At 71.9% G+C, this 57328-nt stretch carries 48 protein-coding genes, 3 tRNA genes and 1 pseudogene (1 of these 52 cut by a window edge); 26 read left to right on the forward strand and 26 right to left on the reverse strand.

All coding sequences use genetic code 11. From position 1 onward, the window contains the following. Nucleotides 1–362, reverse strand: a pseudogene (locus tag ACWD3E_RS10335) (DNA-directed RNA polymerase subunit alpha); the annotation flags it as partial. 208 nt (nucleotides 363–570) lie between these two features. Here ACWD3E_RS10335 and ACWD3E_RS10340 point away from each other — a divergent pair. Next, on the forward strand, nucleotides 571–792 hold the full coding sequence (locus ACWD3E_RS10340) for a hypothetical protein (protein WP_451387139.1): 222 nt from the start codon (nucleotides 571–573) through the stop codon (nucleotides 790–792). A gap of 394 nt (nucleotides 793–1186) precedes the next feature. On the opposite strand, the gene ACWD3E_RS10345 is transcribed toward ACWD3E_RS10340, so the two are convergent. Continuing rightward, nucleotides 1187–1259: transfer RNA gene (locus ACWD3E_RS10345), tRNA-Arg, on the reverse strand. 205 nt (nucleotides 1260–1464) lie between these two features. After that, a tRNA-Ser gene (locus ACWD3E_RS10350) sits at nucleotides 1465–1555 on the reverse strand. Between the two features lie 176 nt (nucleotides 1556–1731). On the opposite strand from ACWD3E_RS10350, the gene ACWD3E_RS10355 reads away from it, so the two are divergent. Both ACWD3E_RS10355 and ACWD3E_RS10360 read left to right on the forward strand, forming a co-directional pair. Beyond that, complete coding sequence (locus ACWD3E_RS10355) at nucleotides 1732–2199, forward strand: SSI family serine proteinase inhibitor (RefSeq protein ID WP_451387140.1); 468 nt, start codon at nucleotides 1732–1734, stop codon at nucleotides 2197–2199. A 235-nt stretch (nucleotides 2200–2434) separates the two neighbouring features. Further along, nucleotides 2435–6769, forward strand: a complete 4335-nt coding sequence (locus tag ACWD3E_RS10360) for a PAS domain-containing protein (RefSeq protein ID WP_451387141.1) — start codon at nucleotides 2435–2437, stop codon at nucleotides 6767–6769. Nucleotides 6770–6838: 69 nt separating this feature from the next. Here ACWD3E_RS10360 and ACWD3E_RS10365 read toward each other — a convergent pair whose 3' ends face one another. Then, on the reverse strand, nucleotides 6839–7420 hold the full coding sequence (locus ACWD3E_RS10365) for a TetR family transcriptional regulator (RefSeq protein WP_451387142.1): 582 nt from the start codon (nucleotides 7418–7420) through the stop codon (nucleotides 6839–6841). A 115-nt stretch (nucleotides 7421–7535) separates the two neighbouring features. Between ACWD3E_RS10365 and ACWD3E_RS10370 the strand changes: the two genes are divergently transcribed. Further along, nucleotides 7536–8807 (forward strand): MFS transporter, encoded by a 1272-nt coding sequence (locus tag ACWD3E_RS10370; protein WP_451387143.1) that lies wholly within the window; start codon nucleotides 7536–7538, stop codon nucleotides 8805–8807. A gap of 127 nt (nucleotides 8808–8934) precedes the next feature. On the opposite strand, the gene ACWD3E_RS10375 is transcribed toward ACWD3E_RS10370, so the two are convergent. The 8 genes from ACWD3E_RS10375 to ACWD3E_RS10410 form a co-directional block, all read right to left on the reverse strand. Beyond that, on the reverse strand, nucleotides 8935–10578 hold the full coding sequence (locus ACWD3E_RS10375) for a long-chain fatty acid--CoA ligase (RefSeq protein WP_451387641.1): 1644 nt from the start codon (nucleotides 10576–10578) through the stop codon (nucleotides 8935–8937). A 173-nt stretch (nucleotides 10579–10751) separates the two neighbouring features. After that, nucleotides 10752–11309, reverse strand: coding sequence for a SigE family RNA polymerase sigma factor (locus tag ACWD3E_RS10380; protein ID WP_451387144.1), 558 nt, complete (start codon nucleotides 11307–11309; stop codon nucleotides 10752–10754). 158 nt (nucleotides 11310–11467) lie between these two features. Next, nucleotides 11468–12634: a lipid-transfer protein gene (locus ACWD3E_RS10385; RefSeq protein WP_451387145.1), complete on the reverse strand. Its 1167-nt coding sequence runs from the start codon at nucleotides 12632–12634 to the stop codon at nucleotides 11468–11470. Then, nucleotides 12631–13026 carry an acyl dehydratase gene (locus tag ACWD3E_RS10390; RefSeq protein ID WP_451387642.1) on the reverse strand — a complete coding sequence of 132 codons (396 nt, stop codon included), beginning with the start codon at nucleotides 13024–13026 and terminating at the stop codon, nucleotides 12631–12633. The genes ACWD3E_RS10385 and ACWD3E_RS10390 overlap by 4 nt, the downstream gene beginning before the upstream one ends. 16 nt (nucleotides 13027–13042) lie before the next feature. Further along, a complete protein-coding gene (locus tag ACWD3E_RS10395) occupies nucleotides 13043–14074 on the reverse strand; it encodes an acyl-CoA dehydrogenase family protein (protein WP_451387146.1) in 1032 nt (343 codons plus the stop codon). A 1-nt stretch (nucleotide 14075) separates the two neighbouring features. Then, nucleotides 14076–15047, reverse strand: coding sequence for a bifunctional MaoC family dehydratase N-terminal/OB-fold nucleic acid binding domain-containing protein (locus ACWD3E_RS10400; RefSeq protein WP_451387643.1), 972 nt, complete (start codon nucleotides 15045–15047; stop codon nucleotides 14076–14078). Between the two features lie 11 nt (nucleotides 15048–15058). Further along, nucleotides 15059–16210, reverse strand: coding sequence for an acyl-CoA dehydrogenase family protein (locus ACWD3E_RS10405; RefSeq protein WP_451387147.1), 1152 nt, complete (start codon nucleotides 16208–16210; stop codon nucleotides 15059–15061). 222 nt (nucleotides 16211–16432) lie between these two features. Beyond that, on the reverse strand, nucleotides 16433–16747 hold the full coding sequence (locus tag ACWD3E_RS10410; protein WP_451387148.1) for a hypothetical protein: 315 nt from the start codon (nucleotides 16745–16747) through the stop codon (nucleotides 16433–16435). Nucleotides 16748–17114: 367 nt separating this feature from the next. Here ACWD3E_RS10410 and ACWD3E_RS10415 point away from each other — a divergent pair, with 367 nt between their 5' ends. Beyond that, nucleotides 17115–18005, forward strand: coding sequence for a bifunctional DNA primase/polymerase (locus tag ACWD3E_RS10415; RefSeq protein WP_451387149.1), 891 nt, complete (start codon nucleotides 17115–17117; stop codon nucleotides 18003–18005). A gap of 12 nt (nucleotides 18006–18017) precedes the next feature. Here the strand turns inward: ACWD3E_RS10415 and ACWD3E_RS10420 are convergent, their stop codons facing one another. The 3 genes from ACWD3E_RS10420 to ACWD3E_RS10430 all read right to left on the reverse strand — a co-directional run bounded on the left by ACWD3E_RS10420 (nucleotide 18018) and on the right by ACWD3E_RS10430 (nucleotide 20813). After that, nucleotides 18018–18605: a DUF2637 domain-containing protein gene (locus ACWD3E_RS10420; RefSeq protein WP_451387150.1), complete on the reverse strand. Its 588-nt coding sequence runs from the start codon at nucleotides 18603–18605 to the stop codon at nucleotides 18018–18020. A gap of 524 nt (nucleotides 18606–19129) precedes the next feature. Then, a tRNA-Ser gene (locus ACWD3E_RS10425) sits at nucleotides 19130–19216 on the reverse strand. Between the two features lie 115 nt (nucleotides 19217–19331). Next, nucleotides 19332–20813, reverse strand: a complete 1482-nt coding sequence (locus tag ACWD3E_RS10430) for a trypsin-like peptidase domain-containing protein (RefSeq protein WP_451387151.1) — start codon at nucleotides 20811–20813, stop codon at nucleotides 19332–19334. A 231-nt stretch (nucleotides 20814–21044) separates the two neighbouring features. Between ACWD3E_RS10430 and ACWD3E_RS10435 the strand changes: the two genes are divergently transcribed. From ACWD3E_RS10435 to ACWD3E_RS10445, 3 genes are all read left to right on the forward strand, one after another. Next, nucleotides 21045–21872 (forward strand): glycerophosphodiester phosphodiesterase, encoded by an 828-nt coding sequence (locus ACWD3E_RS10435; protein WP_451387152.1) that lies wholly within the window; start codon nucleotides 21045–21047, stop codon nucleotides 21870–21872. Nucleotides 21873–22050: 178 nt separating this feature from the next. Further along, nucleotides 22051–22689: an ATP-binding protein gene (locus ACWD3E_RS10440; protein ID WP_451387153.1), complete on the forward strand. Its 639-nt coding sequence runs from the start codon at nucleotides 22051–22053 to the stop codon at nucleotides 22687–22689. Nucleotides 22690–22825: 136 nt separating this feature from the next. After that, complete coding sequence (locus ACWD3E_RS10445) at nucleotides 22826–23812, forward strand: DUF5926 family protein (protein WP_451387154.1); 987 nt, start codon at nucleotides 22826–22828, stop codon at nucleotides 23810–23812. A 244-nt stretch (nucleotides 23813–24056) separates the two neighbouring features. Here ACWD3E_RS10445 and ACWD3E_RS10450 read toward each other — a convergent pair whose 3' ends face one another. Together ACWD3E_RS10450 and ACWD3E_RS10455 are read right to left on the reverse strand one after the other, a co-directional pair. Beyond that, nucleotides 24057–24614 (reverse strand): hypothetical protein, encoded by a 558-nt coding sequence (locus tag ACWD3E_RS10450; RefSeq protein WP_451387155.1) that lies wholly within the window; start codon nucleotides 24612–24614, stop codon nucleotides 24057–24059. Nucleotides 24615–24825: 211 nt separating this feature from the next. Further along, the gene (locus tag ACWD3E_RS10455; protein WP_451387156.1) at nucleotides 24826–25491 is read right to left on the reverse strand and encodes a bifunctional DNA primase/polymerase; all 666 of its coding nucleotides are present in this window, start codon (nucleotides 25489–25491) and stop codon (nucleotides 24826–24828) included. Between the two features lie 623 nt (nucleotides 25492–26114). Here ACWD3E_RS10455 and ACWD3E_RS10460 point away from each other — a divergent pair. From ACWD3E_RS10460 to pdxR, 3 genes are all read left to right on the forward strand, one after another. Continuing rightward, on the forward strand, nucleotides 26115–27515 hold the full coding sequence (locus ACWD3E_RS10460) for a PP2C family protein-serine/threonine phosphatase (protein WP_451387157.1): 1401 nt from the start codon (nucleotides 26115–26117) through the stop codon (nucleotides 27513–27515). 159 nt (nucleotides 27516–27674) lie between these two features. Beyond that, nucleotides 27675–29159: an aminopeptidase P family protein gene (locus ACWD3E_RS10465; protein WP_451387158.1), complete on the forward strand. Its 1485-nt coding sequence runs from the start codon at nucleotides 27675–27677 to the stop codon at nucleotides 29157–29159. Nucleotides 29160–29263: 104 nt separating this feature from the next. After that, nucleotides 29264–30628 carry a MocR-like pyridoxine biosynthesis transcription factor PdxR gene (gene pdxR, locus ACWD3E_RS10470; RefSeq protein WP_451387159.1) on the forward strand — a complete coding sequence of 455 codons (1365 nt, stop codon included), beginning with the start codon at nucleotides 29264–29266 and terminating at the stop codon, nucleotides 30626–30628. 92 nt (nucleotides 30629–30720) lie between these two features. On the opposite strand, the gene ACWD3E_RS10475 is transcribed toward pdxR, so the two are convergent. Then, complete coding sequence (locus ACWD3E_RS10475; RefSeq protein ID WP_451387160.1) at nucleotides 30721–31305, reverse strand: GNAT family N-acetyltransferase; 585 nt, start codon at nucleotides 31303–31305, stop codon at nucleotides 30721–30723. 45 nt (nucleotides 31306–31350) lie between these two features. Continuing rightward, complete coding sequence (locus tag ACWD3E_RS10480) at nucleotides 31351–31803, reverse strand: ATP-binding protein (protein WP_451387161.1); 453 nt, start codon at nucleotides 31801–31803, stop codon at nucleotides 31351–31353. A 201-nt stretch (nucleotides 31804–32004) separates the two neighbouring features. Between ACWD3E_RS10480 and ACWD3E_RS10485 the strand changes: the two genes are divergently transcribed. The 9 genes from ACWD3E_RS10485 to ACWD3E_RS10525 all read left to right on the forward strand — a co-directional run bounded on the left by ACWD3E_RS10485 (nucleotide 32005) and on the right by ACWD3E_RS10525 (nucleotide 41952). Continuing rightward, nucleotides 32005–32877, forward strand: a complete 873-nt coding sequence (locus ACWD3E_RS10485; protein WP_451387162.1) for a hypothetical protein — start codon at nucleotides 32005–32007, stop codon at nucleotides 32875–32877. Nucleotides 32878–33011: 134 nt separating this feature from the next. Then, the gene (locus tag ACWD3E_RS10490) at nucleotides 33012–33767 is read left to right on the forward strand and encodes a YcnI family copper-binding membrane protein (protein WP_451387163.1); all 756 of its coding nucleotides are present in this window, start codon (nucleotides 33012–33014) and stop codon (nucleotides 33765–33767) included. A 91-nt stretch (nucleotides 33768–33858) separates the two neighbouring features. Next, on the forward strand, nucleotides 33859–34512 hold the full coding sequence (locus ACWD3E_RS10495; RefSeq protein ID WP_451387164.1) for an SCO family protein: 654 nt from the start codon (nucleotides 33859–33861) through the stop codon (nucleotides 34510–34512). Then, the gene (locus ACWD3E_RS10500; RefSeq protein WP_451387165.1) at nucleotides 34509–34997 is read left to right on the forward strand and encodes a copper chaperone PCu(A)C; all 489 of its coding nucleotides are present in this window, start codon (nucleotides 34509–34511) and stop codon (nucleotides 34995–34997) included. The genes ACWD3E_RS10495 and ACWD3E_RS10500 overlap by 4 nt, the downstream gene beginning before the upstream one ends. 23 nt (nucleotides 34998–35020) lie before the next feature. Continuing rightward, a complete protein-coding gene (locus ACWD3E_RS10505) occupies nucleotides 35021–36934 on the forward strand; it encodes a copper resistance CopC/CopD family protein (RefSeq protein ID WP_451387166.1) in 1914 nt (637 codons plus the stop codon). An 8-nt stretch (nucleotides 36935–36942) separates the two neighbouring features. Next, nucleotides 36943–38244 (forward strand): iron uptake transporter deferrochelatase/peroxidase subunit, encoded by a 1302-nt coding sequence (gene efeB, locus ACWD3E_RS10510; protein WP_451387167.1) that lies wholly within the window; start codon nucleotides 36943–36945, stop codon nucleotides 38242–38244. Nucleotides 38245–38396: 152 nt separating this feature from the next. Next, on the forward strand, nucleotides 38397–39329 hold the full coding sequence (pheA, locus tag ACWD3E_RS10515) for a prephenate dehydratase (RefSeq protein ID WP_451349852.1): 933 nt from the start codon (nucleotides 38397–38399) through the stop codon (nucleotides 39327–39329). Nucleotides 39330–39844: 515 nt separating this feature from the next. Continuing rightward, entirely contained in the window at nucleotides 39845–41122 is a 1278-nt protein-coding gene (gene serS, locus ACWD3E_RS10520; protein ID WP_451387168.1) for a serine--tRNA ligase, read from the forward strand. Then, nucleotides 41119–41952: an HAD family hydrolase gene (locus ACWD3E_RS10525; protein ID WP_451387169.1), complete on the forward strand. Its 834-nt coding sequence runs from the start codon at nucleotides 41119–41121 to the stop codon at nucleotides 41950–41952. Before serS ends, ACWD3E_RS10525 begins: the two co-directional genes overlap by 4 nt. A 360-nt stretch (nucleotides 41953–42312) precedes the next feature. On the opposite strand, the gene ACWD3E_RS10530 is transcribed toward ACWD3E_RS10525, so the two are convergent. Genes ACWD3E_RS10530 through ACWD3E_RS10545 form a run of 4 tightly spaced genes read right to left on the reverse strand, consistent with a single transcriptional unit; the run spans nucleotide 42313 to nucleotide 45814 of the window. Continuing rightward, nucleotides 42313–43032 (reverse strand): ABC transporter permease subunit, encoded by a 720-nt coding sequence (locus tag ACWD3E_RS10530; protein WP_451387170.1) that lies wholly within the window; start codon nucleotides 43030–43032, stop codon nucleotides 42313–42315. Between the two features lie 10 nt (nucleotides 43033–43042). Next, nucleotides 43043–43954: an ABC transporter ATP-binding protein gene (locus tag ACWD3E_RS10535; RefSeq protein ID WP_451349856.1), complete on the reverse strand. Its 912-nt coding sequence runs from the start codon at nucleotides 43952–43954 to the stop codon at nucleotides 43043–43045. Next, complete coding sequence (locus tag ACWD3E_RS10540; RefSeq protein ID WP_451387171.1) at nucleotides 43951–44859, reverse strand: ABC transporter permease; 909 nt, start codon at nucleotides 44857–44859, stop codon at nucleotides 43951–43953. Before ACWD3E_RS10540 ends, ACWD3E_RS10535 begins: the two co-directional genes overlap by 4 nt. Next, a complete protein-coding gene (locus ACWD3E_RS10545; RefSeq protein WP_451387644.1) occupies nucleotides 44849–45814 on the reverse strand; it encodes an ABC transporter ATP-binding protein in 966 nt (321 codons plus the stop codon). The genes ACWD3E_RS10540 and ACWD3E_RS10545 overlap by 11 nt, the downstream gene beginning before the upstream one ends. A 216-nt stretch (nucleotides 45815–46030) precedes the next feature. Here ACWD3E_RS10545 and ACWD3E_RS10550 point away from each other — a divergent pair, with 216 nt between their 5' ends. From ACWD3E_RS10550 to ACWD3E_RS10575, 6 genes are all read left to right on the forward strand, one after another. Then, nucleotides 46031–46873 carry a M24 family metallopeptidase gene (locus tag ACWD3E_RS10550; protein ID WP_451387172.1) on the forward strand — a complete coding sequence of 281 codons (843 nt, stop codon included), beginning with the start codon at nucleotides 46031–46033 and terminating at the stop codon, nucleotides 46871–46873. Between the two features lie 11 nt (nucleotides 46874–46884). Then, on the forward strand, nucleotides 46885–48636 hold the full coding sequence (locus ACWD3E_RS10555) for an SDR family oxidoreductase (RefSeq protein WP_451387645.1): 1752 nt from the start codon (nucleotides 46885–46887) through the stop codon (nucleotides 48634–48636). Nucleotides 48637–48670: 34 nt separating this feature from the next. After that, nucleotides 48671–49630 (forward strand): MerR family transcriptional regulator, encoded by a 960-nt coding sequence (locus tag ACWD3E_RS10560; protein WP_451387173.1) that lies wholly within the window; start codon nucleotides 48671–48673, stop codon nucleotides 49628–49630. Nucleotides 49631–49739: 109 nt separating this feature from the next. Then, complete coding sequence (locus ACWD3E_RS10565) at nucleotides 49740–50288, forward strand: RNA 2'-phosphotransferase (protein WP_451387174.1); 549 nt, start codon at nucleotides 49740–49742, stop codon at nucleotides 50286–50288. Between the two features lie 98 nt (nucleotides 50289–50386). After that, nucleotides 50387–51298, forward strand: coding sequence for an LLM class flavin-dependent oxidoreductase (locus ACWD3E_RS10570; RefSeq protein ID WP_451387175.1), 912 nt, complete (start codon nucleotides 50387–50389; stop codon nucleotides 51296–51298). A gap of 94 nt (nucleotides 51299–51392) precedes the next feature. After that, nucleotides 51393–52280 (forward strand): Cof-type HAD-IIB family hydrolase, encoded by an 888-nt coding sequence (locus tag ACWD3E_RS10575; protein ID WP_451387176.1) that lies wholly within the window; start codon nucleotides 51393–51395, stop codon nucleotides 52278–52280. A gap of 40 nt (nucleotides 52281–52320) precedes the next feature. On the opposite strand, the gene cydD is transcribed toward ACWD3E_RS10575, so the two are convergent. From cydD to ACWD3E_RS10590, 3 genes are all read right to left on the reverse strand, one after another. Further along, nucleotides 52321–55869: a thiol reductant ABC exporter subunit CydD gene (cydD, locus tag ACWD3E_RS10580; protein ID WP_451387177.1), complete on the reverse strand. Its 3549-nt coding sequence runs from the start codon at nucleotides 55867–55869 to the stop codon at nucleotides 52321–52323. A gap of 79 nt (nucleotides 55870–55948) precedes the next feature. Then, nucleotides 55949–56962: a cytochrome d ubiquinol oxidase subunit II gene (cydB, locus tag ACWD3E_RS10585; protein WP_451387178.1), complete on the reverse strand. Its 1014-nt coding sequence runs from the start codon at nucleotides 56960–56962 to the stop codon at nucleotides 55949–55951. A gap of 15 nt (nucleotides 56963–56977) precedes the next feature. Beyond that, nucleotides 56978–57328, reverse strand: the end of a protein-coding gene (locus ACWD3E_RS10590) for a cytochrome ubiquinol oxidase subunit I (protein ID WP_451387179.1). It continues 1158 nt past the right edge of the window; the window shows 351 of its 1509 coding nt (coding positions 1159–1509); the start codon falls outside the window, past its right edge; its stop codon occupies nucleotides 56978–56980.

Consider the following 57328-nt stretch of genomic DNA (forward strand, 5'->3'; position numbering starts at 1 on the left):
GGGTTGTGCACCTCGACACCGGCCGGGGGCGCGATGTCGGCGGCGGTGACCAGACCCGGGCCCTGCTTGCGCAGGTACATCACGACCGGCTCGTCCTGCTCCGAGGAGACGACCAGCTGCTTGATGTTGAGGATCAGGTCGGTGACGTCCTCCTTGACGCCCGGCACGGTGGTGAACTCGTGCAGGACACCGTCGATCCGGATCGAGGTGACGGCGGCACCCGGGATCGAGGAGAGGAGGGTACGACGGAGGGAGTTGCCGAGGGTGTAACCGAAGCCCGGCTCCAGCGGCTCGATCACGAACCGGGAGCGGAACTCGTCGACGACCTCTTCGGTCAACGAGGGACGCTGAGCGATCAGCATGTGTGGATCAGATCCTTCTTTCGTGGACGCCCGCTATCTGACGCCGTGGTCCCCGAAGGGTACGGGCGCTGCGGCCTCATACGAAGCCGAACCGCCCGGCCCCACCCGTCTGCCTGCCGGCCGTCGGCAGGTTCAGCTCTTGCTGGAGTGAAGTCCACCGATCGGCGAGGTAGCCACCAGGGCAGTTCGTAGGCGCATACTGGGGGCAATGACAAAGCCTGCTGCACCGAAGCGTCATCTGCCCACCAGCCCCTTCAAGGCCCCGGTCACGTCGGCTCCCAAGCACTTCGCCGTGGGTGACCAGGTCACTCACGACGCCTACGGCCTCGGCCGGGTGATCGGCATCGAGGACGGAATCGCGGCACTCGTGGATTTCGGCTCGGAGCAAGTGCGGATCTTGAGCCCGTACGCCAAGATGACCAAGCTCTAGACCGCTGTGCCCGGTCACGGCACGCCAGGCCCCTTCAGGGACCTGCAACGAAAGCGAGACCTCTCATCAATCTGACGTCGCTGTTCTCTGCCCTGGAAGGGCAGCCCCGCTGTGCCACTCCGGCATCGCCGCCTCCGACGACAAACCCCTTCCAGGCCCCGGACTTCGGGGAAGACGAGGCCTTCCTGCCCGAGGAGGTGCAGGAGCCCGCCTGGGGCATGCGTGCGACGCAATCCGAGGCCGCTTAGCTCTCACGCGCGCCGCGGTCCGGACACCTGACCGCGGGCCGTCTCCGGTGCATGGGCATTGACCATCGCCTGGCCCGTGATGGAACTGCCGTCAAGGCAAAAGCCAGAGGCCCTGTGGATCACTCCACAGGGCCTCTGATTTGTTGTGCACTCGGCAGGATTCGAACCTGCAACCTTCTGATCCGTAGTCAGATGCTCTATCCGTTAAGCTACGAGTGCTTGTTCTTTTGTTTTTGTCTCCGTTCCCGGCCTTTCGGCCCGTCCCGGCGACAGGAAGAACATTACATGACTGCCGCCGTCATGTGAAATCCGATCCGCACACCCCTTGTGACCTGCGAAAACGCGGACCTGACCCATCTGGGACCCATCGAGTCCGGGAACGCCGAAGCCCCGGTCCTGGGGACCGGGGCTTCGGGATCAGATGCGGAGGCGGAGGGATTTGAACCCTCGATGGGCTTTAAGACCCAAACCGCATTAGCAGTGCGGCGCCATAGACCGGACTAGGCGACGCCTCCAGCACAACCGCTCCCGCGAGCGCGCGAGTGGTGCGTGCAGATGATGACACAGTCGGGTGCGGTGTCACCAATCGCCCCCCACGGTACTAGGGAGGCAGGCCACAGGGCAAAGGGCTTCCCCCGGCCAGTCGCGGGGGCGGGCGGAACGTTCGGCGCGGGTGCGCGTTGGGCACGGCATGACTTCTGCGCTGTCGCGGTCCATCGCCTCGTCCCGGGGCCTCGTCGCGGCCCTCGCCGGTTCGCTCGGTGTCCTCGGTGCCGGCGGCGCCCTGGGTGCCGTACCCGCCGCCGCTGCCGCCGGGCCGGGCCCGGGTGATCACCTCACTGTCGTCGTCCAGCACGCGGGGGCGGGGCGGGACGGGACGTACGAGGTGTTCTGCCATCCGGAAGGCGGGCGGCACCCGGATGTGGCGGGCGCCTGCCGCATCCTCGACACGAACACTCGGTGGGGGCGGGACACCTTCGCCCCGGTGGCCCCTGAGACCGAGTGCACCATGCTCTACGGCGGACCGGCCACCGCCCACGTCACCGGTACCTGGGCCGGACGCCCGGTCGACGCGGCGTACGACCGCAGCAACGGCTGTGAGACCAGGCGGTGGGACCGGATGGTTCCTTTGCTGCCTTCGCTCGGTTCACCCACGTAGCCGGTCCATGACGGAACGGGCAGTGCCGTAGAGGTCCCGCGAAGGTCCGGGGAGCCGTCGGCGCGCCGGAGCATACGGTCACGTGTTCGCCTTCACTTCGTCGTGGGACCTCCCCCGCATCCGGCGTCGCGAGCGCAACTCATGCCCTTAGACTCCCTCGCGTGACAGCTCGCGGGCCGGTTGGCAAGATGGCCCGAGCGGTCGGCAAGGTGCGGTAACAGGGAGGAAGCGTCTCGTGAGCAGCAGGCCATCCCGAGGCGCTGCTCGCCTCGCAGCCATACTCGACGCGCTGCCGGACGCGTTGGTCCTGGTCAACGCCAATGGAACCGTCGTCAACGCCAACACCATCGCGCTGGAGACCTTCGAGGCGCCGGGCACGGCGCTCGTCGGGCGCGGGCTGCTCGATCTGCTGCCGCAGTTCGACTCGCGACTGATCCCGGGCTCCATGCGGCGCCCCGATCACATGGACCCGCACGGGCGGACCAAGCCCACCCGGATGATCGCGCGGCGGACCGACGGCTCCGAGTTCCCGGTCGAGGTCACCAGCGCGAACCTGGAGAACGGGCAGCAGGCGTACGACGGTTACGGCTACACCGGCGACGAGTTGCTGATGATCGTCGTCCGGGACCTGTCCGGGACCGTCGACACCGAGGCCGAGCTGGCCCGCTCGCAGCGGCAGACCGAGATGATCCTGCGGGCCGCCTCCGAAGGTGTCGTGGGGACCGACACCGACGGGCGGATCGTGCTCGTCAATCCGGCCGCCGCTCAGATACTGGGCTACCGGGCCGGTGAGCTGGGCGGCAAGGAGCTGCACGCCCTCGTGCTGCACTCGCGCGCCGACGGCTCCCCCTTCCCGTACGAGGAGTCGCCGCTCGCCGACACCCTGCGCTCCGGGCGCAAGCACCGGGTGCGCGGGCAGGTGCTGTTCTCCAAGGCCGGGGAGAAGGTCGCGGTCGACCTGACGACCGCGCCGGTGCGCGACGGCGACCAGCTCGTCGGCGCCGTGATGACCTTCGCCGACCGGCGGCCGTACGACACCCTCGCCGACGAGAAGGCCGCGCTGGAGAAGGCGCACGCCGACGAGCTGGAGCGGCTCTCCGAGGAACACGCCTCCGACCTCACCGCGCTGCGCCAGCAGCACGTCACCGAGGCCGAGGAGCTGCGCGAACGGCACCAGGAGGAGCTGGCGGCCGGCGAGGAGCGGTACGCCTCGCTCGCCGAGCGCGAGAAGGACCGCTACGACGCCCTCGCCGGGCGGCACGAGCAGCTCCTGACGCTGCTCGGGCAGTCGCTGCGCGGCCCGCTCGACCAGCTGCGGCGCGAGCTGTCCGCCCTGGCCGCCGACGACGCCGGGCAGCTGTGGCCCGAGGCCAACCAGGTGCTGCACCACCTCTCCGCGGGGTACTCCCGCATCACCGCCCTCATCGACAACGTCCTCGGCTACCAGCGCCTCGACGCGGGCACGGAGGACGTCACCCGTACGAAGGTGATGCTGGACGCCGTCGTCGCCGCCGGCGTGGAGGGGGCCGTCGAGCTGATCGGGCCGGGGCGGGTGCAGTTCGCCGTGCACGCGCCGCCCATCGAGGCCGAGGTCGACCCGCAGCGGCTCGCCACCGCGCTCGCGCATCTCGTGGCGGATGTGGCGGGTGTCGACGCGACCGGCAACTCGCCCGTCTCCGCGGGCGGTTACCTGGACAACACCGTCGTGGTCGCGGCGGCCCAGCGCGGCGAGGTCGCGCGGATCGAGGTGCGCGGGCCGTACGCCGGGGGAGACCCGGTCCACGAGCCGATCGTGCGCGGGATCGTCCGCGCCCACGGCGGCGTGCTCCAGACGCACGAGGTGCCGGGCATGAGCGGCAGCGCGTACGTCCTCGAAGTGCCGCTCGGCGGCGGGGCCGGGGCCGTTTCCGCGGGGGCGGGCGCCGACGGGGGCCAGGACGGCAGCGCGCACGACGAGACTCCGGCCGAGGGCACCGCCGCGGCCGGGCAGGGCACCGGTGGCGGACGTCGGCGCGGCCGGCGGGCCTCCACGGACGCCTTCCTGGAGAGCGAGGTTCCGGGCGGGTCCGAGGGCGGCGGGCCGGAGGCGGCCGTACCGACCGGGCGGCGCCGCAGGCGGGCCGGGGCGGCCGAAGAGCTGCCGCAGGCAACCCTTCACGGGGCCCTGCCGGGCGCGGACGGCGAGGCTGCCACCGAGGCGTCCGGCGGGACCGGGCGACGGCGCGGGCGGTCCGCCGACGGCGGCTCCGGCGACGAGAACGGCAGTAACGGCAGTAACGGCAGCGGCGGCGGTACGGCGGCCGAAGGTGCCGTGGTGACCGCGGCCGAGCATGCCGCGGGAACCGCCGCGGCCGGTACGGGACTCGGCGGCGCCGTGCCGCCGCAGGGCGTGCCCGCCCCCACGGGACGGCGTGCCCGCCGCGACTCCGACGCACCGCAGGCCGCCCTGCCGCCCGCACTGCCCGCCGCCGGGCCGGGTGCGGAGCCCGTGCCGGCCGAGGGTGGCCAGCCGACCGGCCGGCGCCGTCGTGCGCTCGCCGCCGCGGCCGAGCGTGCCGCGGCCCAGGAGGCGGCCGGCCCGCGTCCGGTCTTCGCCCTGCCGCCCGCCGAGGCCGACCGCTCACCGCAGTCCGCGGACGCGGCGACGGGCATGGCGGCGGAGCTGCCGCAGGGGACCGGTCCGGCCGGTCAGACGGTGCCGGTGCCCGCGCAGCTGCCGGTGGCCGTCGAGCACGTCCCCGGTGAGGACGGACGGCACGACGCCGCACCGCTCGACCAGGCCCAGGACCACACCCCGCCGCAGCCGCATCCCACCAGCGCCCCGACCGGCCGACGCCGCCGGGCGGTTGCCCAGCCGACGGAGGTCGCGCAGCCGGTCGCCCCGCAGGGTCTGCCGACGCAGGCTCAGGCCACGGCTCCGGCCCCCGCCGGTCAGGCGACCCCGGTCCACGGCATCCCGGCGCAGGGCACGGCCGGGCAGGGCATCCCCGTCCCGGCCGCCGTCCCCCAGACCGCCGTACCTCCGGCCGCCGTGTCCGCGCAGGGCACCCCTGCCGAGGGCGTACCCGTGCCCCCGGCCGGACAGCCCACCCCGGCCGGGGGCACCCTGGGCGGCGCCCAGCCGCTGCCCGCGGAGGCCCAGGCGGCCCCGGCGGCGCAGGGCGTGCCGACTCCGGCCGCCGGTACCTCCGCGGCCACCGCCCCGCAGCAGTGGCCCGGTGCCGACGAGACCCCGGGCGCGGGCACCCCCGTACCCCCGGCCCCGCAGGCCGCGCACGCCCCCCAGGCGGGACCCGCCACCCCGGCGCCCGGCACCCCGCTCCCGCCGGAGCACGCCGGTGTCCAGCCGCCGCGGGCCGCTCAGCCGCTGCCCGCCGAGGCCGCCGCGGCAGCCGCGGCAGCCGCGATCGACCCGAACTCGACCCAGGGCCGCGCCATCAGCGTGCGGACGCTGGGGCAGGGTGTGCCGTTCGCGCGGCAGGCCGCGCAGGTGCAGCAGCCGACGGCGACCCCGCCCCCGCACGCGCCGAACGGTTCCGGCCGCCGCCGCAAGCTGGGCACGCCGCCCGACCCGGCCGGCCGCCCGGAGGCACAGCAGCAGCCGGAGCAGGAGGCCCGCCCGCATCCGCCGGCCGCGGTGCCGCCCGCGCAGCCGATGCCCGCACAGCCGTCCCTCGCCGGTCAGGCGCTGCTCGTCCCGGGCGCCCCTGGCACCGAGGGCGCCGGACGGTCGTACGCCATAGGCGCCCCGGACGTGAACGCCGCCGAGGGGCCCGAGCCGCTGGACGGTCCCGGCGGGGCCGTCGAGGTCGCGGACACCCCGCGCCCGCAGCCGATGGACGACGAGCTGCCCCCGGAGCCGCTGGACAACCCGCGCCGGCTGCTGGTGTGGCCCGCGCCGGACGTGACGACCCAGCAGGCGCTGAGCGACCGCGGATACCGGCCCGTCATCGTGCACTCGCGCGAGGAGGTCGACGCGCAGATCGCGGCCTTCCCCGCCGCGCTGTTCGTGGACCCGCTGACCGGGCCCATCACGCGTACGGCCCTGCAGTCGCTGCGTCAGGCGGCGGTCGCCGCCGAGGTCCCGGTGCTGGTCACGGCCGGGCTCGGGCAGGCGACGCGCGAGGCCGCGTACGGCGCCGATCCGGCCGTGCTCCTCAAGGCGCTGGCGCCGCGGGACAGCGAGCAGCACCCGCCGCGCGTCCTGCTCATCGAGGAGCACGCGGAGATCGCGCTGGCGCTGACCGCGACGCTGGAGCGGCGCGGGATGCAGGTGGCGCGGGCCGCGAACGACGCCGACGCGGCGACGCTGGCCGGGCAGTTCCGGCCGAACCTCGTCGTGATGGACCTGATGCAGGTGCACCGGCGGCAGGCCGGGATCGTGGACTGGCTGCGCGCGAACGGGCAGCTCAACCGCACCCCGCTGGTCGTCTACACCGCCGCCGTCGACCCCGCCGACCTGCCCCGGCTGGCCTCGGGCGAGACCGTGCTGTTCCTCGCCGAGCGGTCCACCAGCGCCGAGGTGCAGTCGCGGATCGTCGACCTGCTCGCACGCATCGGTACGAACTAGTACTCCAGCCGGGTACGAACTGGTACTCCAGCCGGACGGCTGGGGTACCAGGGCTCCGACCAGGGCCTGTTACTTGGCCACCAGCCTGCGGGCCGCCTCCTTGATCGAGGCCCGCAGGCGGGCGCGGTCGGTGTCCTCGGCGCCCGTGATGATGCGGCCCATCTGCGGTACGACGGCGATCCAGTTGGTCATGGCGACGATCAGGAACAGCAGGTCGCCGGGCGGGATCGCGTCCGTGACCACACCCCGGGCCTGGCCGTCCTCGATCGCGGCGACCTTGCGGGCGTAGTGGTCCTGGCGCTGTGCCTCGTCGGGCAGTTCGGCGGTGCCGTACTCGATGCCCTCCCAGAAGAGCAGGCGCAGCAGCTCGGGGTGGGCGGCGTGGTAGTCGAGGAGGTGGTCGACCCAGCCCTCGATGTCGTCGGGGTCGACGGGCACGGCGGCAGCCAGGTCGACCATGCACCTGCCGAGGACCTGGGTGAACAGTTCCGCCTTGTTGCCGAAGTAGGCGTAGATCAACTGCTTGTTGGCCTTGGCCGCGGCGGCGATGCGGTCGATGCGGGCGCCCGCGATGCCGTGCTGAGCGAACTCGGCGACCGCCGCGTCGAAGATGCGGGCCTTGGTGGCCTCGGGGTCCCTGACTGCTGCCATGGGGACAGGGTAGGACCCGGACGGCAAGTAACCAACTATTTGGTTGACAGCGATTCGGAGGGTGGCGCAGACTGTCCGGCAGACAAGCAACCAACCAGTTAGTTGGGAATGCTCAATGCCGCAGACATCCGTCACCGCCACACATGAGGTCCGTGGGGTACAGGGGACTCTTGAGGCCCCTGGGGTCCGGCCGTACGCCGGGACCCGCACGGGCCGAGACTCCGGCAACCCCGGCCTCCTCCTCGCCCTCATCGCGCTCTGCACCGCGGTCACCGCCGCGAACATCTATCTCGCCGCCCCGCTGCTCCCGCTGATCGCCCGCAGCTTCGGCGCGACGCCCTCCGGGGTGGCCTGGATCGCCTCGGTCGCCCAGTTCGGCTACGCGGCCGGCCTCCTCTTCTTCGCCCCGCTCGGCGACAGCCTTGACCGGCGGCGCCTGGTCGGCGTCCTCTCGCTGGTCGCCGCCGCCGCGCTCGCGGCCGGAGCCGCGGCGACCGGGACCACCGCGCTGGCCGCCGCCGTCCTGGTGGCCTCCGCGGCCACCGTCGTACCGCAGCTGCTGGTCCCACTGGTGGCCGCCCGCGCCCCCGCCGACCGGCGGGCCCGCCATGTCGCCGCCGTCATCGCCGGGCTGTTCGTCGGCATCGTCGCGGCCCGCGTCCTCGGCGGGCTGATCGGGCAGGCGTACGGCTGGCGGGTGGTCCTGGCCGGCGCCGCCGCCCTGACCGCGCTGCTGGGCCTGGCCACCGCCCGGGCCCTGCCCCGGGAGGACCGCCCGCGCCGCAGCGGCCCGCTGTTCGCCGGGCTGACCGCCCTGCCGGGCCTCGTCCGCCGCTCGCCCGACCTGTGGCGCGCCTGCGTCCGGCAGGCCGGGATGTACGGCGCGTGGAGCGCCCTGTGGACCTCGCTGACGCTGCTGCTGACCGGCCCCCGGTACGGCCTGTCGACCGCCACGGCCGGGCTGTTCGGCCTGTTCGGGCTGTCGGCGAGCGCGGTGGCGCCGCTCGCGGGCGGGCTCGTGGACCGCTTCGGCGCCGCGAAGGTGGCCCGCTCCGCCTACCTGCTCTCCGCCGTCTGCGTCCCGCTGTTCTGGCTCGGCGGGCACGCGCTCGCCGCGCTGTTCGCGGGCGCGGTCCTGCTCCACGCGGGCCTGGTCGCCTCCCTCATCGCCAACCAGACCCTCGCCCTCACCACCACCGACACCCCCGCGACCGCCAACACCGCCTATATGGTGGCGAGCTTCGCGGGCGGCGCCGTCGCCTCCGCCCTGGCCGGGCCGGCGTACGGCCACTGGGGGTGGAGCGGGGTGTGCGCGGTGGCCGGCGTGTGGCTGCTGCTGGGCTGGGCGAGCACGGCCGTGGGGGCGGGGCGCCGGGTACGGCGTTGAGTCCCGTACGGACGAGTCCCGTGCCGGATGAGTCCCCTACGGAGACGAGCGGAGCGCCCCGCCACGGTTGTGAGCGGGGCGCCCGTACGGCTGTGACCGTGCTTCAGAACGTGGTTCAGAAGGCGGCTCAGAGCGTGGTGATCTCCAGCTCGCCGTCCGCGTACTGCCGGCGCAGCACCTTCTTGTCGAACTTGCCCACGCTCGTCTTCGGGACCGACTCGACGATCGTCCAGCGCTCGGGGAGCTGCCACCTGGCGATGCGGCCCTCCTCGGCGAGGAAGGCGCGCAGGCTCAGGAAGTCGGCGCCGGCACCCTCCTTGAGGACGACCGTGGCCAGCGGGCGCTCGCCCCACTTCTCGTCCGGTACGGCGACCACGGCGGCCTCGGCGACGTCCGGGTGGGACATCAGCGCGTTCTCCAGCTCGACCGAGGAGATCCACTCGCCGCCGGACTTGATGACGTCCTTGGCGCGGTCGGTGAGGGTGAGGAAGCCGTCCGGGGAGATCGTGCCCACGTCGCCCGTCTTCAGCCAGCCGTCCTCGCTGAACTTGTCGTCGGGGCGCAGGGGTTCGGCGTCGGGGCCGTTGTAGTAGGCGCTCGCGATCCAGTTGCCGCGCACCTCCAGCTCGCCCGCCGACTCCCCGTCCCAGGGCAGGCGTTCGCCGTCGGGGCCGGTCAGCCGGGCCTCGACGCCGGCCGGGAAGCGGCCCTGGGTGAGGCGGTAGGCGAACTCCTCGTCGGTGCCGAGCGCGTGGGCCGGCGGACGGCACACCGTGCCGAGCGGGGAGGTCTCCGTCATGCCCCAGGCGTGGCGGACCCGCATGCCGAGCTCGTCGAAGGCCGTCATCAGGGAGGGCGGGCAGGCCGAGCCCCCGATGGTGACCTGGCCGAGGGAGGAGACGTCGCGGGGGCGGACGGTGAGCTCGCCGAGCAGGCCCTGCCAGATGGTGGGGACGGCCGCCGCGTGGGTCGGCTTCTCGGCCTCGATCATCTCGGCGAGCGGGGCGGGCTGCAGGAACCGGTCCGGCATCAGCAGGTTGACGCCGGTCATGAAGCTCGCGTGCGGCAGGCCCCAGGCGTTGACGTGGAACTGGGGGACCACGACAAGGGAGGTGTCCTGGTCGGTCAGCCCCATCGACTGGGTCATGTTGACCTGCATGGAGTGCAGGTAGATCGAGCGGTGGCTGTACACCACGCCCTTGGGGTCGCCGGTGGTGCCGGAGGTGTAACACATGGCGGCGGCCTGGCGTTCGTCCAGCTCCGGCCAGTCGAAGGTGGTCGGGCGGCCCGCGATCAGCTCCTCGTACTCGTGCACCTGCGCGGAGGCGCCGTCGAGGAGAGTGCGGTCACCGGGGCCCGAGACCACGATGTGCTCCACCGTGGCCATCTTGGGCAGCAGCGGCGCGAGCAGGGGGATCAGCGAGCCGTTGACGATGATCACGCGGTCGGCGGCGTGGTTGACGACCCAGACCAGCTGTTCGGCGGGCAGCCGCAGGTTGAGCGTGTGCAGGATCGAGCCGATGGACGGGATCGCGAAGTACGTCTCGACGTGCTCAGCGTTGTTCCACATCAGCGTTGCAACCCGATCATCCGGGAGGATGCCGAGCTCGTCCCGCAGGGCGTTCGCCAGCTGCACCGCGCGTGCCCCGGCCTCCGCGAAACTGCGCCGCTGCGGCTCGGCCTCCCCCGTCCAGGTGATGATCTGGGAGCGTCCGTGCACGGTCATTCCGTGCGTGAGGATGCGGGTGACGGTCAGCGGTACGTCCTGCATGGTGCTCAGCACGGCGTCCTCCCGGGGCGGCTCTGCCTACTCGGTGGTAAGGGGATGGGCTGATTCTGCGCGCATACCAAGCGGTATGTCACTAGGTCCGCACGATGCATCACGTCACGTACCGTTCGGGATGTCCGCAGGCCTCCCGGGAGCCGTGCGGGTCCTGCCCCGCCTCAGCGCGCCAGCCCCAGCTCGGGGTCCTCCCGCAGCTTGCCCAGCGCTCGGGACACCGCCGACTTCACCGTGCCCACCGACACCCCGAGCACCTCGGCGGTCTGGGCCTCACTGAGGTCCTCGTAGTACCGCAGGACGACCATCGCCCGCTGCCGTGCCGGGAGCTTCATGATCGCCCGCCACATCGCGTCGTGCAGCGCCTGCCGCTCGGCCGGGTCGTCCTCGCCGGGCACGGGCTCCGGCTCGGGCAGCTCGTCGCAGACGAACTCCTCCACCCGGCGCTTGCGCCACTGCGAGGTCCGCGTGTTCAGCAGCGCCCGGCGCACATAGCCGTCCAGCGCCCGGTAGTCCTCGATCCGCTCCCAGGCCAGGTACGTCTTCGCCAGCGCGGTCTGCAGCAGATCCTCGGCGTCGCACGGGTTCGCGGTGAGCGAGCGCGCGGTACGCAGCAGGACCGGCTGGCGGGCCCTCACATATGACGCGAACGACGGGTAGGACGGGGTCTGCCGCGCGGGTGCGGCGGCGGCCGAGGCGCTGGTGCAGACGAGTGTGGTCATGGCTCCACGCTAGGAGCGGCCCGCCGGCGGCGGATCGGCCGCAGGTCCCGAAGCGGAGTCCCCCTCAGGTTGTAGGGGTGGGGCCGGCTACACCTCCTGAAGGTGGACGGAGGGCCGGGCCGCCTCCGGGTTCCACCCCGAGGCGCCCCCGAGGAGGCTCAGCCGTCCGCCGCCAGGACCAGGCCGGACGTCGGCACCCCGGTACCGGCCGTCACCAGGGTCCGCGCCACCCCGCGTATCTGGTTCACCGCCGTGCCCCGCAGCTGCCGCACCGCCTCCGCCACCCCGTTCATCCCGTGCAGATACGCCTCCCCGAGCTGGCCCCCGTGCGTGTTGAGGGGCAGCCCCTCCGCGGCCACGAAGTCCGCCGCCTCCCCCTTTCCGCAGAACCCGAACTCCTCCAGCTGCATCAGCACGAACGGGGTGAAGTGGTCGTACAGGATCCCCACGTCGATGTCGGCCGGTCCGAGCCCGGAGGTGCGCCAGAGCTGGCGGGCCACCACGCCCATCTCCGGCAGACCCGCCAGGTCGTCCCGGTAGAAGCTGGTCATCTGCTCCTGGGCCCGGCCCGCGCCCTGCGCCGCCGCCGCGATCACCGCGGGCGGCTGCGGCAGGTCCCGGGCCCGCTCCAGGGAGGTGACCACCAGGGCCTGGCCGCCGTCGGTCTCCTGGCAGCAGTCCAGCAGTCTGAGCGGCTCCACGATCCAGCGGGACGCCGCGTGGTCGGCGAGGGTGATCGGCCGGCCGTGGAAGTACGCCGCCGGGTTGGTCGCCGCGTACCTGCGGTCCACCACGGCCACGTGCCCGAACACCTCCGGGGTCAGCCCGTACGTGTGCAGGTACCGCTGGGCCGCCATCGCCACCCAGGAGGCCGGGGTGAGCAGCCCGAACGGCAACGCCCAGCCGAGCGCCACGCCCTCCGCCGACGGCTCCCGGTGCCGCACGCCCGCGCCGAACCTGCGGCCCGAGCGCTCGTTGAAGGCGCGGTAGCAGACCACCACCTCGGCCAGGCCCGTCGCCACCGCGAGCGCCGCCTGCTGGACGGTCGCGCAGGCCGCTCCGCCGCCGTAGTGGACCCGGGAGAAGAACGACAGCTCGCCCATCCCGCAGGCCTGGGCCACCGTGATCTCGGGGCTCGTGTCCATCGTGAACGTCACCAGGCCGTCGACGTCCGCCGGGGTCAGCCCCGCGTCGTCCAGCGCGGCCCGCACCGCCTCCACCGCCAGCCGCAGCTCGCTGCGCCCGGAGTCCTTGGAGAACTCGGTGGCCCCGATCCCGACGACGGCGGCCCGCCCGCCGAGCGAGTCCTTGGTGCGCACGCTCATGACGCGCCTCCGTCGGGGAGAACGACCGTCACGGTGCCGGTGACATGCCGGCCGACGGCGTTGGCCCCGATCACCCGCACCGTCACCGTGTCCCCGTCGACCTCCTTGATCCGTCCCGTCAACACCATCGTGTCCCCCGGATGGTTGGGCGCGCCGAGCCGGATGCCGACCTTGCGGAGCACCGCCGTCGGGCCGAAGTGGTCCGTGACATATCTGCCGACGAGGCCGTTCGTCGTCAGGATGTTCATGAAGACGTCCGCAGACCCCTTCTGCCGGGCCAGTTCCGCGTCATGGTGCACGTCCTGGTAGTCGCGTGACGCGATCGCCCCGGCGACGATCAGCGTGCGCGTGACCGGGATCTCCAGCGGCGGCAGCTCGGCGCCCGCCCGCAGCGCCGCCGCCCTCCTCTCACTCCCCATCGGCGATCAACTCCCCCAGTTCCTGGAGCACTTCGCTCCCGCAGCCCAGATAGGCGTCCAGCTGCCTCCCCCACAGGAAGTGCCGGTGCACCGGATGACCGACATCGGCTCCCGCCCCGCCGTGCAGATGCTGACCGGTGTGGACGGCTCTCTGCCCGGCCTCGGACGCCCACCAGGCGGCGGTCAGCGCATGCGTGGCGTACGGCAGCCCCGCGTCGCGCCGCCAGGCGGCCTCGTACGCCGTCACCCGGATCGCCTCGGTGTCCAGGTGGGCGTCGGCGGCGCGGAGCTGGACGGCCTGCCGGGTGGCCAGCGGGCGCCCGAACTGCTCCCGGGTGTTCACATGCGCCACGGCCCGCGCCAGCGCTCCCGCGCACACCCCGGCCTGGAGCCCGGCGAAGGCGGTGCGGGCGGTGGCCAGGACATCGGCGTAGGCGCCGGTGCCCGGGCCGCCGAGGGGTTCCGCCGGTGACCGGTCGAGGGTGAGCCGCCCCGCCGACCAGGGGGCCGTCAGCTCGACCGGTGTGACCTCGGTGCCCTCGCCGAGCGGGGCCAGCCACAGCTGCCGGTCCGCGTCGGCGACGAGCACATGCGTGGCGTCGCGCAGCCAGGGGACGGCAGGGACGGTGCCGGTCAGCTCGCCCGGCGCGGCGGCCCGCACACCCCCCTGCGCCGGAAACGCCCCGCTCACCACCACCGAGCCGTCCTCGATGCCCGGCAACAGCCGCTCCCGCTGCTCCGGGGTGCCGTGCGCGGCGACCGCCAGCAGGCCGTACACGCACGTCGTCGCGTACGGCACCTGGGCCGTCGTACGCCCCTGTTCCTCCAGGAGCAGCACGAGCCCGAGCAGGCCCAGGTCCGCCGCCGCGCCGACCAGGCCCGCCCCGCACAGGGCCTTGAACAGCTCCGGGTCGCTGCCGCTGCCGGCGGCCGTGAGCCGCTCGTGGGTGGCGAGGTCGCCGAAGATCCGCGCGGCCAGGTCCCGGGCCTCGGCCTGGGCCTCGGTGGGCGTGAAGTCCATGTCAGCCCTCGCCTTCGACGACCCGGAAGACGGGAAGGACCAGCGCGCCGCCCTCGCCCCCGTCCCCGTCCCCGTCGTCGCCGTTGTCGTAGGTCCGGAACTCCACCCGCACCGGCAGGCCGATGCGCACCTTGTCGTACGGCACCCCCACCACGTTGCTCACCATCCGCACGCCCTCGGCGAGTTCGATCAGGCCGACCGCGTAAGGGGGCTCGAAGGCAGGGAAGGGCGGGTGGTGCATCACCACGTACGAGTGGACCGTGCCCGCGCCGCTCGCCTCGACCGTGTCCCAGTCCAGGCAGCCGCAGGCGTTGCAGCCGGGCAGCCAGGGGTGGCGCAGGGTGCCGCAGCCGGTGCAGCGCTGGATGAGGAGCCGCTGCTCGGCGACGCCCATCCAGAACCCGGCGTTGTCCCGGTTGACCACCGGCCGGGGACGCCGGGCCCGGGTTCCGGGCTGGACCTTGGGTTCCCGGTGGGCCGGCGATCCGGCACGGGCCGGGGCGTACTTGAGGATGCGGAAGCGGTGCGTGCCGACAAGCTCGCCGTCCACCCGTACGTCCATGCAGGTCGTGACAAAGTACCCCGTGCCCAGCTTCGTCGTCTTGCGGTCGGAGACGGACTCGATCACCGCGTCGAAGGTGACCTCGTCGCCCGGCCGCAGGGGCCGCAGATACTCCTGCTCGCAGTCGGTGGCCACCACGGACGTACAGCCCGACTCGTCCAGCAGGCCGAGGAGTTCGTCATAGGCGTCCGTGCGGCCCTCGTGGCCCGAGAGGCCGCCCATCGTCCACACCTGGAGCATGGTGGGCGGGGCGACGGCGTCCGGACCCGCGTACGCCGGGTTGGTGTCGCCCAGCGCCTCGCACCAGTGCCGGATCATGGGCGCGTTGACCGGGTCCTTGCCCACCCCGGCGACGACGGCCGGCCGCCCTTCGAACGTCTTGAGCCGCACCTCCAGCCCGTCCGGCTCCATCCCGGGGACGCTCACCGCCGCCCCCTCGCCAGCCCGAGCCGCATCGTCGCGACGATCTCCCGCTGCACCTCGCTCACCCCGCCCCCGAACGTGTTGATCTGTGCCGCCCTGTTCAGCCGCTCCAGCTCGCCGTCCCCGAACGCCCCCGGCGAACCGGAGCGGATCAGTGCCGCGTCTCCGGCGATCTCCTGACACATGCGATACGTCGCGACAGCCGATTCCGTTCCCGCGACTTTCACCGCGCTGGCGTCTCCCGGGGCTGTCCGACCGGCCGCCACATCTCCCACCAGACGCCAGTTGAGCAGGCGCGATGCCGCCAGACGGGCATGGGCTTCGGCCGCCCGAAACCGCACCCACGGCTCGTCAATGCGGCGCCTGCCCGTCACCGGATCGGGGTTACGGGCGGCGGCGAGCGCGGCGGCGTGGAACTCCTCGGCCTGCATCCCGGTCGCGGCGAGGGCGACCCGCTCGTGGTTGAGCTGGGTGGTGATGAGGGACCAGCCCCCGTTCTCCGCGCCGACCAGGTTCCCGGCGGGGACGCGGACGCCGTCGTAGTAGGTGGCCGTCGTCGTCTGCCCGCCGACCGTCCCGATCGGCGTCCAGGAGAACCCGGGGGCTTCGGTCGGCACGAGGATGACGGAGATGCCCTGGTGCTTGGGCGCGTCCGGGGCGGTGCGGCAGGCCAGCCAGATCCAGTCGGCGTGCTGGGCGCCCGAGGTGAAGATCTTCTGCCCGTCGATCCGCCACCCGTCGCCCTCCCGTACGGCCCGGGTCCGCAGCGCGGCGAGGTCGGTGCCGGCGCCGGGCTCGCTGTAGCCGATCGCGAAGACCAACTCGCCGCTGAGGATGCGGGGCAGGAAGCGGGCCTTCTGCTCCTCGCTGCCGTACCTCATGAGCGTGGGTCCGACGGTGTTGAGCGTGACCATCGAGACGGGGGCGCCCGCCCTGTAGGCCTCGTCGAAGAACACGAACTGCTCGTCGGCACCGCGCCCCTGGCCGCCGTACTCGACCGGCCAGCCCAGCCCCAGCCAGCCGTCGGCGCCGATACGGCGCAACAGGGCCCGCCCGTCGTCGTGTCCACGTCCTTGGTACATCAAGGACCGGAAGTAGGCGCGGAGTTCGGCGCGCAGGCGCTGCTGCCGTTCGGTGGGAGCGAGGTGCACGACGGGCCCTCCCGGCCTCGCGGACCTGACGGAAACAGTTTCTGACTGTCCGTCAGATCCTTGCGAGTGTCAAGGCGGGCCGCCCTGTCAAGGTGGGCCGCCTCGGACTCCACGGCCCGGGAAACGCCTGCGCGGCGGCGCCGAAGCACCGCCGCGCAGTCGCCTTGCGACCCCGGAGCACACCCCACGAGGGCCCTCCCCACGAGGGACCTCAGCCGAGGCTCACCACCACAGGTGGGTGAAGTTGATGGCGACGTTGTCGTTGCCCTGCTGGATGGCCGTCCAGGCAGAGCCCTTCACCTGAGCCGTGTTGCTCTGGTTCGAGGCGCCGGAGCCGACCGCGTTCTGCTGGGTGGTGGACGAGTTGCCGTTGTTGTTGTGACCGACCCCGCTGCCGATGATGCTCGACACGCCCGCGTTCGATCCGTCGTCCGCGAAGGCACCGTTGTCCGCGGCTGCGACACCGGCGAAGAGGGCGGCTGCGAGCGGGAGAGCGGAAACGGCGGCGAGAACGCGGGCGGTACGGATGCTTGCCATGTTTGTTCCTCCAGAACCAGCACTCGGGCCCTTAGGCCGGAAGTACGTGAACTACGGCTTACGCCAAGGCAGTTGGCCGACCGCCTGGACTGTTTTGGACGACGTCGCGAGTCCAGAGTTGCCCACCGGATCCCCGGCGAACCCCCCGGGAAGCCCCGATTAGCACGCAAGCGTGATGACAAGTCGCTAAACCCCCAACGCCCCTTTTAATCCCTTCACGCCCCAACAGGGGATGAGGCGGACTTTTAATCCCAAGCGCCACAAGAGGTGAACCGTTCCGTCACCGTTCCGGCCGGCGCCCCCGCCCCCCCGGCGCGTCGACACCGGCCCCCTTCCCATTTTCGAACGTGCGTACGAAACTGAAGGCATGGCCACCACCGACCGGCAGGCCACGACGCTGGCCCTCGCACACGCCCTGTCAGCCGCCGAACGCGGACTGGCCGTCATCCCCCTGTCCCGGACAAAGCTCCCGGCCCTGCGCTCCCCCCACCGCGACGACCCCGGCACGGCACGGCCGCCCTGCCGCGGCGAATGCGGTCGCTTCGGCCACGGCGTGTACGACGCCTCGGCCGACCCGGTCCGCATCCGCGAACTCTTCGCCGCCGCCCCTTGGGCCACCGGCTACGGCATCGCCTGCGGGCTGCCCCCGCACCACCTGATCGGCGTCGACCTCGACACCAAGTCGGCCACGGACTCCTCGGTCGCCCTGCGCGAACTGGCCCTGCGGCACCTGTTCACGATCCCCGAGACGGTCGTCGTCCTCACCCCGAGCGGTGGCCGCCACCTGTGGCTGACCGGCCCGCCGGACGTCGTCGTCCCCAACTCGGCCGGCCGGCTCGCTCCCGGCATCGACATCCGGGGCGCCGGCGGCTACCTCGTCGGCCCCGGCTCCCGCACCGACCACGGCGTCTACGCCACCGCCCCGGGCACCGCGCACCTGCCCCCGGCACCGTGCCCGCCGGCCCTCCTGCGCCTGCTCCTGCCGCCGCCACGCACCCCGCACCGGACATCCCCACCGACGCCCACACCGACGCCGCCCGGCGACCACGGCCGGGGCCTGGTCCACTTCGTCCTGACCGCGCACGAGGGCCAGCGCAACACCCGCCTGTTCTGGGCGGCGTGCCGCGCCTACGAGAACGGCATCGGCCCGGCCCTGCTCACCCCGCTGATCGAGGCGGCCCTCAACACCGGCCTGACGGAACGCGAGGCACGGGCGACGATCGCGTCGGCGGCCAGGATGACAGGGCACCGCCCGTGAGAGGACCGGTCCTCAAGTCTTCGAACGCTGCTGCGCGTGCGCCCCTCTCCGGACGCCCTGCCTGGAGGAAACCTGGCCGACGAGTTCCCAGAAGCACACCAGGGACGTGACCGGTGGAATTCCGAGCGTCACGAACGCCAGCATGGAGCGGGACGAGTGGCTGACGCACAGGGCCACCGCCATGGCCGAGGTGGCGAGGAGGACACCCCAGGACCGGTTCGCGGGCTGGTGCTGAACGGTCGCCCGGAGAATCGAGAGAGCCGCGACGAACCACGGACCGTACACCGTGAGCGGCCACCATTGGGCCAGATTCGGGGGCAGTACGAACTCGGCGATCGTGCGGAGCTGGCCATAGGTATAGGTGATGGACCAAGCCATCAGACACGCCGCACACGCCGAGATAATGGCGAACAGGACCGTCACCTGGGTGATGCGCTGATCACCCTTGAGGACGTGCGATTTCGACCGCATACGCCGCCGGTCGCTTCTGCGGAGCGGTTGGTCCACCGGGGCGGGAGGCGGGTTCGGGCCCGACACCGTGGACAGCATCTGGGTGAGTTCCTCATCCAGGTTCTGGCGGCTCAGCGTGGCGTCCAGCATCGCGTCGTCCCAGGGCTGCTGGGCGGGGAAGGGGACACTTTCGTAGGGGTGCAGTGTCCCGTACTCAGTCGTCAGAGGGTGTTGCGGGCTGTAGAAGTTCGCTCGGTCGTTGTACCAGTCCATCTGTTTCTTCCATGCCCTTTTCAGATCGTTCCGTCCAGAGCACGGAACCCGGACGGCCGCGCCGGTACACGTTCGGTTCTCATCGCCCTGATCTCGTTCAGAAAATCATCCGATAAGTTGGAAATGCTTCCGCTGTTAGTCAACCCATATGAGTTGCCGATCAACAGAAGAATCCTTTCTCCGTACCTGGTCTGCCTAACGAAGGTTCTCAGAGAAGAGGCTGTACGGCGATTGGGTGATCGGCCCACACGAACGAATTAAACGGGATGTCGTTCAAACGCTTGAACGGCAGACATGTCGGACCGAGGCGAGACGGGCCTCATGGAGAAGCAGAAGAAGAAATAGGAAAAGCAGAAGGGATGCCCCTCGGTGAGGGACACCCCTTCTGATCAACGTGCACGCGGAGGCGGTGGGATTTGAACCCACGGTGACATCGCTGCCACGACGGTTTTCAAGACCGTTCCCTTCGGCCGCTCGGGCACACCTCCCGGCGCCTGCCTGTGATCGGCAGGGCGGGGTACAGCGTACCGGCCGCACGGCGGAACGTGAGGGGGGCGCCTCCTCCCGAGAGAGGCGCCCCGGCGCTCACGCGCGCGCGGCGGGTCAGTTGTCGCCCTGGCGGGAGCCCAGGACGAGGTCCACCGTGTGCTCCTGGCCGCCCCGCTTGTAGGTGATCGTGACCTTGTCGCCCGGCTTGTGGGTCCAGATGTCGCCGATCAGAGTCGGGCCGCTGTCGACCACCATGTCGTCCAGCTTGGTGATGACGTCACCGGGCTTGAGGCCCGCCTTGGCGGCCGGGCCGCCCGCCTCGACCGGGGAAGAGCCGCCCGCGCCCTGGTCGGTGATCTTCGCGCCGTCGGTGGACTCCTCCAGGGAGACGGACGCACCGATCCTGGCGTACACCGGCTTGCCGGTCTTGATCAGCTGCTGGGCGACGTACTTGGCCTGGTTGACCGGGATGGCGAAGCCCAGGCCGATCGAGCCGGACTGGCCGGAGCCTCCGAAGCCGCCGCTGCTGGTCGACTGGATCGCGGAGTTGATGCCGATCACCGCGCCGGCGGCGTCCAGCAGCGGGCCGCCGGAGTTGCCGGGGTTGATGGACGCGTCGGTCTGCAGGGCGCTCATGTACGAGGCCTTGCTGCTGGCGCTGCCGTCACTGGAGGCCACCGGGCGGTTCTTGGCGCTGATGATGCCCGTCGTGACCGTGTTGGACAGGCCGAACGGGGCACCGATGGCGATGGTCTCGTCGCCGACGGCCACCTTGTCGGAGTCGCCGAGGGCGAGGGGCTTCAGGTCGGACGGCGCGTTCTTGAGCTTGATGACGGCGACGTCGTAGCCCTGCGCGTGGCCGACGATCTCGGCGTCGTACTTCTTGCCGTTGGGGAAGGTGGCCGTGAGCTTGCCACCGTTCACCGCGTCGGCCACCACATGGTTGTTGGTGACGATGTGGCCCTGGGTGTCGAAGACGAACCCGGTGCCGGTGCCGCCCTCGCCGCTGGTGCTCTCCGCCTCGATGGTGACCGTGCTGGGCAGCGCCCTGGCGGCGACGCCCGCGATCGTGCCGGGGGCGCGCTTGACCTGGGTGGCGCTGCCGTCGGAGGCGGAGACGGTGGTGGAGCCGTTGTTGTCGTTGTCCTTGGCCAGCGTGTAGCCGAGGCCACCGCCCAGGCCGCCCGCGACCAGCGCCGCCACCAGGACCGCGGCGACCAGTCCGCCGCGCCCGTTGCGGGGCCCCGGCGCGGGCTGCTGGTACGACGCTCCCCAGCCGGCCCCCGCACCGCCGTCGCCGGCCCCACCGGCTCCGGCACCGTGGGCGCCGTAAGCGCCCGCGCCGCCGTCGCCGTACGCGGGCGTGGCCGACGAGGGAGGAGGCGGCCAGGAGCCGTCAGGAGCGGCGGGGGAGGGCGGCTGGGCGCCCTCGGCGGGGGTGTCCTGGGCCTGCGTGGCGGGCACCGGCGGGAGCGGAGCCGTCGGCGCGTTCCCGTCGGGCGCGGCGCCCTGCGGGGAAGCAGCGGGAGTTGCCACCGGCACGGGAGGTGCGGACGGGGCCTGAGGTACCGCGTTGCCCTCGTTCTCGGTGCTCACAGCTCTTCTCCTCGATCCACGGCTGTTGCTCGATCCACGGCTGTTGTATGCAGTCAGCTTTTCCCACGGGCCGTCAGAGCACCATAAGCCGTGGCTGTGGGTTCACGACCACTCTTTACAAGGGACATTTCTGTCAAAACTTACATACACGAGCAGGGTGCTCGCCCTCGTTCACCCCACGGACGTGCTTACGCCACCCCGCGTACGTCTCGACGGTGGCACCATGACGCAGTGACACACGCACCACAGCGCTCCATCCAGGTCGTCGCCCATCGGGGAGCCTCCGAAGATGCCCCCGAGCACACCCTGGCCGCCTACAGGAAGGCGATCGAGGACGGCGCGGACGCCCTGGAGTGCGATGTACGGCTGACCGCCGACGGCCACCTGGTCTGCGTCCACGACCGGCGGGTGAACCGCACCTCCAACGGCCGCGGCGCCGTCTCCGCGCTGGAGCTGGCCGAACTCGCCGCCCTGGACTTCGGCTCCTGGAAGACTCGCGAGCTTTGGCGCGGACGGGACGAGGAGCCCGACTGGGTGCAGCGGCCCGAGGACCGCGGCGACACCTCCGTGCTCACCCTGGAGCGCCTGCTGGAGCTGGTCTCGGACGCCGGGCGGCGGGTGGAACTGGCCATCGAGACCAAGCACCCCACGCGCTGGGCGGGCCAGGTCGAGGAGCGGCTGCTGGCACTGCTGAAGCGATTCGGCCTGGACGCGCCGGCCGGCGCCGCCGAGTCCCCGGTCCGGGTCATGAGCTTCTCCGCCCGCTCCCTGCACCGCGTCCGGGCCGCCGCCCCGACCCTGCCGACGGTCTACCTGGTGCAGTGGCTCTCGCCCCGGCTGCGCGACGGGCGCCTGCCCGGGGACGTGCGGATCGCGGGCCCCTCCATCCGCATCGTGCGCAACCACCCCACCTACATCGAGCGGCTGAAAAGCGCCGGTCACCAGGTCCACGTGTGGACCGTGAACGAGCCCGAGGACGTCGACCTCTGCGTCGAACTGGGCATCGACGCCATCATCACCAACCGCCCGCGCGCGGTGCTGCGCCAGCTCGGCCGCTGAGCCGGCCACGCCCGTGAGCAGCCCAAGAGTCGGGTAAAGACGGGCCCGCACCCCTTGACCCGGGCACGCGGCTCCTGGATGCTCCCTTCTCGGCCAGACCACCGAAATCAAGCCACACGACCAGAGACCCGTCACGGGGAGTGCTCCGGCGCGTTCGCTCCGTATGTAGTCGTTACGAATGCGTCACCGGAACAGGATTGGCCGGTTTCCGGTACAGGCCAATGGGGCATCCACACCGTGGCGTGGGGCAAAGGAGGTCTCGGGGGTGGCGTTGGTGGTGGCACAGGAGGTGCCCACGTCGTCGAGCATGGCCGTTCCCCATGGCCCTGCGGGCGTGGGGAAGGCGAGACACCGAATGCGTGCGCAACTGCGCAGCGGGGGTGTATCCGAATCGGTCATCGACGACGCCGTATTGATTCTTTCCGAACTGTTGAGCAACGCCTGCAAACACGGGCGGCCACTGGGCGACGTGTCGGCCGGTGACGGCGACGTCCGCGCGGCATGGCGGGTGGACCCGCGGGGGCGGCTCATCGTGGAGGTGACGGACGGCGGCGGCCCGACCCGCCCGGCTCCGGCCACCCCTTCGGTGACCGCGCACGGCGGCCGGGGGCTGAACATCATCACGGCCCTCGCCGACGACTGGGGAGTACGGGACGAGATCCAGGGCGAGGTGACGGTCTGGGTCGTGGTCCACGCGGACGTTCATGATCCGGATGCCGGGTGCCACGGCGGGGATTTCGCTACGCGCGTCGCGGCCTCCGCGGTACCGGCCCTGGCCGAACTGGACTTCGCGGACGCGTTCGAGGACCTGGACTGACTTCTCCGGTGCCCGCCGGACTCCTGCCGGACTGCCGGGGACCCACGTGTCCGTTGTCCGCAGGTTCCCGTCGGCCACGGCTCGAACGGCTAGGCTCCCGCCCGTACCAGACGAGCCGTAACCGGGAGACCCAACCATGGCCAAGAAGCGACCCCAGACGAAGGCCAAGCCGCAGATCACGGACGGGGCCCGCGCCGTAGGCGCTGATGGACAGGTTCCGGTTGTCGGCGCCCGTGAGCCCTGCCCCTGCGGCAGCGGCCGGCGCTACAAGGCGTGTCACGGCCGGGCCGCCGCGCACGCCGCGACCGAGCTGGTGCACCGCCCGTTCGAGGGGCTGCCGGGCGAGTGCGACTGGGTGGCGCTGCGGGAACTGGTCCCGGCCGCCACGGTCGAACTGCCCCTCAAGGACGGCCTGCCCGAGGGCGTCCCGTCGGTCGTGCTCGCCACCGTGCTGCCGATGGCCTGGCCGGCGCTGCGCCGGGACGACGGCTCGGTGCTGCTCGGCCTCCAGAACGACACCGCGTCCGGCGACATCAGCCGCGACCTCGCCGACACCCTGCTGCGCGCGCTGGAGGCCGAGCCCGGCACCCCGGTACAGGGCCGCCGCGCCCCCGCCGACGGTCCGCGGCTGCAGGATCTGCTCGACCCTGAAGGCGCGTTCGAGCCAGTTGTGCACAGCGGCTTCGAATTCTGGGTGCCGGACGCGGAGAACGCCGCCCCGGAGGTGGCCGCGTCCCTGGAGCGGGCCAACGCCGCCGCCATCCCGACCGCGAAGCTGACCGGCGTGGACGCGGCCTACTGGTGCCAGACCCCGGAGAAGAACCACCTGCGCTGGGTCATGCCGCATCCGGAGGAGCAGCTTCTGGACGCTCTCGCGCGGCTGCACGCGGCGGGCCGCTCCAGCCTCGGCGAGGGCACCCGGCTCGTGGGCTCCTTCCGTGCTCACGGCCTCACCGTGCCGGTCTGGGACCTGCCGAGCGGGGTCGGTGCCGAGGACATCGAGAAGCCGGCCGCCGAATTCGCCGAGCGCCTCGCCGCCGCCCTCGCGGTGCGGGAGCCGCTCACGACCGACGAGCGCCGGGCGCGCGGCGGGCTGACCAACCGGCAGGTCACGCTCAGCTGATGCCCCGCGCGCGCGTGTCATGGCTGACTGGCCGGTCAGCCATGACGGCAGCGGGCCGAAACACGTGACTCCCGTCACAACTTCCCGTCTCGACAGGGAAATCGGTGTCCGAATAGCCGAGATCGAATTTGCGAACCGCCGATCTCTTGTTACCGTTCCAGTAGCCCGGTTGCTGGTGCATCCCCCGTCGCCAGCAACCGGGTCTTTCCATGTCCGCGTGCGGTGTACAGCGCCCCGCGAAGCGTCAGTTCCCCTCCGGGCTCCCCGCCGCACTTCCGGCCGAACTCCCGCCCGCCTCTTCGGAGTTGCTCAGGTTGCTCGCCGAGCGCAGCAGCAGCGGGCCGTCGGCCCCGGGGGCGGCGAACTCGGCGACGGCCGAGTAGGCGTCCGGCGCGCCCCGGCTGTGCTCCCGGGGCGTCTCACAGGTGCCGGGCTCGTCGTCGGCACCCGTGGCACAGCGCGTCTGCACGCTGTGGCCGCCCGGACCCATCAGGCTCAGCACGGAGTCCACCGACCTGCCGGTGGCGTTGCGGTAGTACGTGCGCGCCCAGGTGTCCTCGCCCTGGGTCAGGACGCAGGTCTGCGCCTCGACCCCGTCCGGGGAGGTGAGTTCGGGACCGCAGCGGGCGGCGGTGGCCACGCCCAGGCCGAGCAGCAGCGGGGCCCGACGGGGGGCGGCGGGGTGGGCCTTGGCGTCGATGCCGTGCGGGGACGTCCGTACGTCCGCCCGCCCGGTGTCGCCCACCTGCCCGGCGGACGCCACGGCCCAGGGCAGGGCGACGACCGCCGCGACGGTACCCATGAGGCCCAGCAGACGCAGTCTCCGGGGATCGAGCCCCTGACGCCCGCCGGGGTCGGGCCCGCCGCGCCCGCGGGAGTCGGACCCGCCACGTCCGTGGGGGTCGGGCCCGCCGCGCGGCGCCCGTCGCGTGCCGTGTCCACCGGCGATTCGCAGCATGAGCGGAAGATAACGACCGCGGGCGGCCCGCCGGCCCCGCCCGCGCCGGGCACGCCTACAACTCGGGCGCGCTCACACCCGTACGAGTGAGGGCGGCGACCGCGGCGTCCACCACGGCCTCCACGTCCGGCACCCAGGGCGAGGCCGAGCCGGGCAGCGGGGCGCGCACCCAGCGGACGGCGCCCTGGCCGGTCTCGGAAGGGGGCAGCGCGAGGTAGCCGCCCTCGCCGTGGAAGCGCAGGGAGCCGGGCACGAAGTCCTGGGCGTACAGCAGTTCGCCCAACTGCTCCATGGAGTAAGGCTTGACGAGCAGCGCCCAGCGGGCCGGCGCGGCGACCACCGGGCCGAGGCGCATGCCCCGGCGGTCGAGCAGGTCGAGGGCGCGGGCCGCGGCGGGTGCCGGCAGGCTGACCGCGCAGGGCGCCTTGCCTCCGGTGGCCAGGACGATCGGCGCGCCCGGCCGGTTGGTCCACCACCAGCGCACCATGCGCGCGTCGGTGGTGGCGGCGAGCAGGCCGGGGTCGAAGGGGTGCGCACCGGGCACCGGGCAGTCCGGGTCCGGACAGCCGCAGCGCGCCCGGCCCTGCGGGTCCGGGGCCACGCCCGGGAGCACGGGCCACTTCCATTGGGTCGCGAAGGTCAGGGCCGCGCTGATCAGCTCAGGCCTCCCGTCGTTCCGCCTGGACAGGAGCCTGCGTCGCCTTCCGAGGATCTCGCGCATGAGCGCTCGTTCCTTTCCGTTGCACCGCTGGCAACACCGTGGACCACATCACACCATGTGTCGATCACTTCACTGTGCGTACCTGTTGGCGCATCACGCCCCTGTGCATGACAGGGGGAACCCCAAGGGGTCGAGCGTTGGTCGCGTCCGCGTCCATAGTGCGTCTATCAAAAGCACGGCTGCGGCGCGGGGGTGGCGAAGTCTGGCGTTTTGCCGTCGCGCGTATTTCTCTCCGCCTCCGCCACGGGAGGATGGGGCTCGGCCGTCGGTGGCTATGACGCCCGGGTCCGTCGCCAGGTTCCGGGTGGCCCCCAACCACCCCTGGCCTTCTCCGAGTACGTACCCATCACGACCGCTGTGACGCTCCGTCGAACAAGCCCAGTCGACCGCAATGGACCGATACCTAAGGCAGTTTTAAGCCAACTTGGCAGTAAGGCAAGGGGTTCGAGAGAAACCCCCGGAAGACCAGCGGAAGACCCACGGACACCAGGAATCCCGGCAGGACAATGCTGGACATCCCCTCACGAGTGCGTGTACATGTGGAGACACTGCTAGCGGCGCAGAATGACATGGGGGTTTGCGATGCTTTTGAGCAATACGCACCGGTCTGAAAGCCGGACGCCATGAACGCCCCGCACCCTCCGAAAGTGGCCGGAATCGATCCAACGGTCCCCACCCCCGCACACACTGTCGCGCCCACCCCCCTCGCCCCGGACGCCGGCCCCGTCGCGCGCACCTCCCCCGTCCCGGCCCCGGGCGCCCCCGCCCCCGGCGCCCTCCTCCAGGACCGGCTGGCCGGCTGGGTCTCGGACCTCACGACCCTCCACGAACTCACCGAACGCCTCTCCCGCACGGACGCGCTGGAGCCCGCCCTCCAGGAGCTGCTGCGCGCAGGAGCCGCCCTCGTCGGCGCCCGCCGCGGCCTCGTCGTCCTGGAGCCCGCCGACGGGCAGGGCCCCCGCACCACCCTCGGCCTCGGCCTCGGCCGCGCCGACCTCGGCCACCTGGAGACCGTCCCGCGCGGCTCCCTGCCGTACGACACCCGCGGCGCCGCCGAGCTCGTCCACCCCGACCTGCTCGCCGAGGACGGCCTCGACCCCCGCCACCGCGAGGTGGCCGCCCGCCTCGGCTACGCCGCCAGCTACGCCCTCCCCCTGTCCACCGACTCCGCCGGCCGCCTGGGCGCCGCCGTCTGGCTCTACGACGAGCCCGCCGAGCCCCACGAGCGCCGGCGCCACCTCGCCGGCCTCTACGTCCGCCACGCCGCCGAACACCTCGCCCGGCTCGTGGAAGTGGAGCGCACGCGCACGTGCATGGCGACCATCGCCGAGGAACTGCTGCCCTCCCGGCTCCCGCGCGTGGCCGGCGTCCAGCTCGCCGCCCGGCACCGCACCGGCCCGCGCGGCGGCGGCGACTGGTACGACGCGCTGCCGCTGCCCGACGCCGCCCTCGGCCTCTCCGTCGGCTCCGTCACCGGCTCGGGGCCGAGCGCGGTCGCCGCCATGGGCCGGCTGCGCGCCTCCCTCAGGGCGTACGCGGTGATGGAGGGCGAGGACCCGGTCGCCGTCCTGTCCGATCTGGAGCTGCTGCTGCGGCTGACCGAGCCCGCCCGCTCGGCGACCGCCCTGTTCGCCTACTGCGAGCCCGCCGTGCGCAAGGTCACGCTGGCCGGCGCCGGACACAGCCCGCCGCTGCTCATCGGCGAGCGGCGCACCGAGTTCGCCGAGACGTCCGTCTCCGCGCCGCTCGGCATGCTCGCCTGCTGGGAGGCGCCCAGCGTGGAGATCCAGGCGGAGGCGGGAGAGACGGTTCTGCTCTACACCGACGGGCTGCTGCACCGCACCAACGACCCCATGGACCGCGCCTTCGCCCGGCTGCACGCGGCAGCCGCCGGCGCGCCCCGCGCGGTGCGCCACGACCCCGGAGCCCTCGCCGACCACGTCCTGCGCACCGTCCTGCCGGACGGTCTGGACACGGCCGACAGCGAGGAGGACGTGGTCCTGCTGGCGGCCCGCTTCGACTGACCGCCGGCCCTCGGACGGCTGGCATGACCGGGCATAACAGGTCATCCACCCCCGGGTCCACTCCGGTACGACCGTACGATGATGGGGGTCCCCGCTCGGCCACAAGCAGGAGCGCCGCGGGCCCCGGGGGAGATCACAAGGCGTATCGAGGAGGATCACGTGTCCGACGAGCTCAACCCGGCTGTGCCCGACTCTGCTACCGCAGAGGGCCCCGAGACCGAGTCCGACGAGCCCATCAAGCCGCGGAAGAACGGCCTGTACCCGGGCGTCTCCGACGAGCTGGCCGACAACATGAAGTCCGGCTGGGCCGACACCGAGCTGCGTGACCTGAAGCCGGTCGAGCAGGCCGCCGAGACCGCGCGCCGCCGCGCGGTGCTCTCCGCCCGCTTCCCGGGCGAGCGCATCGTCGTCCCCGCGGGCAACCTGAAGACCCGCTCGAACGACACCGAGTACTCCTTCCGCGCGTCCGTCGAGTACGCCTACCTCACCGGCAACCAGACCGAGGACGGCGTACTGGTCCTGGAGCCGAAGGGTGACGGCCACGAGGAGACGATCTACCTCCTGCCGCGCTCCAACCGTGAGAACGGCGAGTTCTGGCTCTCCGGCCAGGGCGAGCTGTGGGTCGGCCGCCGACACTCCCTCACCGAGTCCGAGGCGCTCTACGGCATCCCGGCCGCCGACGTGCGCGAGCTGGCGGAGAAGCTGAAGGAGGCCACCGGCCCGGTCCGCGTGGTGCGCGGCTACGACGCCGGCATCGAGGCCGCGCTGACCGACAAGGTCACCGCCGAGCGCGACGAGGAGCTGCGCGTCTTCCTCTCCGAGGCCCGGCTGATCAAGGACGACTTCGAGATCCGCGAGCTGCAGAAGGCCGTCGACTCGACCGTCCGCGGCTTCGAGGACGTCGTGAAGGTCCTCGACAAGGCCGAGGCGACCAGCGAGCGCTACATCGAGGGCACGTTCTTCCTCCGCGCGCGCGTGGAGGGCAACGACGTCGGCTACGGCTCCATCTGCGCGGCCGGCCCGCACGCCTGCACGCTGCACTGGGTGCGCAACGACGGCCCGGTCCGCTCCGGCGACCTGCTCCTGCTGGACGCGGGCGTGGAGACCCACACGCTGTACACGGCCGACGTCACGCGCACGCTGCCGATCAACGGCACGTACAGCGAGATCCAGAAGAAGGTCTACGACGCGGTGTACGAGGCCCAGGAGGCCGGTATCGCGGCCGTGAAGCCGGGCGCCAAGTACCGCGACTTCCACGACGCCGCGCAGCGCGTACTCGCCGAGAAGCTCGTCGAGTGGGGCCTGGTCGAGGGCCCCGTCGAGCGCGTCCTGGAGCTGGGCCTGCAGCGCCGCTGGACCCTGCACGGCACCGGCCACATGCTCGGCATGGACGTCCACGACTGCGCCGCCGCGCGGACCGAGACGTACGTGGACGGCACGCTGGAGCCCGGCATGGTGCTCACCGTCGAGCCGGGCCTGTACTTCCAGGCCGACGACCTCACGGTCCCCGAGGAGTACCGCGGCGTCGGCGTCCGCATCGAGGACGACATCCTCGTCACCGAGGACGGCAACCGGAACCTGAGCGCCGGACTGCCGCGACGCTCGGACGAGGTCGAGGCGTGGATGGCGTCTTTGAAGGGCTGACGTCACACTGAATGGCCGGGTACCGGTGGGTACCCGGCCATTTTCTTGTGCGCGTGGTCCATGGCCGCGGGCAGTTCATGGCTGAAGGGCTGTGGAGGGGGATCGTGAGCGACTTCTGGTCCGGCATCGGTGTCGACCTGCACCTGGAGCCCGACGCGACGGCGGGGCGGCGAGCGGGCCTGGAGAAGGCGCTCCGGGACGCCGTACGGGACGGACGGCTGGCGCCCGGAACACGGCTCCCGGCCACCCGGAAGCTCTCCGCCGAACTCGGCATCTCGCGCGGCACGGCCAAGGCCGCCTACGACCAACTCGTCGCCGAGGGATACCTGGTGGCACGGCAGGGCTCGGGCACCCAGGTCGCCTCGCTGCCCGCCGCCCGCTCCGAGGCGCCGCAGGCACACGCACGCGCGCGTGACCCGCGTTTCGACCTGCGCCCCGGCAGCCCGGACGTCGGCGCGTTCCCGGCGGCGGCCTGGCTGCGCGCCCTGCGCCGCGCCATCGCGACCGCACCCTCCCTGGCGTACGACTACGGCGACCCGCGCGGGCGGATCGAGCTGCGCACCGCGCTCTCGGGCTACCTGGGGCGGGCGCGCGGGGTGCTCGCGCCGCCGGAGCGGATCGTCATCACCTCCGGCTACGTCCAGGGGCTCGCGCTCCTCACGCGCGTACTGGACGGCGCCGCCGTGGCCATGGAGGACCCGGGGCTGCCCTTCCACCGGGAGGTGGTGCGGCGCAACGGCGGGACCGTGCAACCGGTGCCGGTGGACGCGCGCGGGATCCGGCCCGACGCGCTGGGCGACGTGGCCGCCGTGGTGGTGACCGCGGCCCACCAGTACCCGACCGGTGTCACCCTGCACCCCGAACGGCGCCGGGCGCTCACCGACTGGGCACGCGCGCGTGGCGGGCTCATCGTCGAGGACGACTACGACGGCGAGTTCCGCTACGACCGGCAGCCCGTGGGCGCGGTCCAGGGCATGGCACCGGGGCAGGTGGTCTACCTGGGCACCGCCTCCAAGACGCTCGGGCCCGCGCTGCGGCTCGGCTGGATGGTGCTGCCGCCGCACCTGGCGGACGCGGTCGCCGACGCCAAGCTGCACAGCGACCACCACACCGAGACCATCGGCCAGCTCGCGCTCGCGGAACTGATCGACAGCCACGCCTACGACCGGCACGTGCGCGCGTGCCGGCTGCGGTACCGGCGCCGCCGCGACCAGTTGCTGGACCGCCTGGGGGCCCGCAGGGCCGTACGCGGGGTGGCGGCGGGGCTGCACGCGCTGATCGACGTGCCCGACGAGGCCGCGGTGCTGGCCCGCGCGGAGGCGGAGGGCCTCGCGCTCGGCACCCTCGGCGAGTACTGGCACACGCCCGGCGCGGACCGCCCGCAGGGCCTGGTCGTCGGCTACGGCACGCCCCGGGAGCGGGTCTATCCCGAGGCGCTGGAGGTGCTGGCGAAGGTTCTGGAGGCCTGAAGCGGGCGCTGGATCGGACCACGGAAGCTGCGGCGGATCGAGTCTCCTCGGGGGCCCGCCCGGCCCCTAGGCAGTGGCTCTTTCGGAAGAGCTCACAGCTCAGGATCGTGGTCGTGCAGGATCCGCTGGAAGAGACGGCAGTCCCGCCATCTCCCGTTGATGTGGAGGTAATGCGCGGCAAGACCGATCGGCACGAATCCGCACTTCTCCAGCACGCGCTGCGAGCCGGTGTTCTCCACCAGCGTGGACGCCTCGATCCGGTGCAGGTCGAGCGCGTCCCGCGCGATCCGGCCGACCGCGCTTACGGCGGCGCTGGCCAGCCCCTTGTTCTGCTGGTCGGCCGCGACCCAGTAGCCGAGATAGGAACTGCAGAACGGCCCCCGGGAGATGCCCGTCAGGGTGATCCTCCCGACGATCCGCCCGTCCGCCGCCTCGAACACCCACGGCACCGCGAGGCCCTCCGCGAACTGCCGCAGAATCCCCTCGACACGCTCCGCCTGGCCCCCGACCGTGAAGAAGGACTCCGGTCTGACCGGCTCCCACGGTTCCAGGTGCGCCCGGTTCTCGTTGTAGGCGAGGCAGAGGCCTTGCGCATCCTCCGCAGAAAGGAGCCGCAGGGTCACGCCGGCCGATATCTCCGCGTGCTCGAAAAGTCCGCTGTCCTCGTCGAAGACCATGCGCGCACCCTAGCGACACGGACGGTCCGTCGCGCCGACGGGCCGTCATGCCGTGAGCAGGGAGGGGTCCTTCTTCCATTTGAGGATCTTGTCGAAGCTCACGACCGTCCCGCCCCGGCCCGGCTTGGGCCCGATGTGAACGTGGTCGGCGAGTTCTCTGATCAGACAGAGCCCCCGGCCGTGCTCGGCGTCCGCGCGGGCCGGCCGGATGTCCTGGACCCGGGCGAGGCCGGGGCCGGGGCCGGAATCGGCCACCTCGATACGGCACTTCTCGCCGTCGATGTAGGCGGTCACCCGGTACGCCTCCGAGGTTCCGCCGGCCGTGGCGCTCCCGCCGTGCGCAACCGCGTTCGCGCAGGCCTCGCTGAGGGCGACGGACAGGTCGTAGGAGATCTCCGGATCGACGCCCGCCGTCTCCATGGTGCCGATCAGCAGCCGCCGGGCGAGCGGTACGCTCGCGGCCTCGCGCCGCAGATGCAGTGACCACCAGATGCTCATGCTCCAGCCTCCTGGCCGCGGCTCGACATACCGTTACCCACTGCCGCCCGTACGTGGTACCTATTGCCGCCCGTACCCGCCCGTAAGCACCCTGTTGACGTGACTCAGCCCATACGGGCGATGTGTCCCGGCCGAAATCGGTGTATGAGGTGCGGACCTGCCGTCGGCTGCGGACCAGGCCAGTGGGATGATGAGCGCGCCATGACTGCCCCCCACCCGCGCACGGCGCGTCCCGGAGCCGGGCTCCGGATCCTGCGGGCCGCGGTGTTCGCCGCGGTCTGTGTCGTGCTGGCCGCGGCCGGGCATGTCCTGGCCTCCTGCGCGCGCGTGCCTCTGTGGACGCTCGGCGCGGGTTTCCTCGGTTCGCTGCTGCTCGTGGCACCGCTCGCCGGGCGGACCCGCTCGCTGCCCGGCATCGCCGCGCTGCTCGCGCTCGGCCAGACCGTACTGCACACGCTGTTCGGGCTGGGCCAGCACGGGGCGATGGCGGCTTCCGGCGCGACACCGATGAACTCCATGAACTCCATGGGCTCCATGGGCTCCATGGGACCGATGAACGCGTCGCTGAACGACGCCGCGCTCGTCGAACGGGCCGCGCGGCTCCTGTGCGGGTCCAGCCCCTCGGCCCTGACCCCCGGGCACGCCCACCGGCTCCTCCTCAATGCCCACCTGATCAACACCTCCGGCCGCCCCACGGGTGCCACGGGTGCCATGCACCACGCGGCCGACGCCACCGGCTCCTTCGCCGCGCTGCTGCCCTCCCTGCCGATGCTGCTCGGCCACGTTCTCGCGGCCGTCGCCACCGGCTGGCTGCTGCGCCGCGGCGACCTCGCCGTGCTCCGGCTCATCGAGCTGTCGGCGCACGGGGTCGCCGAGGGGGCGCTCGTACGGTCCCTGCGCGCGGCGCTCGCGCTGACGTGCGCCCTGTGCGCCGGGCTGCTGCCCGCGCCCGAGCCGGGCCCGCGCGGCCGCCGTGCCGCCGCCGACGAGCCACCCACCCCGCACACCACCGCACTCCAGCACTCGGTGATCCGGCGCGGCCCGCCCGCCGCCGCCTTCCTCCTCGCCGCCTGACGCGACGCGACCACCGCTCCACGGACACACGGAACAGTCCACCGAAGAACCGGAGAGGGGCTGCCGTCGCGCGGCACGCGCGCGTTCGCGCGTTTCCCTCCCTACGGATCTCACTCAGAGTGGAGTGCCCTGCCATGCAGGCTTCTCGTATCGCCTCTCGCGTCACCACCGCCGCTGCCGTCGCCGGTACGGCCGTCCTCGCCCTGTCCGTCCCCGCCTTCGCACACGTCGGCGTACAGCCCGAAGGCACCGCGGCCAAGGGCGGCTACGCAGTGGTGGACTTCAAGGTGCCCAACGAGCGCGACAACACCTCGACCACCAAGGTCGAGGTGAACTTCCCGGCGGACCACCCGCTGGCCTCGGTCATGCCCGAGCCGCTGCCCGGCTGGAGCGTGCACGTGACCAAGGCCAAGCTGGACAAGCCGCTCACGATGCACGGCGAGAAGATCGACGAGGCCGTCACCAAGGTCACCTGGACCGCCGAGGGCAAGGGCATCGAGCCCGGCTACTTCCAGAAGTTCCCGCTCTCCCTCGGCGCGCTGCCGCAGGACACCGACCAGCTCGTCTTCAAGGCGATCCAGACGTACTCCGACAAGGAGGTCGTGCGCTGGATCGAGGTGCCCCAGGAGGGCCAGAACGAGCCCGAGAACCCGGCACCGGTGCTGGAGCTGTCGGCCGCCGGTGACGACCACCACGGCACGTCCGACGCCAAGGACGCCGCCGAAAAGACCGACGCGGCCGGCAAGACCGAGAACACCGCCGCCGAGGACTCCGACCCGCACGGCGGCAGCGACACCACCGCGCGTGTGCTCGGTGTCGCCGGCATCGTGATCGGCGCCGCGGGCGTGGCCTACGGCCTCCTCGCGGGCCGCCGCCGGACCGCCTCCTGATCCACCGTTCCGCAGCGCGTACCGGGGACCGTGCGAGGCTGTCGCACGACCCCGGTGCGCGCCGGAATTCTCACCTCTGGGACATTTTTCTATGCGTAAGAAGACGTTCGTCGCGGCCACGCTGCTCGCCGCCGCCACCCTGACCCTCTCCGCCTGCGGCAGCGGGGACGACGCCAAGTCGCCGGTGGCCGTGGCCGGCGACGAGACCGGGTCGAAGAAGGCCGCCACCGTCCTCGACCAGCCGTTCGACAAGCCGGACCTGGTCCTCACCGACACGCACGGCAAGAAGTACGACCTGCGCAAGGAGACCAAGGGCCACCCGACCCTGATCTACTTCGGCTACACCCACTGCCCCGACGTCTGCCCGACGACGATGAGCAACATCGCGGTGGCCAAGAAGGGCCTGCCCAAGGCCGAGCAGAACGACCTCAGGGTCGTGTTCGTCACCACCGACCCGGCCCGTGACACCTCTGCCGAGCTGGGCAAGTGGCTCAAGGGCATCGACCCGCAGTTCATCGGCCTGACCGGCGACTTCAAGACCATCCAGGCCGGCGCCCGCACCGTCGGCATCGCCGTCGAGCCGACGACCAAGGACAAGAACGGCAAGCTCGTCTCGATGCACGGCACCCAGGTCATCGCGTTCTCGCCGAAGACCGACGCCGGTTACGTCCTCTACGGCGAGGACGCCACGGTCGACGACTACACCAAGGACCTGCCCAAGCTCGTCGAGGGGGCGAAGCCGTGAGGCGTGCCGTCCCGACTGCGGCTGTGCTGGCCGGGGTCCTGACCCTGGCCGGCTGCGGCGGTTCCGGTTCTGGTTCCGGTTCCGGTTCTGGTTCCGGTTCTGGTTCCGGCAAGGCCGAACTGTCCGTCAGTTCCTCCTACATGCCCCAGCCGGTCACCGCAGACATGGCCGCCGGCTTCCTGACGATCGTCAACAAGGGCGGGGCGAAGGACGAGCTGACCTCGGTCACCAGCAACGTCGCCGGCGAGGTCACCATGCACAGCACCGTCGGCGGGACGATGGCCGAGAAGTCGGCCTTCCCCGTCCCCGCCCACGGGCAGCTGGTGTTCAGGAGCGGTGGCAACCACCTGATGTTCGAGAAGCTGAAGCGGAAGCCGGAGCAGGGCCAGACGGTCACCGTGAAGCTCACGTTCGCCAAGTCCGGGCCCCTCACCGTCGAGATGCCGGTGCGGTCCGCCACGTACAACCCGTCGACCGGCCACTGAGCGCCACTGAGAAAGGGACCACCTTGACGCGGACCATCACCCCCCGCCTGCGGACCCTGGTGCTGCTGCTTCTCGCCGCGACCGGCGCGCTGCTGGCGGGCGCAGGCCCCGCCTCCGCGCACGCCGCGCTGACCGGCAGCGCCCCCGCGCAGGGGGTGGTGGTCGACAAGGCGCCCGACCAGGTGTCCCTCACCTTCTCCGAGAAGGTGGCGCTGAGCGACGACTCACTGCGCGTCCTCGACCCCAGGGGCAAGCCGGTCCAGACGGGCTCGCCGGCCAACGTGAGCGGGACGACGTACGCCGTCCACCTCAAGAGCGGCCTCGGCAAGGGCACGTACACGGTGACCTACCAGGTCGTCTCGGCCGACAGCCACCCCGTCTCCGGCGCCTACACCTTCTCCATCGGGGCGCCCTCGCAGACCGTCGTCTCCGACACCGGGCCGACGGCCGGGGGCGGAGTCGTGGGCGTGCTCTACGGGCTCGGGCGGTACGTGTCGTACGCCGGCTTCATCGTGCTGGTGGGCGGCGCCGCCTTCGTGCTCGCCTGCTGGCCGCGCGGGTCGGGCGTGCGGGCCCTGCAGCGGCTGGTCGTCGGCGGCTGGCTCGCGCTCACCGCGGCCACCCTGTGGCTGCTGCTCCTGCGCGGCTCGTACACCACCACCGGGAAGTTCGCCGACGTCTTCGACCTCGATCTGCTCGACCAGGTCCTGCAGACCAAGACCGGCGCGACGCTGGTCTCCCGGCTGCTGCTGCTCGCCACGGCCGCGCTGTTCATCGCCGTCCTGTTCGGCGCCTACAACCGGCGCGAGGAGGGCCCGGAGAAGCGTGATCTGACCTTCGGCCTCGCGGTCGGGGGGGTGGTCGTCGCGGCCGGGCTCGCGGCGAGCTGGGCGATGGCCGAGCACGCCTCCACCGGGCTCCAGCCGAGCCTCGCCATGCCCGTCGACGTCGTCCATCTGCTGGCCGTCGCCGGCTGGCTGGGCGGTCTCACCGCGCTCCTGGTCGCCCTGTACCGGGCGCCCGCCGAGACCCCGGTCGAGGCCGCGGCCGCCCGCCGCTTCTCCCGCCTCGCCTTCAGCTCGGTCGTCACCCTGGCCGCCACCGGCACCTACCAGTCCTGGCGCCAGCTCGGCTCCTGGTCGGCCTTCACCGAGACCCGGTACGGACAGCTGCTGCTGATCAAGATCGGGCTGGTGGCACTGCTGATCAGCATCGCGCGCCTGTCGCGCCGCTGGACGCGCCGCCTCGCGGACACGGTCCCCGCGACGGCGGAAACGGTCCCGGCGACGGCGGAACAGCGCGAGAAGGTCACATCCGGCGCCGTACAGGAGACCGCACCCGCCACCGACGACACCCGGCGCGCCGCTCAGCTCGCCCGGCAGCAAGCCGCGATGGACACCGCCCGGCGCAAGCGGCTGCGGGACGCCGATCCGCACCGATCCGGGCTGCGCCGCTCGGTGTTCGCCGAGGCCTGTGTCGCGGTCGTCGTGCTCGCCGTCACCACCCTGCTGACCCAGACCGAGCCGGGCCGCACCGAGCAGGACGCCAAGGCCGCCGCCTCGTCCTCCTCCGGCGCAGCCGCCAGGTCCGCCTCCGGCGCGCTGACCCTGGACATGCCCTTCGACACGGGCGGCACCGACGGCAAGGGCGTCGTACGGATCGAACTCGACCCCGCGCGCGTGGGCGGCAACCTGCTGCACGTCTACGTCCAGCGGCCCAACGGCCGGGCCTTCGACGTCCCGGAGGTGAAGGTCTCCCTCACCCTCGCGGTGAAGAAGATCGGCCCGCTTCCCGTGACCCCCGACCACCTCGCCACCGGCCACTGGTCGGCGGGCGGAGTGCAGATCCCCATGGCGGGCGACTGGAAGATCGCCGTGACCGTGCGGACCTCCGACATCGACCAGGCGACCGTCTCCAAGAACGCGCAGATCGGCTGAACGACACCATGCCCGACCAGTCCCCTCCCGAGATGACCGCCCGCAAGGCGGAAACGGCCGCCCCCAGGGAGGCCGATTCCGGAAACGCTCCCTTCAGGGAGGGCATTTCGCGCCGGACGCTGCTCGGCACCGCGGGCGCCACCGGCCTCGTGCTCGGCGCGGCGGGCGGTGCCGCGGGCTACGCCGCCGCGCCCGCCCAGGCCGCCCCGCTGTCCTCCGTGGGCTCGGGCCGGGCGATGTTTCACGGGAAACATCAGCCCGGCATCACCGAGGGGCTCCAGGCGCGCGGCCACCTCGTCGCCTTCGACCTGACCGCGGGAGCGGGCCGCAAGGAGGCGGCGGCCCTGCTGCGCCGCTGGTCGGCCACGGCCGAGCGGCTGATGGCGGGCGAGGCGGCCCCGCACGGCGACACCGGCGTGGCCCGGGACGCGGGCCCGTCCTCGCTGACCGTCACCTTCGGCTTCGGGCACTCCTTCTTCGGCCGGACCGGCCTGGAGAAGCAGCGGCCGGCCGCCCTCGACCCGCTGCCGGCCTTCTCCTCCGACCAGCTCGACAAGACGCGCAGCGACGGTGACCTGTGGGTGCAGATCGGCGCCGACGACGCCCTGGTCGCCTTCCACGCCCTGCGCGCGCTCCAGAAGGACGCGGGCAGCGCGGCCCGCGTCCGCTGGCAGATGAACGGCTTCAACCGCAGCCCGGGTGCCACCGCCCACCCCATGACGGCCCGCAACCTCATGGGCCAGCTCGACGGCACCCGCAACCCGAAGCCGGCCGAGCCCGACTTCGACCGGCGGATCTTCGTGCCCGGCTCGGGCGAGCCCGCGTGGATGGCGAACGGCTCCTACGCCGTCGTACGCCGGATTCGCATGCTCCTGGACGACTGGGAGAAGCTGTCGCTCGCGGCCCAGGAGGCGGTCATCGGGCGCCGCAAGGACAACGGGGCGCCGCTGTCCGGGGGCGGCGAGACGACCGCGATGGACCTGGAGAAGACCGACGCAAAGGGCCAGTACGTCGTCCCGCTCAACGCGCACGCGCGGATCAGCCGGCCCGACCGGAACGGAGGCGCGGCCATGCTGCGGCGCCCGTTCTCGTACCACGACGGCATCGACGCGGACGGCACTCCGGACGCCGGTCTGCTGTTCATCTGCTGGCAGGCTGACCCGCTGCGCGGTTTCGTGCCGGTGCAGCGCAAGCTCGACCGGGGGGACGCGCTGTCGGAGTTCGTCCGGCACGAGGCGAGCGGCCTGTTCGCGGTGCCCGGCGGGGCGGCCGAGGGAGAGTACGTGGGGCAGCGGCTGCTGGAAGGGTGATCCCGGTTGGCTCCGCGCGGCCCACGGGGATTCCGGATGATCCCGGAGGATTCCGGGCGGGAAATCACCCGTCCGGGGTTTCAAACCACTCACTCGGGTGGCTTTCATGAGACGCGGGAGCCGCGGTTTCCTGCGGCCATTAGGGTGAGGCTATGCCAGCGAGCTATGCGTATCTCGGCCCCGAGGGCACCTTCACCGAAGTCGCCCTGCGCACGCTTCCGGAGGCGGCGACCCGGGAGCTGATCCCGTACGTGTCGGTGCAGTCCGCGCTGGACGCCGTGCGCGCCGGCGAGGCCGAGGCCGCGTTCGTGCCGATCGAGAACTCCGTCGAGGGCGGCATCACCACCACCCTGGACGAGCTGGTCGCGGGCGCCCCGCTGACGATCTACCGCGAGGTGCTGCTGTCGATCACCTTCGCGCTGCTGGTCCGGCCGGGCACCAAGCTGTCCGACATCAAGACGGTCTCCGCCCATCCGGCGGCCCAGCCGCAGGTGCGCAACTGGCTGAGGAAGAACCTGCCCGACGCGACCTGGGAGTCTGCCGCCTCGAACGCGGACGCCGCCCGCCTGGTCCAGGAGGGCCGGTACGACGCCGCCTTCGCGGGCGAGTTCGCCGCCGCCCGGTACGGCCTGGAGGCCCTGGAGACCGGCATCCACGACGCGGAGAACGCGCAGACCCGGTTCGTGCTGGTCGGCCGTCCGGCCCGGCCCGCCGCGCCGACCGGCGCCGACAAGACCTCGGTGGTGCTGTGGCAGCGGGACGACCACCCCGGTGGCCTGCGCGATCTGCTGGGCGAGTTCGCCTCGCGCGGCATCAACCTGATGCTGCTGCAGTCCCGGCCGACCGGGGCCGGTATCGGCAATTACTGCTTCTGCATCGACGCCGAGGGCCATATCTCCGACCGGCGAATGGCCGAGGCGCTGATGGGCCTCAAGCGGATCTGCCTCCAGGTGCGCTTCCTCGGGTCCTATCCGCGGGCGGACATCAGGCCGGACGAGGCGGGGCCGACGCGGCCGGGAACCTCGGACGAGGAGTTCATGGCGGCGGCGGACTGGGTGGCGCGCTGCCAGGACGGCCGGTTCTAGGCCGGCGTTATCCACAGAAGTTATCCACAGGTCCGCTTCTCGACCTGGGGACAAGTCGACACAGCAGAGCGACCCGGTCGACAAATCGCCCTGGAAGTCCCCGATGCGGCCACCGTCCCGCACATCACCCTTCGTCCACTCGTTTCCTTTGGTTCATCTTTTGGAGCGACCCCTTTCCACCCGAAAGTGGGTGTCACACCAGCTCGAGCCGGGAATTCTTCAGTTCGGCCGCGGCTTCCGGAGTGATCAATTCCGAAGTCCACAGATCTTCCACACAGCCTGTGGATAACTCATCGGAGGCCCGAGACTTCTGTGGACAACCCGGGTGGCCAAGTGCCGCCCCGCACAAGGGAATCCGGTCAACCGGGCATGCGACACATGCCTCGTCCCAGGGAATGAGACACTTTCCCTTGACACGCTCGGCAATTGACGCACAACGGAACGTAAGCCGCGAATCAGGACTCCCCGGAATAGTGATTCGTGAGCGGGAACCCGGCACCGGTAGCCTTGGCCACGTGATTGACCTTCGCCTGCTCCGTGAGGACCCCGACCGTGTGCGCGCGTCCCAGCGCGCCCGTGGAGAGGACGTCGCGCTCGTCGACTCCCTCCTGTCTGCCGACGAGCGGCGCAGGTCGTCCGGCGTCCGCTTCGACGAGCTGCGCGCCGAGCAGAAGTCGCTCGGCAAGCTCATCCCCAAGGCCACCGGCGACGAGAAGGCCGAACTGCTCAAGCGCGCCGAGCAGCTGAAGGCCGACGTCAAGGCCGCCGAAGCCGAGCGCGACGCGGCCGACGCCGAGACCCAGGAGCTGGTGCTCCGGCTCGGCAACCTCGTCCACCCCGACGTGCCCGTCGGCGGCGAGGAGGACTTCGTCACGCTGGAGACGCACGGCACGATCCGCGACTTCGGCGCCGAGGGCTTCGAGCCCAAGGACCACCTGGAGCTGGGCCAGCTGCTCGGCGCGATCGACGTCGAGCGCGGCGCCAAGGTCTCCGGCTCCCGCTTCTACTTCCTCACCGGCGTCGGCGCCCTGCTGGAGCTGGCCCTGGTGAACGCGGCGCTCGCCCAGGCCACCGCGGCCGGCTTCACGCCGATGCTGACCCCTGCGCTGGTCCGCCCGCAGTCCATGGCCGGCACCGGCTTCCTCGGCCAGGCCGCGCAGGACGTCTACCACCTCGACAAGGACGACCTGTACCTGGTCGGCACGTCCGAGGTGCCGCTGGCGGCGTACCACATGGACGAGATCATCGACGCGGACAAGCTGCCGCTGCGCTACGCGGGCTTCTCCCCCTGCTTCCGCCGCGAGGCCGGTTCGCACGGCAAGGACACCCGGGGCATCTTCCGCGTGCACCAGTTCGACAAGGTCGAGATGTTCACGTACGTCACTCCCGAGGACTCGCAGGAGGAGCACAAGCGCCTGCTGGAGTGGGAGAAGCAGTGGCTGACCTCGCTGGAGCTGCCGTTCCGCGTCATCGACGTCGCCTCCGCCGACCTCGGCGCCTCGGCCTCCCGTAAGTACGACTGCGAGGCGTGGATCCCGACCCAGGGCAAGTACCGCGAGCTGACCTCGACCTCGGACTGCACCGAGTTCCAGTCCCGCCGCCTGTCGATCCGCGTCCGCGACGGCAAGCAGGTCCGCCCGCTGGCCACGCTCAACGGCACGCTGTGCGCCGTACCGCGCACCATCGTGGCGATCCTGGAGAACCACCAGCAGGCCGACGGCTCGGTCCGCGTGCCCGAGGTTCTGCGGCCGTACCTGGGCGGCCGGGAGGTCCTGGAGCCGGTCGCCAAGTGAGCCACGAGTCGCCCTCCGGAGGGTCTGCCTCCGGGGGGTTCCCGTACCGGCTGATCGCGACCGACCTCGACGGAACGCTTCTGCGCTCCGACGAGTCGGTCTCGCAGCGCACGCGTGAGGCGCTCGCCGCGGCCACCGCGGCGGGCGCGGCCCACATCGTGGTCACGGGCCGCGCGGTCCCCTGGACCCGGCACATCCTCGACGCCCTCGGCTACGAGGGCCTAGCCGTCTGTGGCCAGGGCGCACAGGTCTACGACGCCGGGGCGGACCGCCTGCTCACCTCGGTGACCCTGGACCGGCAGCTGGCGGGCGTGGCGCTGGCCAAGATCGAGGCCGAGGTGGGCCCGCTGTACCTGGCGGCGAGCCGCGGCGGCCTCGACGGCGAGGTGCTGGTGGGGCCGGGCTATGCGGTCACGGGCAGCCTCCCCGCGGTCCCCTTCACGGACGCGTCCGACCTCTGGACCGCCCCGCTGAACAAGATCTACATCCAGCATCCGACGCTGGGCGACGACGAGCTGGCAGAGGCGGCCCGCCGCGCGGCCGGCGGCTTCGTCACCGTGGCCCTGGCGGGCGCGGGCATCGTGGAACTGCTTCCCCTGGGCCTGTCCAAGGCCACGGGCCTGTCTCTCGCGGCCCGCCGCCTGGGGCTGAAGGCGGCCGACACGATCGCCTTCGGCGACATGCCCAACGACATCCCGATGTTCGCCTGGGCGTCCCACAGCGTGGCCATGGCCAACGCCCACGAGGAACTGAAGGCGGTGGCCGATGAGGTGACGGCCTCCAACGAGGAGGACGGCATCGCGGTGGTGCTGGAGCGCTTGCTGGGCTGAGAGCTGGGCAAGGGCGGTCGCTCGGGCTGTCGCTGTGGCAGTCGTTCCGCACGGCGGAACGGGTGGGCACAGCCTGCAGGCAGGGGCGCCGACATGACCAACCCCAGCCTGCACACCGGCCGCATCACAGCGACAGCGTCTCGCGACCGCCCCGGGCAGTTCCCATGGCTCCACGGAGGGGTAGCGATTACTCCGGAGCCGGCCTCGGGCTGCCCTGTCGGGAGCCGGGCGTACTGCCGTGCATGGACATCGCCCGCCTCCTCTCCCAGAACGCGGCGCCGGGACGTTCCCGGCGGAAGGGGCACAACCACTGTGCCCCGCCGCCGAGTTGGACGCCACCGAATTAACCGCCGGCCGGGCCTACTCCTCGCCCGCCAGCGTCAGCGCCCGCAGCTTCTGGCCCGCGTACCAGGTGGCCAGCACGGTGACCGCCACCAGCAGCACGGTCGCCGTCGGCAGGCTGACGTCCGAGGTGATCAGCTCGCCGCCGGTGACCTTGTGGGCGACGGCCAGCGCCCACTGCTGGACGCTCAGCGTGCGCGCGCCCGAGACGAGGGAGCCGAACAGCGCCTCCCACACGAGCGCGTAGACCAGCCCGAAGACCACCGCGTGCCGCGACACCGTGCCGAGGAGCAGGAAGAGCGCCGCGTAGGCGATGGAGGCGACCAGGGCCGCGACCGTGTAGGCGACGGCGACCTGCTGACCGTTGCCGTTGAGGATCAAGCCCGCTATCAGCGTCGGCACCGCGGAGAACACCATGGTCACCGCGACGGCCACGATCAGTTTGGTGAAGATGATTGTGGGCCGCTTGATCGGCTTGGACAGCAGATACACCACGGAGCCGTCGTCGATCTCCGGGCCGATCGCGCCGGTGCCCGCGATGACGCCGATGATCGGCACCATCGTGGCGAGGGCCAGGCCGCCGAGCAGGTCGGCCGCCGTCTGGTCGTCGGCGCCGGCCAGCGCGCGCACGACCACGGAGATCACGATCAGCAGCAGCGGCAGCGCGCCGAGGATGAGGGCCCGGCGACGGCCGAGCAGGGCCCGGTAGGTGAGCCGGGCGACGGTGGGGTCGTACATCTTCGGCCTCCTACGCCGCGACCAGGTACGAGAAGACGGACTCGAGGGACTCGTCGGACGGCGAGACCGTGAGCAGGCGGATGCCGTGGTCCCTGGCGACTCTCGGCAGCAGCGCGGTGAAGCGGCCGAAGTCGACGGCCTGGATACGCAGCGCACCCTCGGCGAGGTCGACCTCGATGCCGGACGTCGACGGGTCCGCGATCAGCGCCGCCGCGAGGGCCCGGTCGTCGCTGGAGCGCACCAGGTAGCGGTGCGGGCGGTCGGTCATCAGGCGGCGGATCCTGCGGAAATCGCCGCTGGCCGCGTGCCGCCCGGCGACGACGACCTCGATGTGCCGGGCGAGCTGCTCGACCTCTTCAAGGATGTGCGAGGAGAACAGCACCGTGCGGCCCTCGTCGCCCATCCGCCTGAGCAGCTCCATGAGCTGCATGCGCTGGCGCGGGTCCATGCCGTTGAAGGGCTCGTCGAGCAGCAGCAGTGACGGGTCGTGCACCAGCGCGCTCGCCATCTTCACGCGCTGCCGCATGCCCTTGGAGTACGTGGAGATCTTCCGGTCCTGCGCGTACTCCATCTCGACCGTGGCGAGGGCCCGTCCGGCCGCCTTGGCACCCAGGCCGTGCAACTCGGCGTTGGCGACGACGAATTCGCGGCCGGTGAGGAAGTCGTACATCGCCTCCCGCTCGGGGACGATGCCGATGTGCCGGTAGATCTCCTCGTTGCGCCACACAGGCTGCCCGTCGAGGGTGACCGTGCCGGTGGAGGGGGCGAGGAAGCCGCCCATCATGTTGATGAGCGTGGACTTGCCGGCGCCGTTGGGCCCGAGCAGGCCGGTGACCCCGGGGCCGATGGTCATGGTGATGTCGTTGACGGCGACGACGTTGCCGAACCAGCGCGAGACGTGGTCGATGCTCAGCGTGGTCACAGGCCCACCTTCTTGTAGCGGCGCACCAGGAGGCCGTAGCTCGCGGCTATCACTGCCAGGGCGACCAGGACGAACACGGCGCCCTGCCCGTGCGAGGGGATCACCCCGCCGGGGTAGGGGGAGCTGCCGCCCAGGAAGGCGGACTGGATGCCGCCGATCAGCGTGATGGGCGAGAACAGGCCGAGCCACGGAACGGCGTCGCTGTTGCCGTGGGTGTCGGCGATGGCCTGGAGCGTGGTGACCGCGCCGGAGGTGATGGTCAGCACGGCGATCACGGCGGCGATGCCGAAGCCGCGGCGCGGGGTGACGGCCGCGATGACCAGGCCGATGCCGGCGAAGAGCAGCGAGAGAAGGGCCACGCAGACCAGTCCCTGGGCGAATTCCTTGGTCTGATGGGCGAAGCCCATCTTGGACAGCAGCGCGCCCACGTACATCACGAGAAGCGGGGTGCCGGTGAGCACGAACAGGGCCGAGGCCAGCGCCGCGAACTTCGCCTGCACGTAGTCGGCGGTTTCGACCGGCCGCGAGAAGTACAGCGGCACGGTCTTGAAGCGCAGGTCGCGGGAGACGGACTGGGGTGCCTGCGAGGCGACGTACAGGCTGATCACGGCCTGCATGAGGATCGCGTAGCGGGTGTAGGACACCGGGAGTTCGTGCGCCTTGGTGGTGACGGCGACGGCCACCATGATGGCGGCGGGCACGCACATCACCGCGAACAGCAGCATCGGCAGCACCTTGGACTTCACCGAGCGGCCGAGGCCGTAGGCGCCGCGCAGGGACTGCGAGTACAGCGAGCGTCGGGCGTAGGCGCGGCCCAGGCGGGGGCCGTCGTAGCCGCGGTAGCCGATGTCGTGGATGCGGGACTGGTCGCCGCTGTGCATCGCCAGGGGCTGCTCAACCGCCATGGCCGACGGCCTCCTTCCGCTGTTCGTCGCTGCTGGTGAACACCTCGGAGATGTGGTGCCGGCGCTGCTCCATGCGCACCAGGCCGAGGCCGAGGTCGGCGACCACGTCCCGGACGAGGTCGTACGTCTCCTCGCCCGCGGCGCTCAGCAGCAGGATGTGTCCGGCGCCGGGCAGACCGTCGCCGTCCTCCTGGATCTCCACCCCGCGCGCGTGCAGCGCGTCGCGGACCGCGCGGGTGCCGTCGGAGTGGGTGTCGCTGTCGGTGACCTCGATCGCGAGGGTGGTCGTGGTCTGCGTGAAGTCCCTGGTGGAGCTGGAGCGCAGCAGCTTGCCGCCGTCGACGACGACGACATGGTCGCAGGTGCGCTCCAGTTCGCCGAGCAGGTGGGAGGTGACCAGGACCGAGATGCCGAAGTCGGTGTGGATGCGGCGGATCAGGCCGAGCATCTCGTCGCGGCCGACCGGGTCGAGGCCGTTGGTCGGCTCGTCCAGGAAGACCAGTTGCGGGTCGTGCACCAGCGCCTGGGCGAGCTTGACGCGCTGCTTCATGCCGGTGGAGTAGCCGCCGATGGGGCGGTAGCGCTCCTCGTAAAGGCCGACATGGCGCAGGGTGTCCGCGGTGCGCTCGCGCGCGGCGGTGGGCGGCAGGCCGGACATGCGCGCCATGTGGACGACGAACTCGGTGGCCGAGACGTCGGGCGGCAGGCAGTCGTGCTCCGGCATGTACCCGACGCGCTCTCGGATGGAGCCGCCCTTCGTCGCGACGTCCAGGCCGAGCACCTCGGCGCGGCCCTCCGTGGCGGGGGACAGACCCAGCAGGATCTTGATCAAGGTGGACTTGCCGGCGCCGTTGGCTCCGACGAGTCCGGTCACACCGGGCCCGATGTCCACGGACAGCCGGTCGAGCGCGGTCACCCGGGGGAACCGCTTGCTCAGGCTTTCGGTCGCGATCACAGTCACGCCTTCGACAGTAGTGATCCGAGCCACGCCGGTCGTCAGACCTCAGAGCCGTCTTGGCGTCAGACTCCGGTATTACGGGGCCCTAGGGGTTCCCCTGCCCAAGACGCCTATTGACGCCGCCTCTAACAACTGTCACATTCACCAGTGTCAAGTTACGGACGCGTACCGCAGCCGACGGGACGAGTCGGAGGCACGACGGGACGGGGCGGCATGACGACGGCAGTGAGCAGTGGACTCTCCGTTGAACTTCAGGGGTTCAGGCGCGTGCAGCGCCTGGCCTACGAGTGCGCGGAGGCGATCGCGGCGCGCCTTGAGCCGGGCGTGACCGAGCGCGAGGCGGCTCGGATGCAGCGGCAGTGGCTGCGCGAGCGAGGGGTGCGGGACTGGTTCCACCTGCCCTTCGCCTGGTTCGGGGACCGCACGGCGTTCGTGAACTTCCGCATCCCGCTGCAGTTCTTCCCGACCGACCGCAGACTGGAGCCCGGGATGCCGTTCATCCTGGACATGGCCCCGGTCTACGAGGGATACACCGCGGACATCGGCTACTCGGGCTCGCTCGGCGCGAACCCGGTCCAGGACCGGCTGATGGCCGACCTGGAGGCGCACCGCGAGCTGATCCTGCGCGAGGTGCGCGAGCGGCGCTCGCTGCGCGAGATCTACGAGGACGTGGAACGCCTCATGTCCCGGCAGGGCTACGCCAACCGGCACCGGGCATACCCGTTCGGTGTGATCGCCCACAAGGTGGACCGGGTGAAACCGCGCCGCTTCTCGCCCCACCTGTTCGGGTTCGGCACCCAGTCCCTCAAGGGACTGGCGAGCGACGCGCTGCACGGCCACCGCGAGGGCTGGTCGCCACTGTGGTCGCCGTACCGCTTCTCGGACCACCCGCCGCAGCCGGGCCTGTGGGCGGTGGAACCGCACCTCGGCTTCAGGGGTACGGGCGCGAAGTTCGAGGAGATCCTGGTGGTCACCGACTCCCGGGACCCCGAGGAGAGCGCGTTCTGGCTGGACGACGAACTGCCGCACGTGCGGCGCTGGGCGGAGGAGAAGTGACGACACTTTCGATGCTGAAGGGTGCGCGCGAGCGCTGGGTGAGGACCGGCGGCGTCGAGCTGTGCGTGGCCGAGCTGGGCGACCCGGAGCAGCCGACGATCGTGATGGTGCACGGCTACCCGGACAGCAAGGAGGTCTGGTCGGAGGTCGCGAACCGCCTGGCCGACCGCTACCACGTCGTGCTCTACGACGTCCGGGGCCACGGCCGCTCCACGGCGCCGCAGCCGCTGCGCGGCGGCTTCACGCTGGCCAAGCTCACCGACGACTTCCTGGCCGTCCTGGACGAGGTCAGCCCGGATCGGCCGGTGCACCTGGTGGGGCACGACTGGGGCTCGGTGCAGTCCTGGGAGTTCGTCACGGTCGGCCGCACCGAGGGCCGTATCGCCTCCTTCACCTCGATCTCCGGGCCGTCCCTGGACCACTTCGGGCACTGGATCAACGCGCGCGTGAAGCGTCCGACGCCCCGCCGGGTGGGCCAGCTCCTCGGCCAGGGCGCCAAGTCCTGGTACGTCTACCTGCTGCACACGCCCGCCCTGCCGGAACTGGCCTGGCGCGGCCCGCTCGGCAAGAGGTGGCCGAAGATCCTCCAGCGGGTCGAGAAGGTCCCCGGCGGCGACTACCCGACCAGCTCCCTGCCTTCCGACGCCGCGCACGGCGCCTGGCTGTACCGGGACAACGTCCGCGCCCGCCTGCTCCGGCCGCGCCCGGACGCGTACGCGCACGCGCCCGTGCAGCTCATCACGCCCCAGGGGGACGCGTTCCTCTCGGAGCGCCTCTACGACGACCTGGGGCAGTGGGTGCCGCAGCTGACCCGCCGCACGCTCCCGGCCAAGCACTGGGTCCCGCGTACGCGTCCCGACCAAGTGGCGGCCTGGATCGACGAGTTCATCGCCTCCGTGGACGGCAACCGTCCCGAGCCGCAGGTCACCGGCCGCCATGTCCAGCGCTTCGGCGGGCAGTTGGTGCTGGTAACCGGCGCGGGCAGCGGTATCGGACGGGCGACGGCGTTCGCGTTCGCCGAGGCCGGCGCGCGCGTGGTCGCCGTCGACCGGGACGCGGAGAGCGCGGCCCGCACCGCCGAGCTGTCCCGGCTGATCGGCGCCCCCGAGGCCTGGGCGGAGACGGCGGACGTCGCCGACGAGCAGACCATGGAGAAGCTCGCCGAGAAGGTGCACCGCGAGTACGGCGTACTGGACGTGCTGGTCAACAACGCGGGCATCGGCCTGTCGGGCTCCTTCTTCGCCACCACGACCGACGACTGGCGCAAGGTCCTCGACGTGAACCTGTGGGGCGTGATCCACGGCTGCCGGCTCTTCGGCGCGAAGATGGCCGAGCGCGGCCAGGGCGGCCACATCGTCAACATCGCGTCGGCGGCGGCTTATCAGCCCTCCCGCGCCCTGCCCGCCTACAGCACCTCCAAGGCGGCCGTGCTGATGCTCTCCGAGTGCCTGCGCGCCGAACTCTCCGGCCAGGACATCGGGGTGAGCGCGATCTGCCCCGGCTTCGTCAACACGAACATCACCTCCACGGCCCGCTTCGCCGGTGTCGACGCGGCCGAGGAGCGCCGCCGTCAGAAGAACTCGGCCCGCCTGTACGGGATGCGCAACTACCCGCCGGAGAAGGTGGCGGAGGCCATCCTGGACGCGGTCACCCAGAACAAGGCGGTGGTCCCGGTGACCCCGGAGGCCAAGGGCGCGCATCTGCTGTCGCGGTACATGCCGGGAGCGCTGCGGCGGCTGGCGAGGGTCGAGCCGAAGTTGTGAGCGACAGGCCCGGTCACCAACGGAGGAACCGCCCATGACCGACCTCCCGCCAGGCCGGACCTACCGCATCGAGGATCTCGCCCACGACACCGGCGCGACCGTGCGTACGATCCGCGCCTATCAGGACCGGGGCCTGCTCCCCCGCCCGGAGCGCCGGGGGCGTGCCAACCTCTACTCCGAGGCGCACGTCACCCGGCTGCACCAGATCGCCCAGCTCCTCGACCGCGGCTACACCCTGGCCTCGATCAAGGAGCTCCTGGACGCCTGGGACAGCGGGCGTGGCCTGGGCGGGGTCCTCGGCCTGGTCACGGAGGTGGAAGGGCCCTGGACGGACGAGGAACCGGCCCGCATCACCCGCGCCGAGCTGGACGCCCGCTTCGGCGGCACCGCGGACGACGACGCCGTGGCCGAGGCGGTCGACCTCGGCGTCCTGGAACCGGTCGACGGCGCCCCCGGCACCTTCCTCGTCCCGAGCCCCCAAGAGCTGTCCGTGGCCGTCGAGTTGCACGCGGCCGGTGTCCCGCTGTCCGCGATCTCGGGCCACCTACGGGAGTTGAGGGTCCAGGTGGAGCACATAGCCGCCCGTTTCCTCGAGTTCACCACCGAGCACGTCTTCGCCCGCTACCTGGACGACTCGGGCCTCCGTACGGACGCGGACGCGGCGGAAGCGGCCTCGCTCGTACGACGCCTGCGCCCTCTCGCCCAGCAGACGGTGGACGCCGAACTGGCCCGTGCCATGCGGCTGTTCGCCGCCCGCCACCTCCGGACACACCTCGCCGCCGCGCAACCCGCCGAACCCGCCTCCGGCACCCGCCAGGTCGCCCTCCCCGCCGAGACGATCGAGGCCGTGGAAAAGCTGGTTGGTCACGAACAGGCATCGTCATTCATTGCACTGGCGGCCGAACGCGAGGTGAGGGCACGTGTGTTGGACACCCTTGCCTCATCTCCATCCGCCACCAACAAACTTAGCGAATCGCCGCAAAAAATCTGCTAGTTATCCACAATTTCGCCAACTCTTCTGTGGATAACCACACTTGGTTGTGGATCAAACATGCGGGCAAAAACAACCTGCGTGATCCGGGTCTCTCCCGCACGCTGGACGCATGGACGAAAGACGCACCGTGAAGGTGTCGAAGTACCTCTCGAAACACCTGCGCCACCAGCCCGAGCGGATCGGGCTCGTCCTCGACGAGGGCGGCTGGGTCGAGATCGACGCGCTGATCGCGGCAGCCGCCGCCCACGGCTTCCGGTTCACCCGCGCGGAACTCGACCAGGTGGTGGCCGACAACGACAAACAGCGCTTCGCGATCGAGGGGACGAGAATCCGCGCCAGCCAGGGCCACAGCATCGACGTCGATCTCGGGCTGCCCCCGGCGACCCCGCCGCCGTACCTCTACCACGGCACCGTCGCCCGCTACCTGGACACAATCCGGACAGCGGGCCTCAGGCCGATGAGCAGGCACGACGTCCACCTCTCGAAGGACCGCGAGACCGCCACCCGGGTCGGCGCCCGGCGCGGGCGCCCCGTCGTCCTCACCGTCGACGCCGGTGCCATGCACCGCGACGGCCACGTCTTCCACGTCAGCGCGAACGGAGTGTGGCTGACCAAGGCCGTACCCCCGCAGTACCTGCGCTTCCCCGGCCCGCGCTGAAAAGCCGCCGGGCCACCGGCCTGCTCGCTCCGTGGCTCAGCAGCCGCGTACGGTGACCGTTTTCGGCCGTTGTCGGGGATCCCCGTACTCTCGGACGCATGAGTCTGCCGAGTCTGCGTCTGAGCACCGTGATCCTCCCGTACCGCCGCTGGAGCGAGGGCGGCCGTTCGGCCTGGGTGCGGGCCGAGCAGCTCGGCTTCCACACCGCGTACACCTACGACCACCTGTCCTGGCGGAGCTTTCGCGACGGCCCCTGGTTCGGCGCCGTGCCGACACTGACCGCCGCCGCTGCCGTCACCGACCGGCTCCGCCTCGGCACACTGGTCACCTCGCCGAACTTCCGGCACCCGGTGACCCTCGCCAAGGAGCTGATCTCCCTCGACGACATCTCCGGTGGCCGGATCACCCTCGGCATCGGCGCGGGCGGCACGGGCTTCGACGCCACGGCTATGGGGCAGGAGCCGTGGACCCCGCGAGAGCGCGCCGACCGCTTCGCCGAGTTCGTGCCGCTGCTGGACCGGCTGCTCACCGAGGACGCGGTGACGTACGACGGCCGGTTCTACTCGGCACACGAGGCGCGGAACGTTCCGGGCTGCGTGCAGCGCCCCCGGCTGCCGTTCGCGGTGGCGGCCACCGGCCCGCGCGGACTCAAGCTCGCCGCGCGCCACGGCCAGGCGTGGGTGACCACCGGCGACCCGAAGCTGTACGAGAACGGCACCCCTGAGCAGTCCGTGGCGGCCCTCGTCGCCCAGACGGGCAAGCTGGCCGAGGCCTGCGCCGAGGCCGGGCGGGACGTGGCCGAGCTGGACAAGGTCCTGCTCACCGGCTTCACCCCGGACCGCGGCCGTCCGCTCGAGTCCCTGGACGCCTTCGTGGACTTCGCCGGCCGCCACCGGGAGCTGGGCTTCACCGAGATCGTGATCCACTGGCCCATCCCGGACTCCGACTTCGCCGCGGACGAGAAGGTCTTCGAGAAGATCGCCATGGAGGCACTCGCCCAGCTGGACTGACGCACGGGGCAGGGGGTCGGCTCCGTCTGCCGGTGGTGTCTCATCTGTCGTCTGTGTCTCATCTGTGCGAAGTACCGCACGTACGTGCTGGCATATGCATGAGAATGGCCCGGTGACCTCAGCGACTCGACAGCCCGGGACCCCGGCCGCGACCCTTCCGCCGCGGCTGATCGCCACCGATCTCGACGGCACTCTGCTGCGCGACGACAAGTCGGTCTCCCCGAGGACGATCGCGGCGCTGGCTGCCGCCGAGGAGGCGGGCATCGAGGTCTTCTTCGTCACCGGCCGCCCGGCCCGCTGGATGAACGTCGTCAGCGACCACGTCCACGGCCACGGCCTGGCGATCTGCGGCAACGGCGCCGCCGTGGTCGACCTGCACGGCGGCCCCGGCGCCCACCGGTTCGTGAAGGTGCGCGAACTGGCCCGGCAGAACGCACTGGACGCCGTGCGGCTGCTGCGCGCGGCGGCACCCGGCACGGTGTTCGCGGTCGAGCAGACGTACGGCTTCCACCAGGAACCGGACTATCCCAAGCTGCACATGGAGATACCCGACCACCTCCGGCCCGCCGAGGAACTGCTCGCGGCCGACGGTCCGAACGCCGACCAGCCCGTGCTGAAGATCCTCGCCTACCACCCCGATCTCGACCCCGACGCGTTCCTCGCCCTGGCCCGCGTCGCCGTCGACGGCCACGCCAGCGTCACCCGCTCCAGCCCCAGCGCCCTGCTGGAACTCAGCGGCGCCGGCGTCTCCAAGGCCAGCACCCTCGCCCTGTGCTGCGCCGAGCGCGGCATCGCACAGGAGGAGGTCGTCGCCTTCGGCGACATGCCCAACGACGTCGAGATGCTGACCTGGGCCGGGCAGTCGTACGCCATGGGCAACGCCCACCCGGACGTCTTCGCCGCCGCGTCGGGCCGTACCGTCGCCAACAACGAGGACGGCGTGGCGGTCGTGATCGAGCGGGTGCTCGCGGAACGGTTCTGACGCCGAGGCATTCACGCCTGCGCCAGGGGTGCCTCCTGGCTCAGGCCCGCTCCGCCTCCACCAGCTCCTCGGTCTCCGCTTCCCACTCCCGCTGCGCCATCGTCCGCAGCGGTCCGTCCACCGCGACCAGTTCCGCGTACGGCCCCCGCTGCACCACCCGGCCCGCGTCGAGCACGATCACCTCGTCCACGGCTTCGAGCCCCGCGAGCCGGTGGGTGATGAGCAACGTCGTACGGCCCTCGGTGGCGGCCAGCAGATCGGCAGTGAGCGCGTCGGCGGTCGGCAGGTCCAGATGCTCGGCGGGCTCGTCCAGGACCAGGACGGGGAAGTCGGCCAGGAGCGCCCGCGCCAGCGCGAGCCGCTGCCGCTGGCCGCCGGACAGCCGCGCCCCGTGCTCGCCGACGAGCGTGTCCAGGCCGTCGGGCAGCCCGTCCACCCAGTCCAGCAGCCGGGCCCGGGACAGCACGCGCCGCAGACCGGCCTCGTCGGCGTCCTTCCTGGCCAGCAGCAGGTTCTCGCGCACCGAGCTGTCGAAGAGGTGCGCGTCCTGGGCGCACAGGCCCACAAGCCTGCGTACGTCGTCACCGGCCAGTGCGTACGCGTCCACACCGGCAAGGGTGTACGAGCCCTGCTCCGGGTCGAGGAACCGCAGCAGCACCTGGGCGAGGGTCGTCTTGCCTGAGCCGGACGGCCCGACCACGGCGATACGGCGGCCCTGCTCCAGGGTGAGGTCGAGCCCGGAGAGCGCGTCCCGGTGCTGCCCGGTGTGCCGCGCGGCCAGCCCCTTGAGGACGACCGGGAACGGCGCGGCGGGAGCCTGCCGGGGTTGTTCCGGCTCGCGTACGGGCTCCGGGGCGTCCAGGACCTCGTACACGCGCTCGGCGCTGCGGCGCACCCGTTGCCGGTGGCGCACGGCGAGCGGCAGCCCGAGGACGGCCTCGAAGGCGGCCAGCGGGGTGAGGACGACCACGGCCATCGCCACTCCGCTGAGCCGCCCCGTGGCCACCGCCTGGGCACCGAGCAGCGCGGTGGCCGTGACGGTCAGGCCGGAGATCAGCGAGATGAGCCCATCGCCGAGCGCGGTGACGGCGGCGGCGCGCGAGGCGATCCGGGTGAGGGTGCCGTCGGCCTGCCGGGCCGCGGCCGTACGGGCGGGCAGCGCACCGGCGACGGTCAACTCGGCGGTGCCGGTGAGCAGGTCGGCCACGCGGGTCGCGAGCACCCCGCGGGCGGGCGCCAGCCGCCGCTCGGTCCGCCGGGCCACGGTCGCGGTGAGCGCAGGGACGCCGGCACCGGCTGCGAGCAGGCCCGCGGCGAGCGCGGCCCCGGCCTCGGGCAGCAGCCAGGCCGTGAAGCCGACGGAGGCGGCGGAGACGACCAGGGCGGCTCCGGCGGGCAGCAGCCAGCGCAGCCAGTAGTCCTGGAGCGCGTCCACGTCGGCGACCAGCCGGGTGAGCAGGTCACCGCGGCGGGTGGCCCGCAGCCCGGCGGGCGCGAGCCGCTCCAGCCGCCGGTACACGGCGACCCGGGTGTCGGCCAGCATCCGCAGCACGGCGTCGTGCGACACCAGCCGCTCGGCGTACCGGAAGACGGCCCGCCCGATCCCGAAGGCCCGCGTCGCCGTCACGGCCACCATCAGGTACAGCACCGGCGGCTCCTGCGAGGCCCGCGAGATGAGCCACCCGGAGGTCCCCATGAGCCCAACGGCACACCCCAACGCCAGACTTCCCAGCAACAAGGCGAGCGTCAGCCGCCCACGCCGGGCCCCGGCCATACCCCGAACCCGCCCAAGCACGCCCCGACGGGCAACGAGAGGCTGCGCAGCAGAGTCACTTTCCAGCGGACTGCCTTCCGGGCCGCTCTCCAGCGAACCGACCGCCGCCCCGCCCATCGGGCCACTTTCCGACGAACCGAGCCGGGTGGTGGGAGGCCGGGCACCAGCCCGCTGCACCAGAGGCCCGGCACCGTCCAGCCGCACCACCCGGTCCGCGACCTCCAACAGGGCCGGCCGGTGCACAACAAGCAGCACCGTGCGGCCCACAGCCAGCCTCCGCACCGCCGCCACGACCTCGGCCTCCGTCACCCCGTCCAGCGCGGCCGTCGGCTCGTCCAACAGCAGCATGGGCCGGTCGGCGAGAAACGCCCGCGCCAGCGCAAGCCGCTGCCGCTGACCGGCGGAGAGACCGGCCCCGTCCTCCCCGAGCACCGTCCCGGCACCTTCGGGCAGCGCGTCCACGAACTCCAGCGCGCCCGCATCCCGCAGCGCCCGCCGTACGGCGTCGTCATCCGCGTCGGGCCGGGCCAGCCGTACGTTCTCCGCGATGGTCCCGGCGTACAGATGCGGGCGCTGCGGCACCCAGGCGATCCGCGACCGCCACTGCTCAAGGTCGAGCCCGGCGAGATCGGCTCCCCCGACCCGCACCCGGCCCGCCACGGGCTCCACGAACCCGAGCAGCACATGCAGCAGCGTCGACTTGCCCACCCCGCTCGGCCCGACCAGCGCGACGGTCTCACCGGGCTCGACGCTGAAGGACACCGCGGTCACGGCATCCGCCGAACGGCCGGGGTAGCGAACGGTGACCCCTTCGAAGGCCACCGCACCCTCGGGCACCGCTCCGGCCCCGGACGCCGGCACCGGCGTCTCCAGCACGCCGAAGATCTCCCCGGCGGCGGCAAGCCCCTCCGCCGCCGCGTGGAACTGCGCACCCACCTGCCTCAGCGGCAGATACGCCTCGGGCGCCAGCACCAGGACGACCAGGCCGACGTACAGGTCCATGTCGCCGTGCACGAGCCGCATGCCGATCGTCACGGCGACCAGCGCGACCGACAGCGTGGCGAGCAACTCCAGGGCGAAGGAGGAGAGGAAGGCGATGCGCAGGGTCCGCATGGTGGCCTGCCGGTACTCGCCGGTGATCCGGCGGATGGACTCCGCCTGCGCCTTGGCGCGGCCGAACACCTTCAGCGTGGGGAGCCCGGCGACGACGTCCAGGAAGTGGCCGGACAGCCGGGACAGCAGCCGCCACTGACGGTCCGTCCGGGACTGGGTGGCCCAGCCGATGAGCACCATGAACAGGGGGATCAGCGGCAGCGTGCCGACGATGATCGCCGCCGACACCCAGTCCTCGGTGACGATCCGGGCCAGCACCACCACCGGGACGACCACCGCGAGCCCCAACTGCGGGAGATAGCGCGAGAAGTAGTCGTCGAGGGCGTCGACCCCGCGCGTGGCCAGGGTGACCAGCGAGCCCGTCCGCTGTCCGCTCAGCCACCCGGGACCGAGTGCCGCCGCCCGGTCGAGCAGCCGGCCGCGCAGTTCGGACTTCACCGCCGCGCTCGCCCGGTGCGCGGCGAGTTCGGTGAGCCAGGAGACCAGCGCCCGCCCGGCCGCGACCGCTGCCAACAGCAGCAGGGGAGTGCGGAGTTCGCCGGCCGACCGGCCGTGTTGGAAGGCTCCGACCACCACCTCGGCGATGAGCATCGCCTGTCCGACGACCAGTCCGGCACCGACCGCGCCCAGGGCGACGACCGCCACCAGGAAGAGCCGGGTGGACCGGGCGTAGCGGAGCAGACGCGGATCGATTGGTTTCACGTGAAACACGCCCTTCGGCACGGGAAGGGTGTTTCACGTGAAACGTCGGGCACCATCGCGAAACACCCTCCCCTGTAAATCAGTGCGCGGTGGCAGGGTCCGGAGCGATGTGCTGCGTGCCGATCCGCTGACGGAACACCCAGTAGGTCCACCCCTGGTAGAGCAGCACGAACGGTGTGGCGATCGCCGCGCACCAGGTCATGATCTTCAAGGTGTACGGGCTCGACGAGGCGTTGGTGACCGTGAGGCTCCATTCGCTGTTGAGCGTGGACGGCATGACGTTCGGGAAGAGCGACAGGAAGAGCATCGCCACGGCGGCGACGATGGTGAGGCCGGACAGGGCGAACGACCAGCCCTCGCGCCCCACCTGGTTGGCCACCAGCGCGGCCACCAGGGCGACGACCGCCACGATCAGAGCGACCAGGCTCTTGCCGTCACCGCTGTCGGCCTGCGTCCACAGCAGGAAGGCGAGCGCCACGACCGCCGCGACGGGACCCACCCACAGGGCCAGCTTCCGCGCCCGCGTCCGGATGTCCCCGACGGTCTTGAGCGCGGTGAACACCGTGCCGTGGAAGGTGAAGAGCGTCAGCGTCACCAGACCGCCGAGCAGGGCATAGGGGTTGAGCAGGTCCCCGACGTTGCCCGCGTACTCGAAGTTCCGGTCGATCTTGACGCCGTGCACGATGTTCGCGAAGGCCACGCCCCACAGGAACGCCGGGATCAGCGAGGTCCAGAAGATCGCGGTCTCCCAGTTGCGCTGCCAGGTCTCGTCGGGCCGCTTCGCCCGGTACTCGAAGGCCACGCCCCGGACGATCAGGCACACGAGGATGAGCAGCAGCGGCAGATAGAAGCCGGAGAAGAGCGTGGCGTACCACTCGGGGAAGGCGGCGAAGGTCGCACCGCCCGCCGAGAGCAGCCACACCTCGTTGCCGTCCCAGACGGGCCCGATGGTGTTGATCAGCACCCGCCGTTCGGGCCGGTTCCGGGCCAGCAGCTTGGTGAGGATGCCGACCCCGAAGTCGAAGCCCTCCAGGAAGAAGTAGCCGGTCCACAGAACGGCGATCAGAACGAACCAGACGTCGTGAAGTTGCATGACTGTTCCCCCGGCCTAGTACGAGAAGGCCATCGGCTTGTCGGCGTCACGCATGTCGCCGCCGATCTTCGTGGGCGGATTGAGGTCGGCCTCGGTCAGCTCGGGCGGGCCCGCCTTGGCGTACTTGGCGAGAAGCCTGACCTCGACGACGGCGAGGGTGGCGTACAGCGCGGTGAGGACGATCATCGAGGTGAGGATCTCGCCCTGGGAGACACCGGGGGAGACCGCGTGCCGGGTCTGCAGGACGCCGTAGACCACCCACGGCTGACGGCCCATCTCGGTGAAGATCCAGCCCCAGGAGTTGGCGATCAGCGGGAAGGCCAGCGTCCAGACGGCGATCCGCCAGTACCAGACCGTCAGCTTCGG

Source organism: Streptomyces sp. NPDC002676, assembly GCF_053592455.1.

Coding starts and splice junctions, on each gene's coding strand:
- ACWD3E_RS10340 (WP_451387139.1), top strand. CDS start 571: ATGACAAAGCCTGCTGCACCGAAGCGTCATCTGCCCACCAGCCCCTTC.
- ACWD3E_RS10355 (WP_451387140.1), top strand. CDS start 1,732: ATGACTTCTGCGCTGTCGCGGTCCATCGCCTCGTCCCGGGGCCTCGTC.
- ACWD3E_RS10365 (WP_451387142.1), bottom strand. CDS start 7,420: ATGGCAGCAGTCAGGGACCCCGAGGCCACCAAGGCCCGCATCTTCGAC.
- ACWD3E_RS10370 (WP_451387143.1), top strand. CDS start 7,536: ATGCCGCAGACATCCGTCACCGCCACACATGAGGTCCGTGGGGTACAG.
- ACWD3E_RS10375 (WP_451387641.1), bottom strand. CDS start 10,578: ATGCAGGACGTACCGCTGACCGTCACCCGCATCCTCACGCACGGAATG.
- ACWD3E_RS10380 (WP_451387144.1), bottom strand. CDS start 11,309: ATGACCACACTCGTCTGCACCAGCGCCTCGGCCGCCGCCGCACCCGCG.
- ACWD3E_RS10385 (WP_451387145.1), bottom strand. CDS start 12,634: ATGAGCGTGCGCACCAAGGACTCGCTCGGCGGGCGGGCCGCCGTCGTC.
- ACWD3E_RS10395 (WP_451387146.1), bottom strand. CDS start 14,074: ATGGACTTCACGCCCACCGAGGCCCAGGCCGAGGCCCGGGACCTGGCC.
- ACWD3E_RS10400 (WP_451387643.1), bottom strand. CDS start 15,047: ATGGAGCCGGACGGGCTGGAGGTGCGGCTCAAGACGTTCGAAGGGCGG.
- ACWD3E_RS10410 (WP_451387148.1), bottom strand. CDS start 16,747: ATGGCAAGCATCCGTACCGCCCGCGTTCTCGCCGCCGTTTCCGCTCTC.
- ACWD3E_RS10415 (WP_451387149.1), top strand. CDS start 17,115: ATGGCCACCACCGACCGGCAGGCCACGACGCTGGCCCTCGCACACGCC.
- ACWD3E_RS10420 (WP_451387150.1), bottom strand. CDS start 18,605: ATGCTGGACGCCACGCTGAGCCGCCAGAACCTGGATGAGGAACTCACC.
- ACWD3E_RS10440 (WP_451387153.1), top strand. CDS start 22,051: ATGCGTCACCGGAACAGGATTGGCCGGTTTCCGGTACAGGCCAATGGG.
- ACWD3E_RS10445 (WP_451387154.1), top strand. CDS start 22,826: ATGGCCAAGAAGCGACCCCAGACGAAGGCCAAGCCGCAGATCACGGAC.
- ACWD3E_RS10450 (WP_451387155.1), bottom strand. CDS start 24,614: ATGGGTACCGTCGCGGCGGTCGTCGCCCTGCCCTGGGCCGTGGCGTCC.
- ACWD3E_RS10455 (WP_451387156.1), bottom strand. CDS start 25,491: ATGCGCGAGATCCTCGGAAGGCGACGCAGGCTCCTGTCCAGGCGGAAC.
- ACWD3E_RS10460 (WP_451387157.1), top strand. CDS start 26,115: ATGAACGCCCCGCACCCTCCGAAAGTGGCCGGAATCGATCCAACGGTC.
- ACWD3E_RS10475 (WP_451387160.1), bottom strand. CDS start 31,305: ATGGTCTTCGACGAGGACAGCGGACTTTTCGAGCACGCGGAGATATCG.
- ACWD3E_RS10480 (WP_451387161.1), bottom strand. CDS start 31,803: ATGAGCATCTGGTGGTCACTGCATCTGCGGCGCGAGGCCGCGAGCGTA.
- ACWD3E_RS10485 (WP_451387162.1), top strand. CDS start 32,005: ATGACTGCCCCCCACCCGCGCACGGCGCGTCCCGGAGCCGGGCTCCGG.
- ACWD3E_RS10490 (WP_451387163.1), top strand. CDS start 33,012: ATGCAGGCTTCTCGTATCGCCTCTCGCGTCACCACCGCCGCTGCCGTC.
- ACWD3E_RS10495 (WP_451387164.1), top strand. CDS start 33,859: ATGCGTAAGAAGACGTTCGTCGCGGCCACGCTGCTCGCCGCCGCCACC.
- efeB (WP_451387167.1), top strand. CDS start 36,943: ATGCCCGACCAGTCCCCTCCCGAGATGACCGCCCGCAAGGCGGAAACG.
- pheA (WP_451349852.1), top strand. CDS start 38,397: ATGCCAGCGAGCTATGCGTATCTCGGCCCCGAGGGCACCTTCACCGAA.
- ACWD3E_RS10530 (WP_451387170.1), bottom strand. CDS start 43,032: ATGTACGACCCCACCGTCGCCCGGCTCACCTACCGGGCCCTGCTCGGC.
- ACWD3E_RS10540 (WP_451387171.1), bottom strand. CDS start 44,859: ATGGCGGTTGAGCAGCCCCTGGCGATGCACAGCGGCGACCAGTCCCGC.
- ACWD3E_RS10550 (WP_451387172.1), top strand. CDS start 46,031: ATGACGACGGCAGTGAGCAGTGGACTCTCCGTTGAACTTCAGGGGTTC.
- ACWD3E_RS10555 (WP_451387645.1), top strand. CDS start 46,885: ATGCTGAAGGGTGCGCGCGAGCGCTGGGTGAGGACCGGCGGCGTCGAG.
- ACWD3E_RS10560 (WP_451387173.1), top strand. CDS start 48,671: ATGACCGACCTCCCGCCAGGCCGGACCTACCGCATCGAGGATCTCGCC.
- ACWD3E_RS10565 (WP_451387174.1), top strand. CDS start 49,740: ATGGACGAAAGACGCACCGTGAAGGTGTCGAAGTACCTCTCGAAACAC.
- ACWD3E_RS10570 (WP_451387175.1), top strand. CDS start 50,387: ATGAGTCTGCCGAGTCTGCGTCTGAGCACCGTGATCCTCCCGTACCGC.
- ACWD3E_RS10575 (WP_451387176.1), top strand. CDS start 51,393: ATGCATGAGAATGGCCCGGTGACCTCAGCGACTCGACAGCCCGGGACC.
- cydB (WP_451387178.1), bottom strand. CDS start 56,962: ATGCAACTTCACGACGTCTGGTTCGTTCTGATCGCCGTTCTGTGGACC.